A 55,297-nucleotide genomic window follows, 5' to 3' on the forward strand; every position below is an offset into this window, starting at 1 on the left:
TACTGTGGAGTCCGTCCTCAGCGAACATTCAGGGTCCTCCGAGCTAACGGTGGAGTCGGTGCTGGATGCTGAGGTGTGGGCACGCGCCCGTACCCACGATCGTTTAGCCACCAGCACCTCATAGCCATACCTACCCAGCCTTGATGGAAGCAGTCCCAGCCGCATGAGTCCCGTCCTTCTCTTCATCCTCGGAGTCGTTTTCGTCGCCATCGGCGTCGCTGTCTCCATCGCGCTTCACGAAGTGGGCCACTTGGTTCCCGCGAAGCTCTTCAAGGTGCGCGTGACCAAGTACATGATTGGCTTCGGTCCCACCCTGTGGTCCCGCAGGAAGGGTGAAACCGAGTACGGGTTCAAAGCACTTCCGCTCGGCGGATACGTGGCGATGATCGGCATGTACCCGCCCAACAAGGAAGACGGCGGTGTCCGCCCGTCCAGTACGGGCATGTTCCAGACCTTGGCTTCCGAAGCCCGCTCCGTGGCGCACGAGGAAGTTGGCCCCGGCGACGAGAACCGGGTGTTCTACAAGCTGCCGGTGTGGAAAAAGATCATCATCATGCTCGGCGGTCCCGCCATGAACATGCTCATTGGGCTGGTGCTCACGGCCGTCCTCCTCATGGGATTCGGTACCGCGCAGGCAACCACCACTATCGCCGACGTCTCCAAATGCCAGGTGGCCGCAGGGCAGACCGTGGATCCGGATTCCGCCGACTGCAAGCCCACCCCGGCCGCGGCGGCAGGCCTCCAACCCAACGACACCGTCAAGACCTTCGACGGAAAACAGGTCACCAGCTGGGATGAACTGACGGGCTGGATCAGGGCCTCCGCGGGCAAGGAAGTTCCCATCACGGTGGAACGCAATGGGTCCGTCGTCTCCACCACAGTCACTCCGGTCCTCTCGTCCCGCCCGGTCATCGGTACCGACGGCCGCCAGGAGCAGGACGCCAGCGGCGTCCTGAAATACCAAGAGGTCGGGTTCCTGGGCATAGGCGCCCAAAGCGCCTTGGTGCCCCAACCGGCGTCGAGCGTTTTGCCCATGGCCGGGGAGAACATCAAGCAGATCTCCGGTGTGATCTTCAACCTGCCCGCCAGGGTGGTGGGTGTCGCCAAGGCCGCCTTCAGCGAAGAGCCCCGGGACCCGAACGGCCCCATCAGCGTGGTGGGCGTGGGCCGCGTGGCCGGCGAGGTCGCAGCCATGGAACAGGTGCCGTTGCAGGCCCGGATCGGAACGTTGGTGGGGCTGCTTGCGGGCCTCAACTTCGCCCTGGCGATCTTCAACCTCATCCCCTTGCTTCCGCTGGATGGCGGCCATGTGGCCGGTGCGCTCTATGAAGGCGTTCGACGCCGGGTGGCCGCCTTGCGCGGCAAGCCTGACCCCGGGGCGTTCGACATCGCCAAGCTCCTCCCGGCTACCTACGTCGTGGCCGCGCTCCTGATGGCCATGGGTGCGCTGTTGATCTACGCGGACATCGTCAAGCCGGTCAACATCTTTGGCTAGGCCGATTGGCGGGGCCTTCCGATGGCGGATCATGCGGCGGACCGGGATAGGCTAACTCCATGACTGTTTTCGCTGTTGAGTATGTGTACGTCGCCGAATCCGGCGCCCTCCGCGATGAAGCCCGCCCCGCCCACCGAGCCTGGCTCGGCGACCTGGCTGAAGAGGGCAAGCTCCTCGCGAGCGGCCCGTACGGTGACGGCGCAGGCGCGCTCCTCGTCTTCAAGTCCCAGGATGAGGCCGAACTCAATGAACTCCTGAAGAAGGATCCGTTCGCGGACGCTGGTGCCATCGCCGGAATCCGCACCACTGAATGGTCCCCGATCATCGGCCTCCTCTCGGACCACGTGTCCTAGTCCGGGCATCCCACCACCAGATACACCCCAAACCCAAGGAGTCCACGTGACCTCGGTCAGCCTGGGAATGCCAGCAGCCCCACCACCCGTCCTTGCCCCACGCCGTAAGACGCGGCAAATCAAGGTTGGATCCGTTGGTGTTGGCTCCGATTACCCCATCAGCGTGCAGTCCATGACCACCACGCCCACCACGGACATCAACGCCACGCTCCAGCAGATCGCCGAGTTGACGGCCTCCGGATGCGACATTGTCCGGGTTGCGTGCCCGTCCGCGGACGACGCCGAGGCGTTGCCGATCATCGCCCGCAAGTCCCAGATCCCCGTGATCGCGGACATCCACTTCCAGCCGAAGTACGTGTTCGCCGCCATCGAGGCAGGCTGCGCAGCGGTCCGCGTCAACCCGGGAAACATCCGCAAGTTCGATGACCAGGTCAAGGAAATCGCGGCCGCTGCCAAGGACCACGGCACGTCCATCCGGATCGGGGTGAATGCCGGCTCGCTGGAGCCCGGCATCCTCAAGAAGTACGGCAAGGCCACTCCTGAAGCATTGGTTGAGTCGGCAGTCTGGGAAGCCTCGCTGTTCGAGGAACACGGCTTCCACGACTTCAAGATCTCCGTGAAGCACAACGATCCCGTGGTGATGGTCGCCGCCTACGAGATGCTCGCAGAGAAGGGTGATTGGCCCCTGCACCTCGGCGTCACTGAAGCCGGCCCGGCGTTCCAGGGAACCATCAAGTCGGCCACCGCCTTCGGAGCTTTGCTGTCCCGTGGCATCGGCGACACCATCCGCGTCTCCCTCTCCGCACCGCCGGTGGAGGAAATCAAGGTGGGCAACCAGATCCTGCAGTCCCTGAACCTGCGTCCGCGCAAGCTGGAGATTGTGTCCTGCCCCTCGTGCGGCCGCGCCCAGGTGGATGTCTACACCTTGGCCGAGCAGGTGACCGCCGGCCTGGAAGGCATGGAGATCCCGTTGCGCGTGGCCGTCATGGGCTGTGTGGTCAACGGACCGGGCGAGGCCCGCGAAGCAGACCTTGGCGTGGCCTCAGGCAACGGCAAGGGACAGATCTTCGTGAAGGGCGAAGTCATCAAGACCGTGCCCGAAAGCCAAATTGTTGAGACACTGATCGAAGAGGCGATGCGCATCGCCGAAGAGATGGGGGAGGCCGATGGCGAAGATGCTGTCAAAGGTAGCCCCGTGGTTAGCGTCTCGTAACGGGACTGGCCTGGGCGTCAGGGTGCTCGGCGGTGCCGACACCCTGGCCCTTCGCGCGCTTGCGAACCTGGATCCCGTAGCCAACGTCTTCATCCTCGCCCACCTGGACAGTGTGGGGACGGCTGCGCCCACCAGCGGTGGAGCCAGCGTCATCGGCGTTTTCGACGACGACCGGCTCCTGGGAGCTTGTTGGGCGGGGGCCAACCTGGTTCCCGTGCAACTGGACCCCGAATGGGTGGGCGACGTGGCAGCAGCAGCCCATCAATCGGGTCGTCGTTATGCATCTATTTTCGGGCCTGCGGAAACCGTGCTGGCCCTTTACTCACGGTTTGAACAACTGGGCCACTATGCCCATGAGGTTCGTTCCCGGCAACCGCTCCTGACCATTTCGGGTGCGCCGGCTATTCCAGCCAACCCGTCGCTCACATTCGGTACCATGGCGGACTTCGACGTCATCCTTCCGGCCTGCGCCGCCATGTTCGAGGAAGAAGTGGGGTACTCGCCGTATTTGGGCGGCCAGGACTTCTACAGCCGGCGTGTCGCAGGGCTCATCCGGCAAGGCCATTCCCTGGTTCACATCGATGCCCGGGGCACCGTGGTGTTCAAGGCCGAACTTGGTGCCGTCACGCAGGACGTCACGCAGGTGCAGGGCGTCTGGATGAATCCGGAACTCCGTGGCCGCGGCCAAAGCGCAGGCTACATGGCCGCCGTCGTCAATCTTTCCCGGACCTTTGCTCCGGTGACGAGCCTTTACGTGAACGACTACAACTCGAAGGCCCGGGCAAGCTACGAGCGGGTGGGCTTCAAGCAAGCAGGAACGTTCGCAACTGTGTTGTTCTAGGCCCGGTTCCTTTTCCGCGCGTTGCAACTTGTAGTCTTATCCCGCTGACGTTCGTCAGCACATCACTCGACTTTCCTTTGGGGAACAAATGAATAAGAATGCTCTGCGCGGATTCGCCGTGTCAGGACTGTTGGTCATGGGGCTCACCGCATGTGGCGGTGCAGGCACGTCCACGGATGCAGCATCCGCTCCCGCCAGCGAATCGGCGACTGCGACACCTACGCCAACACCCACCGCGGCGAAGGAGTTCACGCTTGAAGCCCTTAACGCCGTCCTCGCGAAGATGACAGATAAGCGCGGGACAAAGCTCAGCGTGACATCCACGGCCGACCTCTCAGGGTCCATGGCCCAAAGCAAGGCCTTGATGGAGCAAGTGGATGTCCAGCCGGCGGTGTGCAAGGACATGGCCATGGGATCACTCGCCCGGCCGTTGGAGGGGGTGAAGGCAGCCGTCGGCGTCAGCCAGGATGCGGCCTCTGGCAGCATCTCAACCATCTCGCTCGGCACCGGGCTGGGTGACGCCATCGCAGCCGAATTGGATGCGAGCAAGGAAAACCTCGCAAAGTGCGGCACCCTCACCATGAACGGACCCACCGGATCCAGCACCATGACGGTCACGGATCTTGGTGCCAAGAAGCCGGCCCGTGCCACAGTCGCCTACCGGATGGACACGGCAGCTGCCACCGGCGAAAAGGGCTCGATGATCCTGGCCCAAACCATTGACGAGAATGTCTTGGTCTCGGTGATCGGGATCGGCGGCACGTCTGAAGCCGACGCCATCGAAAGCGTCTCGGCACTACTCGACCAAGCGGTGGAACTCATCAAGTAGCACCTGCTTTGGGCCGCAGTGGTTGGACCCGGCCCAGGGCCAACCACTGCTGGTGCTGCTCAGTCCAGTTCGCCCGTCAGGTACCGGTGGATGGTGGGAGTCACCATACGCACCACGTCTTCTTCAGTGGCCGATGCCAAGGGCTCCAGCCGTACAACGTAGCGGGCCACCATGAGGCCGATCAGCTGCGAGGCCACCAGGTTGCCGCGGAGCTTGGCTTCCTGCTCGTCCACGGGAAGGCCTGTGGCGATCCGGGCCAAAACCGTCCTGCTCACCATTTCGCGGAGGAGTGCCGTCTTTGCCTTGGAGCCGATGGTGCCCCTGACGAAGGCCACCAAAGCGTGCTGCGCGGGCCCTTCCCACAGCCGCAGGATCGCTTTGACGATTGCCTCGGCGCGGGCGGAAGGGTCAAGGGCATCGACGCCGGCCAGGACCTCGGCGGGGTTGGCGGGCAACTCCACGCTCGCGGCAAAAAGTTCGTCCTTGCCTTTGAAGAAGTGGTGCACCATGGCCGGATCCACGGAAGCTTCGCGGGCAACCTGGCGCAGGCTGGTGCCATCGAATCCCTGCTCGGCGAACAGCTTGCGGGCAGCCGTGAGGATCGCTTCCCTGGAATGGTCGCCGGCTCCCCGTCGACCCCGGCGCAAGGGCTGCAGGCTCATGCAGTCTGCCTCCGTAGTGTCAGTGAGGCAAGGACCAGGACTCCCACCACGATTGCTCCCATCACCAGCGTGTCCTGCCAGAGTACCTGTGTTGCGGCGGTATTCCCGGCGATCTCCTGCAACGCGTCCACGGAGAAGGTCAAGGGCAGGACTCCGGAGATGGCGTCGAGGACGTCATTCATGTGGTCGCGTGCCACGAACAGGCCGCACAACAGGATCTGCGGCACCACCACAACCGGCATGAACTGCACGGCTTGGAACTCGGTCCGGGCGAAGGCTGAGCACAGCAGTCCCAAGGCAACGCCCAGCACGGCGTTGATGACGGCGATCATCACCACCAAACCGGGGCTGCCCTTGATGTCCAGGTTGAAGACCCAGTAGGCCACTGCCGTGGCCACCAACGACTGCAACGCGGCCATGATGGAGAACGCCAGGGCATAGCCGAACAGCAGGTCGGCCTTGTGGATGGGCGTGGTAAGCAGCCGTTCCAGCGTCCCCGACGTCCGCTCGCGGAGCATGGTGATCGACGTGACCAGGAACATGACCACGAACGGGAAGATTGCAAGCATCATGAGCCCAACACGGTCGAAGGTGCGCGGGACGCCCGGAGGCAGGGTCTCATTCTCGAATAGGAAGTACACCGCCGCGAGCAGCAGGGCCGGCACCACCAGGATGAGGCCAACGCTGCGGTGGTCGTGGCGCAATTGGCCCAGGACCCTGGCAGCGGTGGCCAACGTCATGCGCGGATTCATGATGCCACTGTCCTTTCGTGACGGCCCAGGGTCGGGGCCGAAGTCCCCGGCCCTTCCTTGATCAGGGTCAGGAATGCCCGTTCCAGGTCTTTGCTCCGACCACGTTCGGCGAGTTGGTCCGGAGTCAGTTGTGCCAACAGCAGTCCGTCGCGCAGCAGCAGGAGCGAGGAACAATGAGATGCCTCTTCCATGACGTGGCTGGACACCAGCAGCGTGGTGCCGGTCTCCGCCATGGCCGCGAAGCGTTCCCAAAGTTCCGCGCGCAGCACCGGGTCCAGCCCCACGGTCGGTTCGTCCAGGACCAGCAGTTGTGGGCGGGACACCAGCGCGCACGCCAGCGACACACGGCTGAACTGTCCACCGGACAGGTCGGCGGCCTTCCGACGGGCAAAGTCCTGGAGCCCGACGGCGGCAATCGCCCCGGCGGCGTCGGCCGCCGTCGCGCTGTGCATGGCTCCGAAGTACCTGACGTTGCCCTCAACACTCAAGTCCCCGTAGACGCTGGCGCCTTGGGTGACGTAACCGACGTCGTGCCTCAGTGCCGCGCTCCCGGCAGGCAGTCCCAGGACGGTCAGGGAGCCGTGGGTGAGGCGCTGGACGCCGACTATGCCGCGCATGAGCGTTGTCTTGCCGCTGCCGGATGGGCCGAGGAGCCCCGTGATCCGACCACTGCCAACGGTGAAATCGAGACCGCGGATAATCCTGGTCCGGCCACGCGAGATGTGAAGTCCTGATGCTTCGATCGCACTGGCCTGCGTCCCTCCAGCGTGCTTTGCAACCCGGGACATGGCGACCTCCGAACCGATAATTCACCATCTGATGAAATTAAAGTAGGTCTGTGTGCCTCCCCGGTCAAGGCTGGATCATGCTCCGGAATCCTTGAAAAGGTGTCGCCAATCACATACATTCGTCCCTAGCCGTGTCGTTGGGGTGCGGGTGGCTAGGGGGAAACATGACTTTGACCTTGAAGGTTGCCACGCGCAGCCGCGCCATCCGTGAGTTCGGCAATGACCAATGCTTCCCAGTCGCAGGCGATCCCATTCCGCTGGAGGGAATGGGGATCTAGTCCCAGGACAGAGTCTGCGGCCGGCCGGCCGTTGAGCCACGCCATTGCAGGATGACCAGCCGGATTCGGCCAGGGGCTTCCAGACGCGAGGGCGTGGCTCTTCTGTGTGCCCGTTCCGGAGCGGCGTCCCGCAGCCGGTAGATTAGTACACAGTTCTTTTTGCCCTGACTGCCATAGAAACGGATAAGTACCCGTGGTCCTTCGCCTTTCCCAGTTGTTCCTGCGCACCCTGCGCGAAGATCCCGTCGACGCCGAGGTCGCCAGCCACAAGCTCCTGGTCCGTGCCGGCTACATCCGCCGTGCCGCACCCGGCATCTACACGTGGCTGCCGCTGGGCCTGAGCGTGCTGCGCAAGGTGGAGGAAATCGTCCGCCAGGAGATGGCAGCCATCGGCGCGCAGGAAGTGCATTTCCCGGCACTCCTTCCCCGCGAACCCTATGAGGCCACCAACCGCTGGACCGAATACGGCGAAGGCCTGTTCCGCCTCCAGGACCGCAAAGGCGCCGACTACCTCCTGGCACCGACGCACGAGGAGATGTTCACGCTGCTGGTCAAGGACCTGTACTCGTCCTACAAAGACCTGCCTCTGAGCATCTACCAGATCCAGAACAAGTACCGCGATGAGGCACGTCCCCGGGCGGGCCTCCTCCGCGGCCGCGAGTTCATCATGAAGGACTCGTACTCCTTCGACGTCGACGACGCCGGCCTGGACGCCAGCTATGCGGCCCACCGTGCTGCCTACCTCAAGATCTTTGAACGGCTCGGCCTGGAGGTTATTCCGGTTGCGGCCACGGCCGGTGCCATGGGCGGCTCCAAGAGCGAAGAGTTCCTGTTCCCCACGGAAATCGGCGAGGACACCTTTGTGCGCTCGGCGGGCGGTTACTACGCCAACGTCGAGGCCGTCACCACGGTTGTTCCGGCCGACATCGACTTCAGCAACGCCTCCGCAGCGGAGGTGTTGGACACCCCGGATACTCCCACCATCGAAACGCTGGTGAACGCAGCCAACCAGCTCGCGCCCCGAAGCGAGGCCGACGGCGGCGCCTGGACTGCCGCTGACACGCTCAAGAACGTCGTCCTCGCCGTCACGCTCCCCACGGGTGAGCGCCAGATCGTGGTCATCGGCGTTCCGGGCGACCGTGCCGTGGACCTCAAGCGGGTTGAAGCGAACATCGGGGCCTTCCTGCCGATCGCCGGCGAGATCCAGCTCGAGGCTGCGAACGAGGAAGACCTCAAGAAGCTGCCGTGGCTGGTCAAGGGCTACATCGGCCCGGGTCTGTCCTTGGCAGAACCCGTCCTTGGCCTGGAAGGTTCCTCGAAGCTCCTGTTCCTGGTTGACCCCCGTGTGGTCTCCGGAACTGCCTGGGTCACCGGCGCCAACCAGGACGGAAAGCACGTTTTCGGGCTCGTTGCCGGCCGCGACTTCACCTGGGACGGCATCATCGAAAGCACGGAGGTCCGTGCCGGTGATGAGGCCCCCGACGGCTCGGGTCCGCTGGAAACCGCACGTGGCATCGAGATGGGGCACATCTTCCAGCTTGGCCGCAAGTACGCCGAAGCGCTGGACCTCAAGGTCCTGGACCAGAACGGCAAGCAGGTAGTGGTGACCATGGGCTCCTACGGCGTGGGTGTTACTCGCGCCGTCGCAGCCCTCGCCGAAGCCAACCATGATGACCGTGGATTGGTTTGGCCGCGAACGGTGGCCCCCGCCGACGTCCACGTGGTGGCCGTTGGCCGTGGCGACGAAATCTTCGAGGCCGCGGAGAAGCTGTCCGCCGAGTTGCAAGACGCCGGACTGGACGTCATCTACGATGACCGCCCCAAGGTTTCCCCGGGCGTGAAGTTCGGCGATGCCGAGCTCCTGGGCGTCCCCACCATCCTGGCCGTCGGCCGCGGACTGGTTGACGGCGTCGTGGAGATCAAGGACCGCCGCAGCGGCGACGCCGAGAACGTTTCGGTGGACAAGGCCGTGGACTACGTGGTCAACGCCGTCCGCGGCCGTTGATCTCCGGCTTCGAGTCGATCCAGCTCACCACGGTCATCCTGATCGTGGTGGCTGGATTCGCTGCCGGCTGGGTTGATGCGGTGGTGGGTGGCGGAGGACTGATCCAGCTTCCGGCACTGCTCCTGGTCCCGGGCATCACGCCCGTCCAGGCCCTGGCCACGAACAAGATGGGCTCCATCTTCGGCACTACTACGAGTGCCGTGACCTTCTACCGGCGTGTCGGTCCCGACCTTAAGACGGCCATCCCCATGGCCATCATCGCTTTGGCCGGAAGTTTTGGCGGAGCCATCCTGGCTGCGTCATTGCCGTCCAGCGTCTTCAAGCCCATCATCGTGGTGGCTCTCATCGCCGTCGCGGTCTTCACGGCACTGCGCCCCAATGCCGGCGAGCTGACGGCGCTCCGGCACGATGGCCACAAGCATTATGTGGTGGCATGCCTGATCGGGGCAGCCATAGGCTTCTATGACGGCCTGATTGGCCCCGGAACGGGCTCGTTCCTGGTTATCGCCCTGGTGTCGGCCATGGGGTACGCGTTCCTCGAAGCCAGCGCCAAAGCCAAGATCGTCAACATGGCCACCAACGCCGGGGCTTTGATCTTCTTCCTGCCGCATGGCTCCCTGCTGTGGGGACTCGGGCTGGTGCTGGGCGTGTCCAACATGGCCGGCGGCTACCTCGGTGCCCGGACGGCCGTGGCCAGGGGAAGCAGCTTCGTCCGCATAGTTTTCCTGATCGTGGTTGCCGCGCTCATCATCAAGCTTGGCGCGGACGTCTGGAACGACAACTTCGCGTAGGGCTCAGGTGACCGCTTCGCCCGGACCAGGGAGGTCGTGCGCGGACGGGAGGCCCGCCAGTGTTTTCCCGGCGAGCGTACTGGCCACCCAGAGGGAACGGGCAAGATCGCCGGCATGCAATGGTTTCCGGGCGTACCACAGGGCATTCCCGACCTCCCGTGCAACACCCCACTGCCGGGCAGTTTCCGGGTCCAGGCCCGCGGCGAGGCTGAAGTCGGCACACCGTTCCCGCAAAGCTGCCTCGGGAGAGCTGCGCGGGAGGTCCTTGATACGGTTCCACAGGACCGGCGCAACCGCGAACTCGGCTTCGCCGACCTGCGGTTGCGGGTCGATCGCGAGGTATTCGCCGCCGTCGTGCTCCGCCAGGACGTTCATGTAGTGCAGGTCGGTGTGTACCAGTACATCCCTGCTGGAACGGCGGCCAACCGCTCCCCGGGTCTGGCAGACCTCGAGGGCTGCCTCCAGCAGCCAGCGGGGAAACGGACGGTTGAGCTGTTCCCAGTCCTGCGGCAGTTCATCGCTCCACCGCTCCGCCGTCGCCGCCACGTGATCGAACGCCCGCCACTGCGGCCGCTCGTCGGGGATGATGGAGAGGCGCCGCACAATGCCACCCCAGGCATCGCGGGCCACGTCCAGGGGAACGTCCTGCAGCCACGCAGAAGCATCAAGGCGCTCGAGCAGCATGGAGCAACTGCCGGCATCCGACTCCAGCATCCGTACGGCCCCGTGGCCGTTCCACAGGGTCAACGCATGGCGCTCCACCAACGCCTCGTCGTGGGGGTAGGCGATCTTGAGGGCGCCCTGGACGCGGTCCCGGAGGACAGGAACAACCAAGGCACCGTGGCCGCTCCAGGGTTCGGTTCCGGGGGCCAGATCAACCGTCAGGTCCCACCGGTCCAGGGAGTCCTGGATGAGCCCAGGCAGGCTTGCCAGCCAGTCACGTCCCGCGGAGTCGCGGTTGTACCTGGCGTGCAGGTCGCCCGGGATGGGGATCATGGCGTGGATTCTCACGCGATCAGCCTAGCGCCGCGGAGCTCCCGTGCTGTCAGAAAACGCCGCTGGCGCCCAACAGGCTGCCGATGGAGAACGTGGCTGCCAGCGCCAAGGCACCGCCCAGAACCACCCGCGCAGCCGCTCGGAACCTGGATGCGCCGCCGATCCACGCGCCCACGGCACCCGTGACCGCCAGGGCGAGCAGCACTGCGGCGAACGTCAACGGCACCCGGAGGCCGGGAGGCGGAAGGAGGATGGCCAGCATCGGGAGGATGGCTCCGAGCGTGAAGGCGACCGCGGAAGCGAAGGCAGCATTCCAAGGGCTGACGATGTCGTCCTCCTGGATGTTCAGCTCGGCGGACAGGTGGGCGGCCAGGGCATCATGCTCGGTCAACTCGAGGGCCACGGTGCGGGCGGTCGCAGCGCTGAGACCCTTGGCCTGGTAGATCGCAGTGAGCTCCTCCAGCTCTTCCTCAGGCTGTTCGGCGAGCTCCCTGCGCTCCTTTTCAATGAGGGCCTTCTGGGTATCGCTTTGGCTGCTCACCGAGACGTACTCGCCCAGGGCCATGGAAATCGCACCACCTACCAGCCCTGCAGTCCCGGCGGCCAGGATGCTGCCAGTGTTGGTGGTGGCACCGGCCACGCCCACCACGATCGCTGCAACCGAAACGATTCCGTCATTGGCCCCGAGGACGCCGGCGCGCAACCAATTGAGCCGGTGGGCGAGGTCGTCGCGGTGTGGTTCGTTCTCGTGCATCGTGGCAGGTTCTGTTGAAGCCATGCTCCAAGCCAAGCACCGCCATGCCGTCTCCGCCAGCATGGCAAGGCTGGCCTACCCCGGCGTGGATGCGGGGGTAGGCAGCTGCGGCAGGTCGCCGTCGTCGAGCTTGAGCCCCGGCAGCGGGGGCTGGGCAGAGCCCCATGCTGCGCCGCGGCGGGCAGCGGCCAGGAGCGATTCCATGGCCCACTCGCGGGTGGGACCGGTGGACAGGGCCACGAGATCGCCGAACACCGGCAGGGATTCGATTTCCAAAGTGCCCAGTGCCGCGGCAGGGTCTCCGGCGAACTGCGTTGAGAGGCTATAGCCGGCCTCCCGGTTGGGGACGTCACCGCAAGTAAGCCGGGTGAGGGATTCAGCCTGCTCCAAGAGGCGCTCATGGGTGGTGAGCGCCTTGGCGGCGGTCACCGCTGCCGTTGCATCCAGGCGCTTGAGTGCTACCTGGTGGACGTAGACGGCCTGGTGCTCGGACCGCACTGCGGCGGCCAGGGCGGCGTCCGTCGTGGCTGCTGTGGGCTCCGGCGTCGGGCTCACCGAGGGGCACGGGGTCCTTGCCTGCGCGGGCGCTGTTGCTTTGGTGTCCGGACCAGCGGTGGGAAAGGGGAGCTTCAACAGGCTTGCCAGCCGTTCGGCGTCCAGGACCTGGGCGGTCCCGACGGCGGCGAGCAGCCGGGCGATTCCGGCGTCGGCCTGCTTGGCGTCCTCGAGCCGCTTCCGGCCGCTCGCGGCCAGGTCCGCGATGAAGGAAGGCGCCGTTGGTTCCGCGGCCCTGGCACTGCTGGAAACAGGGGAGGAAGGGCCGGATATTACCGGGGACAACAGGGCCCGGGCATGCGTTGTCAGCAATGTCACAGAACCCGTCCAGGTGCCCGCTCCGACACCGGAGGAGGGCGAGGCAGCGAGCGAGGAGGCCGAATCACGAAGCGCGAGGGCGTCGTTGAAAGCGCTGCTCCGTGCTGCCTCCGTGAAGGAAACGGCCGCCGGAGCCCCGGAATCCCGGGGAACAAGGACCATGCCCGTGCCGATCACGAGCAGGGCAACGATCGCAACGAGCGCAATCCGGACCCAGCGGCGGGGTGGCCGTTTTTCACTTGTTTGCTCGTTCACAACACACCATGGTGTCACGTGTGCGGCGAACTCCGTGCACCATGTTGTTCTGAAAATCGTTAGGCTAGTAGTCACAACAACATCTATCGGGAGGCGGCGGGCAGCGTGAGTGACTCGGAAGCCACGACTTCAACAGACCGTACTGACACCAACTCGACGGCCACCATCCGCAACCCGGAAGAAAGCAGGCTCAAGGCCCTGCTCGAACCGGCTGTCCTGGCCAACCGGCTCTACCTCGAGGATGTTGCCATCCACGTTGCAGGCTCGCAGCGCACCGTCCACGTCGTGGTGGACCTCCCGCAGGAAGAAACCGGGGGAGTGAGCCTGGATGCGATCGCGGACGTTTCCCGCGGCCTGTCCGACATCCTGGACAACGACCCCCAGGACGACGGGCGCCCCTACGACCTCGAGGTTTCCTCACCCGGTGTGGGCCGCCCTCTGACCGAACCCCGCCACTGGCACCGCGCCCGCGGGCGGATGGTCAAAGTCAACGTCATCCAGGGCGAGAACCTCACCGGCCGCATCGCCTCGGTGGAGGATGATGCCGTGACGCTCATTCCCGAGCATGAGGTCAAGAAGGGCATGAAGCCCAAGCAGGGTGACCCCATCACCATTCCTTTCGACAGGATCCGCCACGGAAAAGTCGAGATTGAATTCAGCCACCTCCACGAGGCCGGGCTGGCAGACGAACACAATGGACCTTCCGAGGAGGCCTAATGGATATTGATATGAGCGCACTGAGGCTCCTGGAGCGTGAGCGTGAAATCCCGCTGGACCTCCTGATTCCCACCATCGAGCAAGCCTTGCTGGTGGCCTACCACAAGACGCCCGGCGCCTTTGAGAAGGCCCGTGCCGAACTGGACCGCAAGAGTGGCCACGTCACTATTTGGGCTACCGAACTGGACGACGACGGCGAGGCCGTGGGCGAGTTCGAGGACACCCCGGCCGGCTTTGGCCGGATCGCAGCCAGCACCGCACGCCAGATCATCCTTCAGCGACTGCGCGATGTTGAGGATGACAACGTGCTGGGTGAATTCAAGGGCCGCGAGGGCGAGCTCGTCGCAGGCATGATCCAGCAGGGCAACAACCCGCACATGATCCAGGTCAACCTCGGCACCGTTGAGGCGCTGCTTCCGCCGCCGGAACAGGTCCCCGGCGAGAAGTACCTCCACGGCAGCCGTCTCCGTGCCTTCGTGGTGGACGTCCACCGCGGGGCCAAGGGGCCGTCCATCACCTTGTCCCGATCGCACCCGGGGCTTGTCCGCAAGCTCTTCGAAATGGAAGTTCCGGAGATCGCGGACCGTTCGGTGGAGATCGTGGCCCTGGCCCGCGAGGCCGGTCACCGCACCAAGATCGCGGTGAAGGCCAACGCTGCCGGCGTCAACGCCAAGGGTGCCTGCATCGGTGAAATGGGTTCACGTGTCCGCGCCGTCATGACCGAACTCAACGACGAAAAGATCGATATCGTCGATTTCAGCGACGATGCCGCCACTTTCATCGCCAACTCACTGTCGCCGTCGAGGGTGACTTCGGTCACCATTACGGACGAGGCCACCCGTTCGGCCCGCGTGGTAGTCCCGGATTACCAGCTTTCTCTGGCCATCGGCAAGGAAGGCCAGAACGCCCGGCTCGCGGCGAAACTGACGGGCTGGCGGATCGACATCGTCTCTGACGCTGCGCCGGCGAAGACCGACTAGGAGAGCCGGTGCGGCGCGTCTGCGCCGCGCTGGACCGACCCTCGGTTTCGGCTGTCAGGGGCAGGGGGCTAGAATAGATGGAACCGGGCTTACGTCCGGTATCCGTTCGTAGAGGGGCATGCGCAGCTGTGGGACACATCGTGGCTGAACTGCCTGAGCACGGCGATGGCCACGCGGCTGGGCCCGTGCGCACCTGTATCGGATGCCGGAAGCATGGCTCCCGGTCCGAGCTTGTCCGGCTGGTCGCCCAGGGCAGCGGTTCTCCCGTTGTCGTAGTGGATGAACGACGCCGGATGGCCGGCAGGGGTGCGTGGCTGCACCCCAACGAAAAGTGCTTGGCATTGGCGATCAAGCGGCGCGCTTTCGGGAGGGCCCTTGCGGGCGTAACCGAAACCACCGCCGTCGAACGCCGTTTCATGTCCGGCATGCCACTTGTGGAGGCTCCGGCCGCCACGGGAAAACCGTCCAAACCTGAAAGCGGGTCAGAAATCTGATGGAAACCCGATGAGTTCCCAGCGATGAGTGCGTAACGATGACAACTTTGTTGCGCTCTGCAAAGGGCCTTTCCGCCGTGGAAGCGGCAAGGGCCCGCAGTAAGAAGTAGACGGTTCGTGCCTGGCTCGGTGCGGACCGAGACAGGAGAAATGTGGCCAAGGTCCGCGTACATGAGCTCGCCAAAGAGCTCGGTATCACTTCCAAAGATGCAGTAACCAAACTGCAGGAATTGGGCGAATTCGTTCGCTCCGCCTCGTCAACCATTGAGGCCCCCGTCGTGAAGAAGCTTCGCGACGCCTACCCGGGTGCAGGTGCCGCAAAGTCGGCAGCACCCGCCGCCCCCGCTGCAAGCCGTCCCGCAGCGCCGGCTCCGTCCCGTCCGGCCGCTCCGGCGCCGGGTCCGGCAACCCCCAAGGCTCCGGCCGCTTCGGCTCCGGCGGCCCCGGCAGCTCCTGCTGTTCCCGCCCCGTCGGCTCCCGCAGCACCGGCAGCCCCGGCTGCTCCGGCAGCCTCCACGCCGGTGTCCGCAAAGCCCGGTGCCCGTCCTGCTCCCAAGGCAGACGCCCCGGCCCAGGGACGTTCCGGCGGCGGCCAGGCTCCACGCCCCGGTGGTCCGCGCCCCGGAAACAACCCGTTCGCCACCTCGCAGGGCATGCCCCGCGGCCGTGGTGGCGATGGCGAGCGTCCGCCGCGTCCGGGCAACAACCCGTTTGCAACGTCCCAGGGCATGCCCCGTCCGGGCGGCCGCACTGAAGGCGAACGCCCCGGTGGTCCGCGTCCCGCGGCCGGTGCAGGCGGTCCCCGTCCGGCAGCCGGTTCCGGTGGCCCGCGTCCCGGTGCTCCGCGTCCCGGCGCTCCCCGCCCGGGAGCTCCGCGTCCCGGCGGTGGCCCTGGCGGAAACCGTCCTACTCCGGGCATGATGCCCAACCGCACTGAGCGTCCGGCCCCCACAGGTGGCCGTCCCGGTGGCCCCGGCCGTCCGGGTGGTCCCGGCCGTCCGGGTGGCGCTCCTGGTGGAGGCACCGGTGGCGGAGCTCCCGCCGGCGGTGGCTTCGGCAAGGGTGGCCGCGGTCGCGGTGGCACCCAGGGTGCCTTCGGCAAGGGCGGCGCAGGCCGTGGCAAGCAGCGCAAGTCGAAGCGCGCAAAGCGCCAGGAACTGGAGCAGATGAGCGCTCCGTCGCTGGGCGGCGTAACCGTACCCCGCGGCGATGGCCAGACCATCATCCGCTTGCGTCGTGGTTCCTCCATCACCGACTTCGCCGAGAAGATCGATGCCAACCCGGCCTCGCTGGTGACCGTGCTGTTCCACCTCGGTGAAATGGCAACGGCTACCCAGTCCCTCGACGAAGACACCTTCGCCTTGCTCGGTGCCGAACTCGGCTACAAGCTGCAGGTTGTCTCGCCGGAAGACGAAGAGCGCGAGCTGCTCGACTCGTTCGACATCGACCTCCAGGGTGAACTGGATGCCGAAGGCGACGACGTCCTTGAGGCGCGTCCGCCGGTAGTGACCGTCATGGGCCACGTTGACCACGGTAAGACCCGCCTCCTTGACGCCATCCGCAACTCCAACGTTGTGGCCGGCGAGCACGGTGGAATCACACAGCACATCGGTGCTTACCAGATCAGCCACGTCCACGAGGGCACTCCGCGCGACATCACCTTCATCGATACCCCGGGTCACGAGGCGTTCACCGCCATGCGTGCCCGTGGTGCGAAGGTCACCGATATTGCCATCCTGGTGGTCGCAGCCGACGACGGCGTCATGCCGCAGACGGTTGAAGCGTTGAACCACGCCCAGGCCGCCGAGGTGCCGATCGTGGTTGCCGTGAACAAGATCGACAAGGAAGGCGCCAACCCTGACAAGGTCAAGGGCCAGCTGACCGAGTACGGCCTGGTTCCCGAGGAATACGGTGGCGACACCATGTTCGTGGAGGTCTCTGCCCGCCAGAACCTCAACATCGACGAACTGATCGAAGCCGTCCTCCTCACCGCGGACGCTGCCCTGGACCTGCGTGCCAACCCGGACAAGGACGCTCGAGGCATTGCCATCGAAGCGAACCTGGACAAGGGCCGCGGTTCCGTGGCCACCGTGCTGGTGCAGTCCGGTACCTTGGCCGTCGGCGACACGATCGTTGCCGGCACGGCCCACGGCCGTGTCCGTGCGATGTTCGACGAGAACGGCGAGGCACTCGATGTCGCCCTGCCGTCCCGCCCGGTCCAGGTCCTCGGCCTGTCCAACGTGCCGCGTGCAGGTGACACCTTCCTGGTGACGCCGGACGAGCGTACTGCCCGCCAGATCGCCGAGAAGCGTGAAGCTGCGGACCGCAACGCTGCCCTGGCCAAGCGCCGCAAGCGCATCAGCCTGGAAGACTTCGACCAGGCAGTCGCCGAAGGCAAGATCGACACCCTCAACCTCATCCTCAAGGGTGACGTTTCCGGTGCCGTGGAAGCCCTCGAAGACGCCCTGCTCAAGATCGACGTGGGAGACGACGACGTTCAGCTCCGTGTCATCCACCGCGGTGTGGGTGCCATCACGCAGAACGACGTCAACCTGGCGACGGTGGACAACGCCATCATCATCGGCTTCAACGTCAAGCCTGCCGAGCGTGTGGCCGAACTGGCCGACCGCGAAGGCGTGGACATGCGCTTCTACTCCGTCATCTACGCAGCAATCGATGACATCGAGATGGCCCTCAAGGGCATGCTCAAGCCGGAGTACGAGGAAGTCCAGCTGGGCACCGCCGAGGTCCGCGAAGTGTTCCGTTCCTCCAAGTTCGGCAACATCGCCGGCTCGATCGTCCGCACGGGCATCATCCGCCGTAACACCAAGGCACGCGTCAGCCGCGACGGCAAGGTCATCGGTGACAACCTCACCGTCGAGACCCTCAAGCGGTTCAAGGACGACGCCACCGAAGTCCGTACCGACTTCGAGTGTGGTATTGGCCTGGGCTCGTACAACGACATCGCCGAAGGTGACATCATCGAGACCTTCGAGATGCGCGAGAAGCCGCGCGTCTAGGTTCCGTTCGGAGCGGGTCCGCCAGGGTTGTCCCGGCGGGCCCGTTCCGTTCCCGTTTCTACTTTCCAGGAGGAAGTCATGGCTGATCCGGCACGCGCTGCCAAGTTGGCACAACGGATCAAGGTGGTGGTTGCCGAGGCACTCGGCCGTCGGGTCAAGGATCCGCGCGTCGAGCCCATCACAGTAACCGACGCCCGCGTCACCAACGATCTCCAGCACGCTACTGTCTACTACACGGTGTTCGGCGACGAGGTTGCCCACACGGATGCCGCAAAGGCCTTGGAGAAGGCCAAGGGTGTCCTGCGGCAGGAAGTCGGCCGCAACATCACGGTGCGGCTGACCCCCACCCTCGAGTTCGTGGCCGACCAGATTCCGGTCAACGCCTCGAACCTTGAGGAACTGTTGCGCGAGGCCAAGCGCCGCGACGCCGAAGTAGCCGCCTTGGCTGCCGGGGCAAAGCACGCGGGCGAGGCCGATCCCTACAAGGGCGACTCCGCGCAGGAGATCGACGAAGACGACTTCGACGAAGAGGACACGGACCTCTCCGACGACGGCGACCTCGACGAGGACGCCAACCGCTAGCAGGCAGCATCCAAGGGCCGGTTCCCCGTGCAGGGAGCCGGTCTTTCTGCTGCCCGGCATCGCTAAGATCAGAGCATGTCGGCTCACAGTGACCAGCAGCGGAACGAATACCTTGAACGTGCCATCGGGCTTGCCGTCCGGAACGTATCCGACGGCGGTGGTCCATTTGGCGCCGTCGTGGTGACGCCGGACGGCACAGTGCATGAGGGAGTGAACCGTGTCACGCGGGACAACGATCCCACCGCCCACGCGGAGGTCGTGGCGATCCGCCGCGCAGCAGTGGAGACCCGAACGTTCGATCTCAGTGGTTCGGTGCTCTATGCCAGTTGCGAACCGTGCCCGCTCTGCTTGTCCGCCACCCTGTGGGCCAGGATCGGGCGGGTGTACTTTGCCGCGGACCGGCACGGTGCCGCGCGTGCAGGCTTCGACGACGCCCTGTTTTATGAATACTTTGCGGGCGAACGCCCTGGGTTGCTCCCCGTGGAGCATTCGCCGCTGGCCTCAGCCGACTCGCCATTCGACGCGTGGCGGCGGAACGCCGGACGCACCGACTACTGAAGGCTCGACGGCGGTGTCCCGGTTCAGCAGCCCGGCGCCACTTCCGCCCGGGCAGGCAGGCGACGGACGCCGTCGAGCAGGTCCGCCTGGCTGCCGCACAACGCAACCCTGATCCAGCCTTCGCCAATGGACCCGAAAGCCGTCCCGGGTGCGAAGGCGACGCCGGACTCGGCCAGGAAGGTGCGCACCCAGGCCCGGACGTTGCCGCCGCTCACATGGGACACATCGGCCCACAGGTAGAAGGCGCCCTGGGCTCCCAGGAACGGAATTCCCTTGGCCGCAAGGATGGCCGAGGCCGCGTCACGGTTTCCCCGGTAGTGCCTGCGCGCTTCTTCGACATAGTCCTGGGGGCCGGTCAAAGCCGCCAAGGCCGCGTACTGGGATGGTGAAGCGACGCAGGAGACGATCGACTCCATCACGTTGTTCATGGTTTTCTCCAGCCCCGGTGGACAAATCAGCGCGCCGATGCGGAGGCCCGTGAGTCCGTAGGTCTTGGAGAGGGTCAGTGACGTAAAGACGCGGGCCTTGCCCGGAACATCGCTGTCGAAGCGGGCCGGACTCACGTGCGGTACGTCGAAGGTGAAGGCCTCGTAGCATTCGTCCGAGATGACCCACAGGTCATGCTTGGCGGCCAGTTCCACCAGCAGGCGCATCGCGTCCTCGCTGATCACCGCGCCCAAGGGGTTGGAGGGCGAATTCAGCATCAGGGCCTTGGTGCGCGGCGAAATGAGTGCCTCGATGTCCTCGATATGCGGCTGGAAGTCGTTCTCCGGATACAGCGGGTAATGCACGGGTTCCGCATGCAGGAGGTGGCTCGTCATGGCGAACGTGGGGTAGCCGGGATTGGGGATCAGGATCTCGTCGCCGGGGGAGAGCAGCATGCTCATCACGAAGTGCAGGCCCTGCTGGGCGCCATCAACCACGTAGACGCGGTCCGCCTGGACGTCCACGTGCTGCTGCGCCCGGAACCTTGCGGCGAACGCTTCGCGCAGTGCCGGGATGCCGGCGTTGGGAGTGTAGTTGGTCTCATCCCGGTCGAGGCAGGCGATTCCGGCATCCAGGACGTGCCGGGCCAGCGGAAACCCGGGTTCGCCGATGCTCAGGACGATCGCGCCGGGAGTGGACCACGCCGCCTCGGTGATTTCGCGGATCTGGTTCACGGGGACGTCTCGGACGTGCTCGGCAAGCTCAGGCATGGGAGCCATCCTAGCCACCCATATACTGGTAAGCGTGCTTTCTGGACTGGTGATCGTTGACAAACCGCAGGGATGGACCAGCCATGATGTGGTTGGACGGATGCGGCGGCTGGCCGGTACCCGGAAAGTGGGCCATGCCGGCACGCTCGACCCCATGGCTACCGGGGTCCTCGTCCTTGGCATCAATAAGGCCACGCGCCTCCTGACGTACATCGTGGGCACGTCAAAGACCTATACCGCCACCATTCGGCTCGGCGAAAGCACCATCACGGACGACGCCGAAGGCGACGTCACTGAGGCACGGAGCGCCGCGGACGTCACCGACGACGCGATCGCTGCAGGTGTTTCTGCCCTGACCGGACCCATCCAGCAGGTGCCCAGCAGTGTCAGCGCCATCAAGGTCAACGGCGAGCGTTCGTACGCCCGCGTCCGGTCCGGCGAGGAAGTAAAGCTGGCCGCCCGGCCGGTGACCATCCACCGTTTTGAGGTCCACGGCATCGAAAGGATCGACGGCGGCAGGGTAGTGGACGTCGACGTCACCGTGGAATGTTCTTCCGGAACGTACATCCGGGCGTTGGCCCGCGACCTCGGTAACGCTTTGGGCGTGGGCGGCCATTTGACGGCCCTCCGGCGCACGCAGGTTGGTCCGTACGGCATTGGGCAGGCCCACACGCTTGAGCAGCTCGCCGAAGAGTTGGATGTGCTGGAGATGTCCGTCGCGGCACGCGCCCTGATGCCTAACCGCGACCTCACCGAGGACGAAACCACTGAGATTTCGTTCGGCCGCCGCATTGCTGCCGGCCCGGGCGCCGGAACGGCTGCGGCTGCTACCTCGGAGAATCCTGCCGCAGCGTTCGCGCCGTCGGGAGAGCTTGTTGCGCTCCTGGCTGATACAGGGAGTTTCGCCAAGCCGGTGCTGGTCTTCGCGCCGGGAACGGGCCAGGGAACAAGTGCCGGCGCCGGAACGGGGTCGGACAACTAATCATGGACTGGTATTTCTACTCCATCCTGATCGTCGGGCTGGTTTCCACCATCACGTGCGTGGTGGCAGGCCTGTTGAAGAAGGCCCCCAATGACGTCACCATCTTTTCGGTGCTGGCCGTCGAAGTCGCTTTGCTGGTGTACCTCGTTGGCTCGATCGTCCGGGTGGCCTTGGGGGAGCAGATGGCGGGGGAGCCCTGGGAATTCTGGGGCTACCTCATTACCGCGCTCATGATCCCGCTGGGTGCCGTGTACTGGTCCATCCTTGAAAGAACCCGGTGGAGCAACTTTGTCCTGGCTGCCGTGGGCGTCACCGCCCTGGTCATGGCCGCGCGCATGAACCAGATCTGGTACTGACCTTGAAAGAAGAACACAACGTGACTGGAACCGAGACCGATGCCTCCGGAAAGCAGAAGAAGGACACCCGCAACACGGGTCCAGGCCGTTTGCTGATCGCGGTCTACGCCGTCTTTGCCCTCTCGGCCACGGCCCGTGCCGGGTACCAGATTGCCACCAAGTTCTCCGAGGCGCCTTTGGCGCACATCCTTTCCGCCTTTGCTGCCCTCGTGTACATCGTGGCCACCATCTCGCTGGCCAAGCCCGGACGTACCTGGTTCAAGGTGTCCTTGGCCGCCGTGCTGGTGGAACTGGTGGGCGTCCTGGTGGTGGGGGCCGTGAGCCTCTTCGATCCGGTGGCGTTCCCGCACGATACTGTGTGGTCCCTCTTCGGCCGCGGCTACGGTTTCGTCCCCTTGGTCCTTCCCGTGCTGGGCCTGCTCTGGCTGAACCGCCGCCGGCCCTCCTGATCCGCGACCGTCCCTCAGCAGTAGGGCATTGCGGGTAACCTTAGAATGTTCCGGCGCCGGATGGTTGCCGGGTGCAACGAAAATCAGCAGTAAAAGGCGAGGTTGATGGTCCACATCTGGAACGATCCCACCGAAGTCCCCGCGGACTTCGGACCGACTGTCGTTACCATCGGAAACTTTGACGGCGTCCATCGGGGCCACCAGCACGTTCTCGCCCAACTGACCCGGACAGCCAAGCGCCATGGCATTCCTGCCGTTGCCGTCACCTTCGATCCCCATCCGGCGCAGGTGCACCGGCCCGAGTCCGCGCCGGAGCTCATCATGGGCCTTCAGGACAAGCTCGACGCCCTTGGCTCCACGGGCGTGGATGCCGTCCTGGTCATGAAGTACACCCTTGACCTGGCGGCGATGACTCCCTTGGAGTTCGTCCGGGACATCCTGGTGGACGGCCTTCGCGCAGCCCACGTGGTGGTGGGGCACGATCTCCGCTTCGGTGCGGGCAACGTGGGCGACGTGGACACCATGCAGGAACTCGGCGACGAGTTGGGCTTCAGCGTGCAGGTGGTCAACGAGTTCGGCGCGGGAGGCTTCCCGGTGCATCACGACGGCGATGCCGACCGCCGTTGTTCCTCCACCTGGGTGCGTGATGCCCTGGCCGAGGGCGACGTCGTCACGGCGGCCGCAGTGCTGGGCCGGCCGCACCGCATGCGGGGTGAAGTGGTCCATGGTGCCGCACGCGGCCGTGACCTTGGCTTCCCCACGGCCAACCTGGCCCACGATTCCACCGGCTATGTACCGGCTGACGGGATTTACGCGGGGTGGCTGATCGACCAGGCGGGCACCCGGTGGCCGGCTGCGATTTCCGTTGGTTCCAACCCCACTTTCGACGGCGTGAGCCGGCAGGTGGAGGCCCACGTGATAGATCGTCCGCACGAGAAAGTGGAGGATTTCAACCTCTACGGACAGACCGTGGCAGTGGAATTCACCCAGCGACTGCGCGGCATGGTGGCCTACCGGGGGCCGGAAGCGCTGGTGGAACAGATGAACCTCGACGTTGCCCAGGCCCACGAGCTTTTGGCCCAGGGCTAGCGTTTTCGACAACACTGCTGACCTGCCGGTAAACTGATGAATGGTTCCGGCCGCAGTCCGTGGCAGCTGGACCTGTTTTTATGTGCGGTGACGCACTGGAAGCAACCCGTCAGCGAATTGCTGCATCGGGAAGCACGGCACAACTCTAGGAGTTCACGTGGCACTTGACGCCGCTGTAAAGCAGTCCATCATCAAGGAATACGCAACCTCTGAAGGCGACACCGGTTCGCCCGAGGTCCAGGTTGCAGTCCTGACCCAGCGGATCAAGGATCTGACTGAGCACATGAAGGCGCACAAGCACGACTTCCACACCCAGCGCGGCCTGCTCGCACTGGTTGGTCGCCGCAAGCGCATGCTTTCCTACCTGAAGGACACCGACATCGCCCGCTACCGTTCGCTCATCGAGCGTCTCGGCCTGCGCCGCTAGTCTGCCTTTCGGGCGGCCCGGTCCCTCGCGGAACGGGCCGCCTTCTTCAACAACTAAAAACAGGAATCAACCGCATCGCGCATTCGCGGTCCTCGGTAGTGATTCCCGGGATGGGCGCCGGAGACGGTGCAGCCCGTGGGTCTCGATCGATGACCGGGTGTAGTACAGGCCAGTAATAAAGAAGGGGCCTGGGTTGATGCGGCGGACTTCCGCTAACAGAAACGGAGGTGACTCTCATGGAGGGTCCCGAAATCCAGTTCTCCGAAGCGATCATTGACAACGGCCGTTTCGGCAAGCGCGTCATCCGCTTCGAAACCGGCCGCCTTGCCAAGCAGGCCGCCGGCGCTTCGATGGTCTACATCGACGACGACACCGCACTCCTCTCCGCCACCACTGCGGGCAAGCAGCCGCGTGAAGGCTTCGACTTCTTCCCGCTGACGGTGGACGTCGAAGAGCGCATGTACGCCGCGGGCCGCATCCCGGGCTCGTTCTTCCGCCGCGAAGGCCGTCCGTCCACCGAAGCCATCCTGGCTTGCCGCCTCATGGACCGCCCGCTGCGCCCGGCCTTCGTCAAGGGCCTCCGCAACGAAGTCCAGATCGTGGTCACCGTCCTGGCCATCAACCCGGACGAGCTCTACGACGTCGTGGCCATCAACGCGTCCTCCATGTCCACCCAGCTTTCCGGCCTGCCGTTCTCCGGCCCGATCGGTGGCGTCCGCGTTGCCCTCATCGCCGACGAGCAGGGTTCGCAGTGGGTGGCCTTCCCCAAGCACTCGCAGCTGGAGAACGCTGTCTTCAACATGGTTGTCGCCGGCCGCATCGCAGGCGACGACGTCGCGATCATGATGGTCGAAGCGGAAGCCACGGACAACTCCTGGAACCTCATCAAGGAACAGGGTGCAACCGCTCCCACCGAAGAGGTTGTTTCCGAGGGCCTTGAGGCTGCCAAGCCGTTCATCAAGGCACTGTGCGAGGCCCAGGCCGACCTGGCTGCCCGCGCCGCCAAGCCCACGGTGGAGTTCCCCGTCTTCCTCGACTACCAGGATGACGCCTACGCCGCTGTGGAAGCTGCCGCCGCCGACAAGCTGGCTGCCGTCTTCCAGATCGCCGACAAGCAGGATCGCGACAACGCTTCGGATGAGCTCAAGGATGAAGTCCTCGGCGCACTCGCCGCAGATTTCGAAGGCCGCGAGAAGGAACTTTCCGCTGCTTTCCGTTCGGTCACCAAGCACGTTGTGCGCCAGCGGATCCTCAAGGACCAGATCCGCATCGACGGCCGCGGCCTGACGGACATCCGCCAGCTCACCGCCGAGGTCGAGGTTCTTCCGCGCGTTCACGGTTCGGCCATCTTCGAACGCGGCGAGACCCAGATCATGGGTGTCACCACGCTCAACATGCTCAAGATGGAACAGCAGATCGACTCGTTGTCACCGATAACGCGCAAGCGCTACATGCACAACTACAACTTCCCGCCGTACTCCACCGGTGAGACGGGCCGCGTTGGCTCCCCGAAGCGCCGCGAAATCGGCCACGGTGCCCTCGCTGAGCGCGCCCTGGTTCCGGTCCTCCCCACCCGTGAGGAATTCCCGTACGCCATCCGCCAGGTCTCCGAGGCACTGGGCTCCAACGGCTCCACCTCCATGGGTTCGGTCTGCGCTTCCACCCTGTCCATGCTCAACGCAGGCGTGCCGCTGAAGGCCGCTGTCGCAGGCATCGCCATGGGCCTGGTTTCCGACCAGGTTGACGGCCAGACCCGCTACGCAGCGCTGACTGACATCCTCGGCGCCGAAGACGCCTTCGGCGACATGGACTTCAAGGTTGCCGGCACCTCCGAGTTCGTCACCGCCATCCAGCTGGACACGAAGCTCGACGGCATCCCGGCTTCCGTCCTGGCCGCTGCCCTGAAGCAGGCCCGCGAGGCCCGCCTCCACATCCTCGAGGTCATCAACGCAGCGATCGACACCCCGGACGAGCTCTCCGAGTTCGCACCGCGCGTCATCGCAGTGAAGATCCCCGTTGACAAGATCGGCGAGGTCATTGGCCCCAAGGGCAAGATGATCAACCAGATCCAGGAAGACACCGGCGCGGACATCTCCATCGAGGACGACGGCACGGTCTACATCGGCGCAACCGACGGCCCGTCCGCCGACGCCGCACGTTCGGCCATCAACGCGATCGCCAACCCGCAGGTTCCGGAAGTCGGTGAGCGCTACCTGGGCACCGTGGTCAAGACCACCACGTTCGGTGCGTTCGTTTCCCTGACCCCGGGCAAGGACGGCCTCCTGCACATCTCCGAACTGCGCAAGCTGGCCAACGGCAAGCGCGTGGACAACGTGGAGGATGTCGTCTCGGTGGGCCAAAAGGTCCAGGTCGAGATCACCAAGATCGACGACCGCGGCAAGCTGTCCCTCTCCCCGGTGGTTGCCGAAGAAGAAGGCGCTTCCGAGGACGCTCCGGCCGAGGCCGCTGAGGCGTCCGCAGAGTAGTCTGCAAAGCAGTACCCTGAAGGGGCCGGTGGGCTTAAAGGTCCACCGGCCCTTCCGGCTTATCTGAAAGGTTTGAATGACTGTCGTACCCCTGCCCTTGCAGCAGACGCTTCCGGGCGGAGAATTGATCCATGGCGCCGAAGGCGGTTCGGTCGTGCGGCGCTCGGTCCTCCCCGGCGGCGTGCGTGTCCTCACGGAAGCGATGCCGGGACAGCGTTCGGCCACGATCGGTTTCTGGGTGGCAGTAGGTTCGCGCGATGAGGCCGAGGGCCAGCACGGCTCTACCCACTTCCTGGAGCACCTCCTGTTCAAGGGGACCAAGCGCCGCACCGCCCTGGAAATAGCCTCGGCCTTCGACGAAGTCGGAGGCGAATCCAACGCAGCGACGGCCAAGGAAAGCACGTGCTACTTCGCGCGGGTCCTGGACACCGACCTGCCCATGGCCATTGACGTGATCGCGGACATGATCACCGGTGCCGTCCTGGATCCCGCCGAACTGGAGCAGGAACGGGACGTCATCCTCGAAGAAATCGCCATGGACAGTGACGACCCCACGGATGTGGCCCACGAGAAATTCGTGGCTGCCGTCCTGGGCAGCCACCCGCTGGCCCGTCCCATCGGTGGAACTCCGGACGCCATCAAAGCCGTGGCCAGGGACTCGGTGTGGGCGCACTACCAGCGGTACTACCGCCCCGAGGAACTTGTGATTACGGCAGCCGGCGGTTTGGACCACGACGTCGTCTGCGAGTTGGTGCAGCAAGCGCTCGAATCGGCGGGCTGGCAACTGGACACCGAAGCCGCCCCCGTTGACCGCCGTGCCACGGACCGCGCCGTCATTACCGGCACGGCCGGCCTCCACGTCGTCAAGCGTCCCGTGGAGCAGGCGAACATCATCATGGGGTGCCCCACGATCGTGGCGACCGATGACCGGCGGTTCGTGATGAGCGTTCTCAATGCCGTCCTGGGCGGTGGAATGTCCTCGCGCCTGTTCCAGGAAATCCGGGAGAAGCGCGGACTCGTCTACTCCACGTATTCCTTCACGGCCGCGTATGCCGATGCCGGCTACTTCGGTATGTACGCCGGCTGCACCCCGTCCAAGGTCACCCAGGTCCTGGAACTCCTGGGCGTGGAGCTGGAGAAATTGGCCGCCGACGGAATCACGGAAGAAGAATTGCGCAAGGCCGTGGGCCAGCTCAGCGGCGGAATTGTCCTGGCACTGGAAGACACCGGCTCGCGCATGTCCCGCCTGGGCAGGGCCGAACTGGTGTCCGGAGAATTCCAGGACATTGACGAGACCCTGGACCGGATCAAGGCCGTCACGGTGGATGAAGTCCAGGAACTCGCCCGAGAGCTCGCCGCAGCCCCCCGGACCATTACCGTCGTCGGGCCTTTCGAAGAGAACGAGACATTCGGCCTTTAGGCCGTGGACCCTCTGGACTCAGGACTTCCGGCAAGGCAGCATGATCACACGATCATGCTGCCTTGTCCTTTAAGGCCGAACGTTGGAGTCGCCATGGGCCAGCCACCCCGGGACCATCCGGACGCCGGACGCGCTGCTGAGCTGCTGCGCCCGTTCATCGGGCATTGGCGTGGACTGACCGAGATTGCGTCTTCTCCGTGGGGTCCGGCACGCACTGCGGAAGCCGAAGTCGTTTTCACCGTGGCGGCCGGTGGGCATGCAGTGGTGCAGAGCTACCGCCATCGTGAACCCGATGGCGGCCACCTGGAGGGGCACGGCATGTTTACCGTGGACCCTGGGCACGGCGGCACGCTGTGGTATTACGTGGACAGTATGGGACGTCCGCCTGCCGCTCCCGTTCGGGGACTGTGGTCGGCGGGCGTGTTGACCCTGGAACGCAGGACGGACGACGGCGTCGCGCGCCACACGTTCCGCATCGAAGACGATGTCCTGGTACACACCGCGGAGCTCCGGCTGGAAGCGAAGCGAGGGGAGGGCAGGCCGGCATTCAGGCCGTTGTTGAAAAGCGTCTTCCGGAGGGACTGATCCTTAGCCGCCTGCAAAGGGAGGCAGGACATCGATGACGTCATCGGCGCCCAGTGGCGCCGAATGGTCACGGACAGCCACTTCGTTGCGCAGGAAGCTGCTGCGCGCAACCACCCGGGACAATGACGGAGTGCCTTCCGGCGGCTGCGGACGTTCGACGGCGAGTGCCGCTTCCAGCAATGCCTCCAGGCTGCTGCCTTCCGGCAGTTGGTGTACTTCTTCTTCGAGTCCCGCTGCCGCGCGTGCGGCTGCGAAGTAACGGACGAGCAAGGGTTCAGCCTCCGATTGCACTCATGCTGCGGTCCGGCTGCACGAAGTCGGCTGCACCCAGGCCGGTGTGGTCCATGCCGTGGGCCTTGGGCTTGATCCACATGGCATCCTGCCAACGTTCGGCGAGCTGTTGGTCCGTGGCGCCCTGGCGAAGAAGGCCCAGCAGGTCGAATTCTTCGTGGGAGAAGAGGCAGCTCATGATCTTGCCTTCGGCGGTGATGCGGGTGCGCCGGCAGTCGGCGCAGAAGGGTTCCGTGACAGAGGCGATGATACCTACGGTGCCCAATACCGGTCCGGTGGCTTCACCGGAAGCCGCCTCACGGCGTCGTACTTCAAAACGTTCGGCAGGCGCGCCGTCGCGATCGCGGGGATCGGCACTGAGCACGAAGCGCTCGGACATCAACCCGCGGATCTCGGCCGCGGTAATCATGTTGCGCCGGGTCCAGCCGTGGTCGGCGTCCAACGGCATTTGCTCGATGAAGCGCAGTTCGTAGCCGCGGTCCAACGCCCAGGCGAGCAGGTCAGGGGATTCGGCGTCGTTGATTCCCCGCATCAGCACGGCGTTCAGCTTCACCGGTCCGAGGCCCGCTGCCCAGGCGGCATCCACGCCGGCCAGGACACGGTCCAGGAAAGGCCTGCGCGTCAGTTTGGTGAAGGTTTCCTCGTGCAGGGAATCGAGGGAGACATTGATGCGGGTCAGGCCCGCGGATTTCAGGGCCTTGGCCTTCTTGTCCAGCCCAACACCGTTGGTGGTCATCGAGATGGGCAGGTCCGGATGCTCGCTGCGCAAGGCCGTGATGATCTCTGCAAGGTCCGCCCGGACCAGCGGTTCGCCGCCCGTGAGCCGCAGTTCCCGCACGCCCAAGGCACTCACGCCCACGCGGACAATGCGGACGATCTCATCCTTGGTCATGACGGCCTGCTTGGAAAGCCACTCCAGGCCCTCGGCGGGCATGCAGTAGGTGCACCTCAGGTTGCATTTGTCGGTCAGGGACAGCCGCATGTCCGTGGCACGGCGGCCGTAGCGGTCCCAGAGCCCTGCAGGCGTGCCGGCCGGACGCGGCGGCGGTACCGGACCCGCGCCGTTCCCTCCGGGAAGCGGCGGCATCCCCAGCTGAACACTCATATATCAAGGCTACGTCAAGCGGACGTGATCCGTGACACCGGCCACTTCGCAGTCCACGCATTGGACCTGCGCAGGCAGTCATATCCGGCTGGAACTGCTAGTTCTTACGGAATCCGTACGCTTGCTGTCGCCGGCCCGGATTCGGGTGCCGCGCCCCGGCAGCGAACCTATGCTGAAAGTGTGAGCACGCAATCGGCAGCACCAGCGACGGAAACCGGAAACCGCCGCATCCTCCTGGTGGAGGACGAAGAGACCATCGCCGGAGTGGTCCGTGACTATCTCCTGAAAGCGGGCTTCCAGGTGGATATCGCCGGGGACGGCTTCACTGCCCTCAAACTTGCAGCGGGCCGGCAGCCGGACCTGGTCATCCTCGACCGGATGCTGCCCGGACTTGACGGCGTGGAAGTTTGCCGCCGGCTGCGCTTGAGCATGAGCGTGCCTGTCATCATGGTGACGGCGCTCGGCACTGAAGACGACCGGATCCTGGGCCTGGAAATGGGGGCGGACGACTACGTGACCAAGCCGTTTTCGCCGCGGGAGCTCGTGCTCCGCGTGAAATCAGTGCTTCGCCGAAGCGTCAAGGAGTACGCGCCCGAACCTACCGTGGAGTTGGCCGGGTTCGTCCTGGACCCGGCATCCCGAACGGTCACCCACCACGGAACAGCCTTGACGTTGACAGTGCGGGAATTCGACCTGCTGGCGTTCCTGCTCCGGAGGCCCAACCAGGTCTTCAGCCGCGAGGAGCTCATCAAAGCCGTGTGGGGCTGGGACTTCGGGGACCTCTCCACAGTGACGGTCCATGTGCGCCGGCTCCGGGAAAAGATCGAGGACAATCCCACCAAACCCGAACTGCTCAAGACGGTGTGGGGCGTCGGCTACCGGTTCGATTCAGGAGACGGCCTTGCAGGGCAATGACCTGGCCACCATCCTCGCATGGGTGCTTCTCTGGGCGGTGGTGATCGGGACGGCCACCCTGTTCCTGCTCCGCGCCCTGCGGCGGGCCTCGGTCCTGGTTCAGATTTGCCTGGTGGTGGTGGCTACCGTCGCCGTGCTCGTGGCGGGGATGGTCAGCGCCTTCAATGCCATGTTCATCTCCGCCAGGGACCTCGAAGTCATGTGGTACATCCTTGCCATGGCCTCGGTGGTCGCGGTGTCGTTGTCCCTCATGCTGGGTGCCGGAGTTTCGCGGAACGCGGCCCGGTTGGTGGACGCCGCCCGCAGGCTGGGCCGCGGGGAAACCCTGGAGACCGCGGACAACCAGCAGAAGGCCGCCCCGGCCATGACGTCCGAGCTGGCCGGGCTCGCGCAGGAATTGGAGGCCAGCAGCAGGCGCCTGGCGGAGTCCCGGGAACGCGAAGCAGCGATCGAGACCGCCCGCCGGGAGCTGGTCTCCTGGATTTCCCACGACCTGCGGACCCCGCTCGCCAGCATGCGCGCCATGACCGAAGCCCTGGAGGACGGCATGGCCTCGGACGTTTCGGCCTACTACCGGAAGATCATTGGCCAAACCGAGCAGATGACTGCCATGGTCAACGACCTCCTCGAGTTGTCGAAAATCCAGGCCGGCTCGCTCCAGTTGCGTGCCGAACCCCTGGACCTCTACGACCTCGTGAGCGATGCCTTGTCCGATGTGGCTCCTTTGGCGGCGAAACGCGGCATAACGCTGGACGGCGGTGGCGACCGGGAATGCATGGCAGTCGCTGACGGTCCGAGCGTGGCAAGGGCGCTCCGGAACGTCCTGCTGAACGCCATCATCTACAGCAAGCCTCATACGGACGTGCATGTGACCGTGGGTCGGGACGACGGCCACGCGGTGGTCGCCGTGCAGGACCGTTGTGGGGGAATCCCGGCCGAAGACCTGCCACATCTGTTCGAGACCGGTTGGCAGAAGGACCCCGCCCGGGGGAGCGCAGCCGGACTGCAGGGGAGTTACAGCGGGGCCGGGATCGGTTTGAGCATGGTGGCAGGGATCGTGAAAGCCCACGGTGGAAGGGTCAGCGTGGAAAACGTCGACGGCGGTTGCCGCTTCGCACTCTCACTGCCGGCAGGCGGAGGTACTGCGGCGAACAACGTCCAGGGAGGGACTTCATGAGAAGAGTCCAGGGAGGGACATCATGAGAAGAAGGGCCGGAAGGTGGGCCGCCGGGGCAGGAGTTGTTGCCGGTGCCGCCGGGATTGCCGCAGGGGAGCTCACTGCAGGCTTGCTGAGTCCGTTGGTCTCGCCGGTCACTGCCCTGGGCGGCGCGGTGATCGACGCCGTTCCCCCGGGAGTGAAGGACCTGGTGATCCAGCTCTTCGGAACGGCGGACAAGATCGTGCTGGTCGCCTCGATTGTGCTCGTGGCTGCGGTCCTTGCCGCGGTGGCAGGCGTGCTGGAACGCCGTCGGAAGGGCCTGGGACTGGCCTTGGCGGGCCTGGCGGGCATCGCCGGGCTCACGGCCGTCCTGACGCGGGCCCAATCCACTCCGCAAGCCGGGTTTGCCCCGATCGTTGCCGCCGTGGTGACCATGGTGTTGCTCCGGACGCTCGTGCGGCGGCTGCTGGAATGGGCGCCGCCGGAGGACCGGAAGGAGCCTGCCGGAGAGCCTGGACCGCTGGCGCGCCGCAGCTTCCTCAATGCCATGGCCGTGACCTCCATAGCCGCTGCCGTGGCGGGCGTCGTCACAGTGGTCCTCACCCGGGCCACCGCGGTCGCTTCGGGCTTCCGTGGCTCGCTGACGCTGCCGTCCGCCGTGACCGCACCGCAGCCGGTCCCCGCTGGAGCCTCCTTGGCCGTTGACGGCATCAGCCCCTTGGTTACGTCCAACGAGGATTTCTACCGGATCGACACTGCCTTGACCGTCCCGGCCATTGATCCACCGTCCTGGAAGCTGAAAGTGACGGGAATGGTGGAGCGGGAAGTCGACATCGACTTCGCCACGCTGCTCACCAAACCCATGACGGCCCGGCACATCACCATCGTGTGCGTCTCCAACGAGGTGGGGGGAGAGTTGATCGGCAACGCACTGTGGCTCGGCTGGCCGGTCCGTGAACTCCTGGCCATGGCAGGCCCCCAACCCGGAGCGGACATGGTGCTCTCCACGAGCAATGATGGATGGACCGCGAGCACGCCGCTCGAGGTCCTCACCGATGACCGGGACGCCTTGTTGGCCGTCGGCATGAACGGCGAGCCGCTGCCCTTGGAGCACGGCTTCCCCGTCCGCATGATCGTGCCGGGACTCTACGGATTCGTCTCGGCGACCAAGTGGCTCACGGAACTCAAAGTGACCCGCTTCGCCGACGACACCGCATACTGGTCCACGCGGGGGTGGAGCGACCACGGACCCATCAAGACGCAATCACGGATCGACGTACCCCGCAGCGGCCGGACGGCCAAGGCCGGAACAGTCCGGTTTGGCGGCGTAGCGTGGGCACAACATCGCGGGATCAGCCGTGTGGAACTGCGCGTCAACAGGGGAGCCTGGCAACAGGCAACGCTCGCAGCGGGCATCTCCAACGACACGTGGTACCAGTGGCAACTGGGAATCGACCTGGCTCCCGGAGACTACGAGGTCCAGGTCCGGGCCGCCGACCTGACCGGGCAGCCCCAAAGCGAAAACCGGGCCCCCGTGGCCCCCGACGGAGCCACCGGCTACCACACGATCAACCTGAAGGTGGCTTGAGGCCCTACTCTGGGTAGGGCCGGACAACTCCGGATCCCAAGCTTGAAGACTGCGCAACCACAGGAGGACCTCCGTGCCCAGATCTGTTGCATACCACCGTGCCGCCGTGGTGGAGCTGCTCACTGCCCGCTTGGTGGGCAGGACGCAGCCCTCGGACAGCGCTGCTGTACAGAACCAGGGCAGCGATCACGTGCCGTTGCTGGAGGCACTGGGCCGGGCGCTCGCCGTCGACCTCCACGCCCCGCGCTCCCTGCCGCCCTTCGACAACTCCCAGATGGATGGTTTTGCCGTCCGGACCTCTGATCTTGCCGATGGTGGTGCGGTGCTGAAAGTGGCAGCTCCGATCCCGGCAGGCGCGGCCCCCGAAGCGCTGCGGCCAGGCTTTGCCGTGCCCATCATGACCGGCGCCATGATCCCGGAGGGTGCCGATGCGGTCGTGCCCATCGAGAAGGCCGTCCCGGACACCTTCCCTGCGCCGGGTGCCGACGCCGAGGTCCGGCTTCCGGCCACCGCCCCCGGCACGTTCGTCAGGAACGTGGGCAGCGACATAGCCGAGGGCCAACTCGCCCTGGCAGCCGGTACCCAGCTGGGCCCTGCCCAACTGGGATTGCTCGCGGCGTTCGGACTGACCACGGTGGAAGTGCGCCGGCCCGTCCGCGTCCTCCTGGTGACTACGGGCGACGAAGTGGTTGAACCTGGACAGTCCCTCACTGCGGGAAAGATCTTCGATTCCAACGGCACGTTGCTGGAAGCCTCCATGCGGCAGGCCGGCCTCGAGGTGGTTCGGACGGGAATCTCGGACGACCATCCGGAATCGCTCCTTGCGGTCCTTCGCGGGCATGCCGCCCAGGTAGACCTGATGGTCACCACTGGTGGCGTCAGCAAGGGGGCCTACGAGGTGGTCCGCCAAGCACTGGCTGCTGAAGACGTCGACTTCGTGCCGGTTGCCATGCAACCCGGCGGCCCACAAGGCATTGGCCGCTTCCAGGGCGTTCCGTTCCTGGGCTTCCCGGGCAATCCGGTCAGTTGCCTCGTCTCGTTTGAAATGTTCCTGCGCCCGGCACTGTCCCAGGTGCTGGGAACCCCGGCGCCCCGACCGGTCCAACAGGCCCGCCTCGCGGCGGGCCTGACGTCGCCGGACGGCAAGCACCAGGTGCGGCGCGGCAGGCTCTCCAACGGTGTATTCCGCATGGAGGGCGGGGCGGGCTCGCACTTGGTCCATGCGTTGGCCCGCTCCAACGCCCTGGTGCAGATCCCGGCGAACGTCACGGAACTGCCCGAAGGGGCCGAAGTGGAAGTATGGGTACTGTGAACCACCTTTCCAATGAGCCGGGCGAGCTGACGCATCTCCGGCAGGACGGGACGGCCCAGATGGTGGACGTCTCCCACAAAGCAGTAACCACCCGCGAAGCCACAGCCACGGCGACCGTCCGGAGCACCCCGGAGGTGCTTGCCTTGCTGGGCTCCGGCGGCCTTCCCAAGGGTGATGCGCTGGCCGTAGCCCGCGTGGCCGGAATCATGGCGGCGAAAAAGACTCCGGAACTGATCCCGCTTTGCCATCCCCTGCCGATTTCCAAGGTCACCATCGACTTTGAGCTGGACCGCGCATCGGTAACCGTCGTGGCGACGGTCAAGACGCGTGGGGTGACCGGCGTGGAAATGGAAGCGCTGACCGCCGCGTCCGTGGCGGCCCTGAGCGTTTACGACATGATCAAGGCCGTGGACAAGCACGCCGTCCTGACGGACATCCACGTCCTGGCCAAGAGCGGCGGCAAGAGCGGCGACTGGACCATCACCGGACAGGGCGTCCCGGCCGAGCCGGGAGGTGCCGCTGAATGAGTGCGTGCGAGCCGAACACCCACGGTCCGCGGAAGGCCGGCGTCGTCATAGCCTCCACGCGGGCGGCGGCAGGAATCTACCGCGACGAGACCGGGCCCGTCATCCTGGACTGGTTGGCGGAACACGGTTTCGAGACGTTCCCCGCCATGGTGGTCCCTGATGGGGAGCCGGTTGGCGCGGCCCTGCGGGCCCTGCTGACCCAGCAACCCGCCGTCGTGATCACCAGCGGCGGTACGGGCCTCAGCCCGGATGACCGGACGCCGGAAATGACCTTGCCGCTCCTTGACCGGGAGATTCCGGGAATCATGGAGGGCATCCGCAGGGCGGGTGCTGCCAAGACGCCCATGGCGATGCTCAGCCGCGGCCACGCCGGGACCGCCGGACAGACGTTCATCATCAACCTGCCGGGCTCCCCGAAGGGTGTCATGGACGGCCTGGCCGTGCTCGATCCGCTGATCGGACATCTTTGCGAACAATTGGAAGGAAGCCATGCCCACTGAAACAGACTTCGAAGTCGTCAACGCCGTGCTCAGTGCCGAGCCGATCTCCGTTGACCAGGCGATCGCCGCCGTCGAATCGGAGACCTCCGGTGCGGTGGTGAGCTTCAGCGGCGTGGTGCGCAACCACGACGCCGGGAAGGCCGTGGACCGGTTGAGTTACAGCGCCCACCCCACTGCGCACCGCACCATGACCGAGGTGGTGGCACAACTGGTGGCCGAACATGCCGGGGAAGCCTCGCAGCCGGTGCGCATCTGGGCAGCCCACCGGATCGGCACGTTGGAAGTGGGGGATCCCGCACTGGTGTGCGCCGTGGCCGCCGCCCACCGTGGACAGGCCTTCGCGGTCTGCTCCGAACTCGTGGACCGGATCAAAGCGCAGGTTCCCATCTGGAAGGAACAATTTTTCACCGACGGCACCGTCGAATGGGTGGGCGCCGGGGAGTAACGGTTCCGGGGCCTGCCCGACCCGACGGTAGGCTTAAGGGCATGACCGAACAACTTGCCGTAGCAGTGCTGGGCGCCCACGGGCGCATGGGAATCGAGGCCGTGAAGGCAGTCGAGGCCGCCGAGGATATGACGTTGGTGGCTGCCCTCGGCCGCGGTGATTCCCTGGAGACGCTGCTCGAGGCAGGTGCGCAGTACGTGGTTGACCTGACGGTTCCTGATACCACCGAGGCCAACGTCCGCTTCGCCGTTGAGCACGGCATCCACGCCGTTGTGGGTACCACCGGCTGGGATGCCCAGCGGCTGGCATCGCTGGGTGAACTGCTGGAACAGAAGCCCGGTACGGGTGTCCTGATCGCTCCCAACTTTGCCTTGGGGTCCGTCTTGGCGTCGGCCTTTGCCGCCAAGGCGTCGCAATACTTCGAATCCGTCGAAATCATTGAACTGCACCACCCGAACAAGGTGGATGCACCTTCCGGTACTGCCGTGCGCACCGCCCAGCTGATTGCCGAAGCCCGCCAGGAGGCAGGCGTCCCGGCCAGCCCGGACGCCACGGAATCCGAGCTGGATGGTGCGCGGGGCTGCGACGTGGAAGGAGTGCGCGTGCACAGCGTCCGCCTTCGCGGCCTGGTGGCGCACCAGGAGGTGCTTTTCGGCGGTCCGGGTGAACAGCTGACGCTTCGCCACGACTCCTTCGACCGGGCGTCGTTCATGCCCGGCGTGCTGCTGGGGCTGCGGAAAGTTGCCGCGCACCCCGGCCTCACCGTGGGGCTGGACGGCTACCTTGACCTGGGGCTTTAGCACCATGGGCAGTTTGTGGCAGGCATTGAAGAAGAACCGCACCAAGATCTGGGTCGGGGCGATCACGTTGCTCCTGGTGCTGTACCTGGTGGTTTCCCTGCAGCGGTCTCTGCTGTTACTGGGCGATCCCAGCCTCGTTGCGAAGGGAATCGGCGCCGCGTACCTGGTGTTGCCCGTTATCGGTGCGTGGGCGCTGATCCGGGAACTGCTGTTTGGTGCCCGCACTGAGCAAATGGCCAAAGTCCTTGAATCCGAAGGCGGCCTTCCGGTCGACAACCTGCCGCGGACTCCCGGCGGACGGATCGTCCGCGCCGCAGCCGACGCCGAATTCGAAAAGTACAAGGCCGAAGCCGAGGCGGCTCCCGAGGACTGGCGCTCCTGGTTCCGGCTTAGCTGCGCGTACGACGCCTCGGGAGACCGGAAACGCGCCCGTGCCTCCATGCGCGACGCCGTTAAGCTGTTCCGCTCTCAGCCCACCGCTGCGGGGCGGTAACTGCCCAGCCGGGACGCCTGGTGGGCGAGCCATTCAAGGGGCCCGCGACGCCGCAGCAAGGCAAAACAAGCGCCAATGGATACTGCGGCCAAGGCTTGTGCCCAGTACATGCCTTCGTCCGTCCAGCCTGCCGGCAGCGGGTTGCCGGCAAAACCCGAAACAACCCACACATGGGCTGTGTACAGGGTCAGGGTCATGGCTCCAGGGCCGCTGAGGACCACAAGGAAGTTGACCTTGAGACGCTCGGCCACCCTGCCGAGGAGAAGGAACACTCCGGTGACGGCTGCGGCAACGCCGCTGGTGTGCAGCAGGTCCAACGTGGTTCCCGCATGCGGCGACGCTGTGGCAAGCCACCACCAGGAACCGGTTTGCTGGAGCCCGGTGAGGTTGACCTGGAGCATGCTCTCCAAGGGATAGCCGCGGGTTTGCGGGAGCGCTTCCAACGCAGCGCGGCCGCCAAACGATTCCATGGCTGCTGTTCCCGCGAGTTTTGCTCCCACTGCCGCTGCAGTGCCCGCCCCCACCAGCAGCCACTGGACGCGAACGGTTGTGAGGGCGAGGCGGCCGATGACCAGCCCGATCAGCAGGTACGCCATCCACTGGAACACCGGGTAATAGCCGGTGAAGAAGAGATCCGCGAGGAGCTTGCCAGGCGTTTCGAGGTCATCGGTGCCAGGGTTATGGCCCAACTGCAGGGGTGGGTTGGCCTCCAGGAGCAGCGGGCGGACCAGATAGGCCAGGACCGGCGCGGCCAGTACCCAGCCGGCAGCCCAGGCACACAGGGCCTTGAGCCGAAGGCCCAGGAACGGCAGGACGCAGAGGAACAACACGGCGTAGTGGACCAGGATGATGGCGATGTTGACGTCGAGGCCACCGAGCATCAGCCCGACGACGGCAATCACCAAGGCCCGCAAGGCGACGCCGCGCCGCGCAGCCCACAGTCCGGAACCCTGCCGGGGCTCCTGTTTGCCGGTTGAGAGCGCCAGGCCAATGCCCGCGAGGACGGCGAACAAGGCCGAAGAGCGCCCGGAAAACGTCAGGCCAACCCAAGTGGGTGCCCACTCCGGTGCCGGCCCAAAGGTTGGTACCAGATGGGTTGCCATCATGCCCAGGAGTGCCGCGCCCCGTGCGGCGTCGATCCCGGTGAGGCGTGTGGCGAGCGTGCTGCCGCCGGGAGATTCCCGGGATGGAGCCGTCTCTCGCCACGTCATGAAGTGATCGTCTCATGGGCTGCTGTGAAGGCGCTGTGCCGGCAGTGGGATGGTCTTTGGCGGATACCTGCCCTTGTTTTTCGAAGATATGTTCGAATAACATGGCCTCATGAACAATGCTTCCGAACCCGCGGATGGCCTGGCTGGTCCCATGAAGGCGATGAGCCCCGGTGTGGTGGACTTCCTGTTCAGGCAACTCGTTGCGGGGGAGGCGCCCGAGGATGTCCAGTGGCGTCGCGAGGGTGTGGTGCTGGGGGAGCAGGCTCCCGGGGCGGAATAGGCCCGGCGCCTTGCTGAAACAGACCTTGAAGCCCTCACCCCGCTCGAACTCTTTGAGTATGTGCGGGCATCGCAGCGGCTCGTGACGTGGGCCGAACAGCTTAAGGAGCGGGCTGTCGCGCACTATTGTGCCGAGGAGCCGAGGTGTCGGACCGTCCGCCCGGCCTCCACCCCATGACGACCATCACGCGGACCGTATTCCCATAACCCGCGCGGGACAGGGTAACGTTTTTCCTATGTCTGACTCCCGCGCCCACATTCCCGCTCTTGGTACCCTGCTGACCGCCATGGTCACCCCGTTCACCGAGGACGGCAAGGTCGACTACGACCAAGCCGCGGCGCTGGCAGAAAAGCTCGTGGCAGATGGCTGCGATGGCCTTGTAGTTACCGGTACCACCGGTGAGACGTCCACCCTCACTGACGATGAAAACATCGGCATGTTCCGCGCCGTCAAGGACGCAGTCGGCGGCAAGGCAGCGATCATTGCCGGCACCGGCACCAACGACACCGCACACTCCGTCCACCTCTCCCGGCGTGCCGCTGAGGTAGGCGTCGACGGCCTCCTGATCGTCACCCCCTACTACAACAAGCCAAGCCAGTCCGGTGTGCGCGCGCACTTCGAGACCATTGCGTCCGCCACCGACCTCCCGGTGATGCTCTACGACATCCCCGGCCGCTCCTCCATCCAGATTGCTCCCGAGACCATGATTGCCCTGGCCAAGCACCAGAACATCGTGGCCGTCAAGGACGCCAAGGCCGACTTCGCCGCCGCCACCCGCGTGATGGCCGAGACCGACCTCGTCTTCTACTCCGGGGACGACGGGCTGACGCTGCAGTGGATGGCGCTCGGTGCCGCAGGCCTGGTGGGGGTCACCACGCACGTGGCGACGCGCCGCTTCCGCGAGCTGATCGACGCGGTCAACGCGAACGACCTCGCCACGGCAAGGGCCATCAACTTTGAATTGGAGCCCGTGGTTCGCGCAACCATGACCCGGGTCCAGGGCGCAGTAGCCGCCAAGCAGATTCTCAAGTGGCAGGGAGTCCTGCCCAACTCGGTTGTCCGTTTGCCTCTCGTGGAGCCGGACCAGGCCGAGATCGACACCATCCGCGGGGACTTGGCGGAAGCTGGAATGGACTTCAACGTCTAGGACGGTTCCGCCGGAAAGTAGCTGAATATGACCCAAACCGCCCTTCCTGGACTGGTTACTCCGCCGAAGCTGCCGCAAGGCACGTTGCGGATTGTTCCGCTCGGTGGGCTGGGGGAGATCGGCCGCAACATGGCGGTCTTCGAGATCAACGGCAAATTGCTGGTTGTGGACTGCGGCGTGCTCTTCCCGGAAGAGACGCAGCCCGGAGTGGACCTGATCCTGCCTGACTTCTCGTACATCGAGGACAGATTGGACGACGTCGTGGGCGTGGTGCTGACGCACGGCCATGAGGACCACATCGGTGCTGTACCGTACCTGCTGCGCCTCAAGGCAGACATCCCGCTGATCGGTTCCCAACTCACCCTTGCCCTGGTGGAAGCCAAGCTGCAGGAACATCGGATCAAGCCGTACACGCTGACCGTGACCGAAGGGCAGGTTGAGCAGTTCGGCCCCTTCGAGTGCGAGTTCGTTGCCGTCAACCACTCCATCCCCGATGCCCTGGCCGTGTTCCTCCGTACTGAGGGCGGAACGGTCCTCCACACCGGCGACTTCAAGATGGACCAGTTGCCGCTCGATGGCCGGATCACCGACCTTCGGCACTTTGCCCGCTTGGGCGAAGAAGGCGTGGATCTTTTCATGGCCGACTCCACCAACGCCGATGTTCCCGGCTTCACCACGGCGGAGAAGGAGATCGGTCCCACGCTGGACAACCTCTTTGCCCAGGCGAAGAAGCGCATCATTGTGGCGTCCTTCTCTTCGCATGTGCACCGTGTCCAGCAAGTCCTGGATGCCGCGGCCAAGCATGGCCGCAACGTCGCCTTCGTGGGCCGCTCCATGGTCCGGAACATGGCGATTGCCGCCAAGCTCGGATACCTGGACGTACCGCCGGGCATCCTGGTGGACATCAAGAACATTGACGACCTCCCGGACAACCGGGTGGTCCTGATGTCCACCGGTTCCCAGGGCGAGCCGATGGCCGCGTTGTCCCGCATGGCCAACGGAGACCACCGCGTGGTGGTGGGGCAGGGCGATACTGTCATCCTTGCTTCCAGCTTGATTCCGGGCAACGAGAATGCCGTGTTCCGCATCATCAACGGACTCTTGAAGCTCGGCGCAGCGGTGATCCATAAGGGAACAGCGAAGGTCCACGTGTCCGGCCACGCTGCTGCCGGAGAATTGCTCTACTGCTACAACATCCTGGAACCGCTTAACGCGATGCCCGTGCACGGCGAAACCAGGCACCTGATCGCCAACGGCAGGATCGCCGAGGAATCCGGCGTTCCCACCGAGGGCATCATCCTCAGTGACAACGGCACGGTCATTGACCTCAAGGACCACAAAGCAGACATCGTGGGCCAGGTGGAGGTGGGCTTCGTCTACGTGGACGGCTCCAGCGTCGGGGAGATCACGGACGCGGACCTCAAGGACCGCCGCATCCTGGGTGATGAGGGCTTCATTTCCGTCATCACGGTCATCAACCGCACCACGGGCAAGATCGTCTCCGGCCCGGAGATCCACGCCCGCGGCGTGGCGGAGGACGATTCCGTGTTCGACGAGATCATTCCCAAGATCAATGCCGCCCTCGAGGAAGCCGTGCTGAGCCACGCCGACCACACCAACCACCAGTTGCAGCAAGTGGTGCGCAGGGTCATTGGCACCTGGGTCAACCGCAAGCTGCGTCGCCGCCCCATGATCATCCCGGTGGTCCTGGAGGCCTGACGTGCCGGCAACATGCACCCCGAAGAGGGCCTGAAATCCGCGGATTTCGGGCCCTCTTCGGGTAGCGTTGCGACTATGGCGACCCGTACTTCCTCCACGCCACGAGGCAGCTCCAGCAATAAATCCGGCACCGGCCGAGGCGGAGCTGCAAGCAAAAGCACCGCAGCCCGGAACGGCCGCGGCGGTTCCGCGCGGGGAAAGCAGGCCGCCGTCGAGCCCCATGCGCCGCTGCCGGTCCGGATGCTTTCCGGTGCCTGGCAGGGCATTGGCCACGTGGTGGGCGCCGGCGTGCGCCGCATCGGTTCGGACGTCAGCGATCTCGATCCCGAGGACCGCCGTGATGGCGCCGCTCTCTTCAACCTTGTCCTTGGCATAGCAATCGCCACCTTCGCGTGGTGGGGCTGGACAGGTTGGCTTCCGGACGTCGTTTACAGCGTGGTCAACGGCACCTTTGGCTGGATGTCATTGCTGCTTCCCTTCATGCTTTTTGTCTGCGCCTTCCGGCTGTTCCGCAAGCCGCAGGACGGCCGGGGCAACAACCGTGTAGGCATCGGCTTCATGGTCATGACATTGGCCGGTTCGGCCCTGGCCCACGTCATCGGCGGCCAGCCCACGGTGGCGGACGGCTTTGACGGCCTGCGACGGGCAGGCGGAATGCTTGGTTTCCTCGCCGCGGCTCCGCTGGCGGCGATCCATGTGGCTGTTCCGGTCCTCATTTACAGCCTGCTGGCCTTCATTTCCCTGCTGATCGTCACGGCAACGCCGTTCGGTGCAATCCCTTCGCGGATCCGTACCGGGTACGAGCACCTCATGGGCGTGGACCTGGAAGAGGCCCGTGCCGGCCAGGACGCGCACGACCGCAGCTATCTCTATGGCGAGGGGCCGGCGGCGAAGCCCAAGAAGAAGCGCACCCGGCTCTTTGGCAAGGATGACGAGTCCGAGGCCAAGCTTGAAGGCTACGTCGGGGACGAGGCCTTCGAACACGCAATAGTGGACGACGACGAGAATCCAGCGCCGTCCGCACCGCGCGTACCGCCGGGGGTGCGCCGCCCGACGCAGGCGGAGATCGCCGTCGGGAAGATCAAGGCAGCCCAGGGACTCGGCGCGGCACCTGGCCTGGAAAATCCCACCGAAGCCATCCCGGTCCTGACACCGGAAATGACCACCCCCGTGGCCCAGGTGCCGGCCAAGCCCGCCGGCGCGCCTTTGCCGCAGGCGCCCATCCCGCAGCGCACGGAACAGCTGTCACTGGCAGGGGATGTGACGTACACCTTGCCTGCCTCGGATTTCCTGACGCCGGGGTCCATTCCGAAGGAGCGCACGGAGGCGAACGACGCCGTCGTGGCAGCCCTGACCGACACCCTGACGCAGTTCAATGTGGACGCCTCGGTGACCGGCTTCAGCCGCGGACCCACCGTCACCCGGTACGAGATCGAACTGTCTCCGGGAACCAAGGTGGAACGCGTCACGGCGCTGTCCAAGAACATCTCCTACGCCGTGGCGTCCAGCGATGTGCGCATCCTAAGCCCCATCCCGGGGAAGTCGGCCATCGGCATCGAGATTCCCAACTCGGACCGTGAGACCGTTTCCTTGGGCGACGTCCTGCGGAGCCAGAACGCCCGCCGAACGGACCACCCTATGGTCATGGGTGTCGGCAAGGACGTGGAGGGTGGCTACGTAGTGGCCAACCTCGCCAAGATGCCCCACCTTCTGGTGGCCGGCGCCACCGGTGCCGGTAAGTCGAGCTTCGTGAACTCCATGATCACCTCGCTCCTGATGCGCGCTACGCCGGACGAGGTCCGCATGGTCATGGTGGACCCCAAGCGCGTGGAGTTGACCGCATATGAGGGCGTCCCGCACCTTATTACGCCCATCATTACCAATCCCAAGAAGGCGGCCGAGGCCTTGCAGTGGGTAGTCCGGGAAATGGACGCCCGCTACGACGACCTCGCCAATTACGGCTACAAGCACATTGACGACTTCAACAAGGCCGTCCGTGCCGGCAAGGTCACGCCGCCGGTGGATTCCAAGCGGGTCATCAAACCCTACCCGTACCTCCTGGTGATCGTGGACGAACTCGCGGACCTCATGATGGTTGCTCCGCGCGACGTCGAAGATTCGATTGTCCGCATCACGCAGCTGGCCCGTGCCGCCGGTATCCACTTGGTCCTGGCCACCCAGCGTCCGTCCGTGGACGTGGTCACGGGCCTCATCAAAGCCAACGTGCCCTCCCGCATGGCCTTTGCCACTTCCTCCGTCACGGACTCCCGCGTTGTGCTGGACCAGCCGGGTGCCGAAAAGCTCATCGGCCAAGGTGATGCCCTCTTCCTGCCGATGGGTGCTTCCAAGGCCATGCGCGTGCAGGGTGCCTGGGTATCCGAGTCGGAAATCCATAAAGTGGTGGAGCACGTCAAGGGGCAACTCCAGGCGGTCTACCGGGACGACGTCGCGGCCGACGCGCCCAAGAAACAGATCGACGACGACATCGGAGACGATCTCGAGGTCCTGCTCCAGGCCACCGAACTGGTGGTCACCACGCAATTCGGTTCCACCTCGATGCTCCAGCGCAAGCTCCGTGTTGGCTTCGCCAAGGCGGGCCGGCTGATGGACCTGCTGGAATCGCGGGGCGTCGTGGGCCCGTCCGAAGGATCCAAAGCCCGCGATGTCCTGGTCAAGCCGGACGATCTCGCTGCCGTCCTTGCGGCGATGAAGGGCCAGGAAGCACCTGCCGCGCCGGACGCGCAGACGGCGGCACTGAGCGATAACGCGAACGCGAACATCGCCGCGGGCGGGTACGCAGAGGATCTGGTAGCGGCGGACCTCGACAACCGGACGCAGGCGATCGACTATTACGACGGCGCCGATGGTTCCGATGACGATGAAGGCGGCGAAGACGCCTGGTCGCTCACTGGCCGCTGATCTCCAGACGGTAGCCTAGAGGGGTGACTACAGCCGAGGGCGACAACGCCACGTCGAGCAGTTCCGATGTTTGGAACCTGCCTAACATCCTGACGATGCTCCGCATTGTCCTGGTTCCTTTCTTTGTCTGGTTCCTGCTTGCCGACGACGGTCAGCACGGATGGTGGCGCTGGGCGGCGGTGGCCGCGTTCGCCGTCGCGATCTACACGGACAAGCTCGACGGCGACATCGCCCGGGCGCGCGGCCTCATCACCAACTTCGGCAAGATCGCCGATCCCATCGCGGACAAGCTGCTCATTGGCTCCGCCCTGGTTCTGCTCTCCGTGCTGGGCGAGTTGCCCTGGTGGGTGACCATCCTGATCCTGGTGCGTGAGTGGGGGATTACCGCGCTGCGTTTCGTCGTGATCCGCTACGGCGTGATGCCTGCCTCCCGCGGCGGAAAGTTGAAGACGGTGGTCCAGACAGTGGCGATCTTCCTCTACACCCTTCCACTCAAGGCCATCGCGCCGTGGCTCGTCGATGTTGCCTTCTGGGTGATGATGGTCGCCTTGGCCATCACGTTGTGGACCGGCGTCGAGTACGTGGTCCAGGCACTGAAGCTCCGCGCCGCCGGACGCCGCGCATGAGTTCGGTCCCCACCGCGGCTGAAACCGCGACGGCGGCAGTTGCCGAAGCGATCGAACGGCACCTGACGGTGGCCACGGCCGAGTCCTTGACGGCAGGAATGGTGGCGGCCACGCTGGCAAACACACCCGGTGCTTCCGGGATGCTCCAGGGCGGTGTGGTGGCTTACCAGAACACCGTCAAGGCGGGCGTGCTCGGTGTGTCCCGGGAGTTGCTGGACGCAGCAGGTTCGGTGGACGGCGATGTTGCCGCGGCCATGGCCGAAGGAGCCCGCCGGGCTTGTGGCGCCGATGTGGGAATTTCCACCACGGGGGTGGCCGGGCCGGATCCGCACGACGGCAAGGCCGTCGGCACCGTCTTCATCGGTGTTGCCACGGAGACTGGCAGCCGATGGTTTGAATACTCCTTTTCGGGGGACAGGCAAGATATCAGGGAACAAGCGTGCACGGGTGCCCTGGAGCGGCTGCTTGCGGCCGTACGTGGGCTTGGTTACCGTTCGTAAAGTAGCCGGGAACAAAAACTGATTGCCAATAGTTGTGTCATTGTGTCGCTTCGGAATGGCCGGGGCGCCTAGGATGTAGAAACCAACCCGGTCCGCCAGCCAGCGGACCGGAAGAACGAGGGAGCAAGGCGATACAGATGGTAAAGCAGCCCGTATCCGTGAACGGCGTTGTCCGCTGGAAGGATGTGGGCTTGGCTGATCAGGCACAGAGCGAACAGAAGGAGCGCAAAATGGTTGTACTACGCCACGAGATCGGTGATGTACTGCGCGATGTCCGCCAGCGTCAAGGCCGTACCCTTCGTGAGGTCTCACACAGCGCCCGCGTTTCGCTGGGCTACCTGAGCGAGGTTGAACGTGGCCAGAAGGAGGCTTCTTCCGAGCTCCTGTCCTCGATCTGCACCGCATTGGACGTTCCGTTGTCCAGCATGCTCCGCGAAGTCAGCGACCGCGTTGCAGTTGCAGAGGGCGTCGCTGTTCCGGACACCGTTCCACAGGAGTTCTCCCAGCGCTACGGCCGCGATCTCGATCTCACCGACGATTTCGGCCAGGGCATGCTCTCCGGAGCCCGGTAACCAAGCACCAAGATCATTGGAAAGGTCCCCAGCCGTTTGGCCGGGGACCTTTTTCTTCGTCCTAGTCCGTGGCTTCGCCCGGCTCGTTGTCCTTGAGGGGAACCTCCCTGAGGAGGGGATCGCTGTAGACGGCGTTGAGGCGGCCCATGTAATCGGCCAAGGTCTTGACGTCTTCCAGCGGCCATTCGCCAAGCCTTTCGCGGAAGACCTGCCGGCGCGCGTCCTGCACCTGGTGCATTTTCTCTTCGCCCTTGTCCGTCAAACGGATGGACTGTGCCCTGCCGTCCTGCGGGTCAGCTTCCTTATAGACCAGGCCGATGCCTTCCAGGAAGGCGATTTGCCGGCTCACTGAGGGCTTTCCCACGCCAATGCAGGTTGCCAGGTCCGTCAGCCGGATGGGACCCTCGCGGCGGATGATGGTCAGCAGGCCGTAGGCAGCCGGCTCCATGTCCGGGTGGACCTGGCGGGACAATTGATGCGAAATCGAGCGGGCGCGGCGCCAGAGCAGGCTCAGCTGGTGTTCCACCTGCTGAAGGGCGTCGTCCACGTCGTCACTGGCAACGGCCGGTGCGGGCGCGCTGGGAAGAGGATTGCTCATGGCAACCATTCTAAGGTCCGGCAAGCATGAGAGACTCTATCCGTGAGGGCGAGTGACTTCTGGCGGTTGATGGACGATGAATTCGGCACGGGCTATTCCCGGGTCCTTGCAGGCTCCCTTGTCCTGGCCGGCGTCGGGGGACGGACTGCGGTGGATGCCCTTGCCGCGGGTTTCCCTCCCCGGGAGGTCTGGATCGCGGTCTGCGATGTCCAGGACGTTCCACTTGAGCGGCGCCTGGGCCGGGACATCAAACCCCTCAGCTAGCCGCACTTGACGGGTCCGGCCGGTGACACGCCGCCGCATTGTTCGAATATCTGTTCGGATGGGGATATGCTCCTGTGAGAGGAAAATTGATCCTGAGCGGCGATTTCCCAGGCGGTCCGCAGCTGTTTTCCACATAGGCAAAGCGGGCTGAGCAAAAATGTCAGGGCCCCGTAATAGCGTCAGACATGACAAGGAAAGCGGCCGTTCAGGCCACTCCACAGCGAGAAAGCATCAGAGGTGTGAACCATGGCGGCAACCCCGGATCGTGAGAAGGCGCTCGAAGCAGCGCTTGCCCAGATCGACAAGCAATTCGGCAAAGGCTCCATCATGCGCTTGGGTGACGATACCCGGGCTCCCATTGAGGTCATTCCCACCGGCTCCATCGCCCTGGACGTGGCGCTCGGCATTGGCGGGCTGCCCCGTGGCCGTGTCGTAGAGATCTATGGTCCGGAATCCTCGGGTAAGACCACCGTTGCCCTCCATGCCGTAGCCAACGCCCAGCGCAACGGCGGCATTGCAGCCTTCATTGACGCCGAACACGCCCTGGACCCTGATTACGCCGCAAAGCTTGGCGTGGACACGGACGCCCTGCTCGTTTCGCAGCCGGATACCGGTGAACAGGCGCTGGAAATCATGGACATGCTGGTGGGCTCCGGCTCGCTGGACATCATCGTCATCGACTCCGTGGCCGCTCTTGTTCCGCGCGCGGAAATCGAAGGCGAGATGGGTGACTCGCACGTGGGCCTCCAGGCCCGCCTCATGAGCCAGGCCCTGCGAAAGATCACCGGTCGCCTGAGCCAGACGAAGACCACCGCCATCTTCATCAACCAGTTGCGTGAAAAGATCGGTGTGTTCTTCGGGTCGCCGGAAACCACCACCGGTGGTAAGGCCCTGAAGTTCTACGCGTCCGTCCGCATTGATGTCCGCCGTATCCAGACGCTCAAGGAAGGCGCGGACTCGGTGGGTAACCGCACCAAGGCCAAGATCGTCAAGAACAAGATGGCCCCGCCCTTCAAAGTCGCTGAGTTCGACATCATCTACGGCCAGGGCATTTCCCGCGAGGGTGGCATCATCGACATGGGCGTTGAGCACGGCATCATCAAGAAGTCCGGCTCGTGGTTTACCTACGATGGCGACCAGTTGGGCCAAGGCATGGAGAACTCGCGCCGGTTCCTGCGCGACAACCCCGAGCTTGCCCAGGAACTGGAGCGCCTCATCAAGGAGAAGCTGGGCGTTGGCGTCAAGCCCGAAGAGGACACCCCGAAGCTGAAGGCCGTTGACGGATAGGTTCGGGCCGGACCCGGATTCCCCCGTCGCGGACGACCCCGAGCCTGACCCCGAATCCGTGGCGCGTGCCATCGTCCTGCGTCAATTGACCATGGCGCCGCGGAGCCGGCTTCAGCTTGCGCGCAAGCTGGCCGAGCGTAAGGTTCCCGAGGACGTCGCGGAAGCAGTCCTGGACCGCTTCGAAGAAGTGCAACTCATTGATGACGCGGAGTTCGCTCGCATGTGGGTCCGCAGCCGTTCGCAAAGCAAGAAGCTTGCCAAGGGGGCGTTGCGCCGGGAGCTTTCAGACAAAGGCATCGATCTGGACGATGCCGAAGAGGCCCTGTCCCAGCTCAGTGACCAGGATGAAGAGCGTGCTGCGCGGGAGCTCGTTCAGCGCAAGCTCAGGCCCGGACTTGACCTTGCGGACCGTGCCGAGCGCGACAAGTACACCCGGAGGCTTGCCTCCATGCTGGCCAGGAAGGGCTACGCGCCCTCCCTGGCCTTCAGGATCGTCGGTGAGGTACTGGACGAAGCCGGTACCCTTGAGTAGTGAGTTTGACCATTCCTTCCCCTTCAGCAGATTCAACGCAGCCCTCCCTTGATCCACGGACCTATCAAGTCCGGACTTTTGGTTGCCAGATGAACGTCCACGATTCCGAGCGCATGGCCGGACTCCTGGAGGACGCCGGCTACGTGCCGGCTGAGGGTGAGCTTGCCGACGTCGTGGTGTTCAACACCTGCGCGGTGCGCGAGAATGCGGACAACAAGCTCTACGGGAACCTCGGACAGTTGCGCCAGGTCAAAGCCGCGAACCCCGGAATGCAGATCGCGGTCGGCGGGTGCCTGGCCCAGAAGGACCGCGAAACCATTGTCCGGAAGGCGCCATGGGTGGACGCCGTGTTCGGAACCCACAACGTTGGGGCACTCCCGGCTTTGCTGAACAGGGCACGCCACAACAATGAGGCCCAGCTGGAGATCCTCGAGTCACTCGATGTCTTCCCTTCCACGTTGCCCACCAAGCGTGATTCCGTGTATTCGGGGTGGGTTTCCATCTCCGTTGGCTGCAACAACACCTGCACCTTCTGCATCGTGCCGTCGCTGCGTGGCAAGGAGAAGGACCGCCGCCCCGGTGAAATCCTCGCGGAAATCCAGGCTCTGGTGGACGACGGCGCTGTTGAAGTGACGCTGTTGGGCCAGAACGTGAATTCCTACGGCGTGGAGTTCGGCGACCGCCTGGCCTTCTCCAAATTGCTCAGGGCATGTGGTGGCATCGAAGGCCTGGAGCGTGTCCGCTTCACCAGCCCGCATCCCGCCGCGTTTACCGATGACGTTATCGACGCCATGGCAGAGACAGCCAACGTCATGCCCCAGCTGCACATGCCGCTGCAGTCCGGCTCGGACAAGGTCCTCAAGGACATGCGCCGCTCCTACCGGTCCAGCAAATTCCTCGGCATCCTGGACAAGGTCCGTGAACGGATCCCCAACGCGGCGATCACGACGGACATCATTGTGGGATTCCCCGGCGAGACCGAGGAAGACTTCCAGGCCACCCTGGACGTCGTGGAACAGTCCCGGTTCGCCTCGGCCTTCACCTTCCAGTACTCCAAGCGGCCAGGCACCCCCGCTGCCGATCTTCCGGAACAGTTGCCCAAGGCCGTTGTCCAGGAACGCTACGAGCGGCTTACGGCCCTCCAGGACCGGATCGCTGCGGAGGAGAATGCCAACCAGCTTGGCCGCAGCGTTGAAATCCTCGTGACAGCGCAGTCGGGTCGCAAGGCGGAGGAGACGCATCGGCTGTCCGGGCGTTCCAAGGACCAGCGGCTGGTGCACTTCTCGGTGCCCGAAGGCTCCGAGACACCCCGGCCCGGCGATTTCGTCACCGTAACCATCACCGAGGCCGCTGCCTTCCACCTTGTGGCCGATCCTGCTGGACCCACGGACTACGTCCTTCGCCGTTCCAGGGCCGGCGACGCTTGGGACCGTGCGCAGGCTGACAGCTGCGGGGTTCCTGCCCCTGGCGCCGGCAGCGCGAAGACCGGCGTATCGCTGGGCATGCCGGCCATTCCCGGCCGCCGCTGAACCGGGTTCGGCGCATCATGCACCCTGAAGGACCGGATACGTCCGCGCTGCCCGTGATTGCGGTTGTTGGTCCCACCGGTTCGGGAAAGTCGGACCTTGGCGTTGAGCTTGCCCTCGCGTTGGACGGCGAAGTCATCAACGCCGATGCCTTGCAGTTCTACCGTGGCATGGACATCGGTACGGCCAAGATCACCATGGATGAACGCAAGGGCGTGCGGCATCATCTGCTGGACACCTTGGACGTCACCGGGGAAGCCAGCGTGGCCGGGTTCCAGGTTGAATGCCGGAGGACCATCCAGGACATCCATGCGCGCGGCAAGCGTGCCATCATGGTGGGCGGCTCAGGCCTGTATGTTCGGGCGGCACTGGACGTCCTTGAATTTCCGGGTACGGACCCCGTAATCCGCCAGCGGCTGGAAGCCGAGTGTGCGGCCACCGGCCTGTCCCCGCTCCGCGCACGCCTGGAAGTCGTCGATCCGGTCTCGGCGGCCAGGCTGGGTGACGCCCGGCGGGTGATCCGGGCCTTGGAAGTCCACGAACTCACCGGACGGCCCTTCAGTTCCTTCATGCCCCAACGCGAGTATTTCCAACCGGCGATCCAAGTGGGACTCTCGGTGGACCGGGACGTTCTTCGGGACCGGCTGGCGGACCGTGTCCACCGGATGGTGGAGGCGGGGCTCCTCGACGAGGTGGGACGGTTGGACGCGGCAGGCCTGCGGCAAGGCAAGACAGCATCGCGGGCGTTGGGCTACGCACAGTTCCTGAAAGTCCTGGATGGCCAGGCGGCCATTCCAGAGGCGGCTGAGGAGACAATCGTCGCAACGAGGCAGTTCGCCCGGCGGCAATTGACCTGGTTCCGGGCGGACCCACGGATCCACTGGTTGGACTGGCAGGACCCGGCCCTTGTTGCCAAAGCCGCGGCACTCACTAAGGCCGCCTGATTTCTGGCCGAAGACCAGCGGCAGGTAGCCTAGATTCATGGATCAGACCACCGCAGTTTCCGCCCCGCAGCCCGGTGCGGCCGGGGCCACCTTGCCCGAAGCCGAGCTGTCAGGCCTGGCCTTCTCAAAGGGCCACGGAACCGGAAATGACTTTGTGCTGATCGCTGACCCCGGGGCCATTCACGAGATCACCCCGGACCAGGTGGCACAGTTGTGCGACAGGCACCGCGGCATTGGAGGAGACGGACTGATCCGGGCCGTGCCGTCCCGCGATTTGCCCGAAGGCCGCGCCCTGCTGGAACAGGATTCCTCGGCCGAATGGTTCATGGACTACCGCAACGGCGACGGTTCATTGTCCGAGATGTGCGGCAACGGCGTTCGGGTCTTCGTCCACTTCCTTATCGACCAGGGCCTGGTTGAGCTTGGTCCCGGACAAGCCCTGACCATCGGAACCCGTGGCGGGATCAAGAAGATCGTCCGCTCGGACAACGGTTACGCCGTGGATATGGGCCCGTGGGAGTTCATCTTCCCGGCCGAAGCCACCTCCAAGGCCATGGACGCCCTGGTGAGCGCGGACGGACTTGAGGTGGCCCGCCCTGGCCTTTCGGTCAGCATGGGAAACCCCCATACCGTGGTGGCGCTGGCGGAGCTGTCTGAATTGTCAGCCACGCAGCTTTTCAAGGCTCCTGTGGTGGACCCGAAGCCCGCCAACGGCACCAACGTGGAGTTCGTCGTCCCTGCGGAGCCACTGGTCCACGACGGCTTTGGATCCATCACCATGCGCGTTCACGAGCGTGGTGTAGGTGAAACCCAGTCCTGTGGCACCGGGGCGTGTGCAGCCGCCGTCGCCATTCGCCACTGGGCAGGGAGCACTGCGCCGAACGCGTGGCACGTCAACGTTCCCGGCGGCGTGGTGGACGTCAAGTTCTTCCCGGGGCCGGATGGCCGCGAGCATGTTGAACTCAGCGGGCCAGCCGTCATTGTGGCTAAAGGGACGCTTTCCTGACCCGAAGGATCCTGAAGGACTTGGAGGTGCTTTCACGGGACACCGTGAAGGACGTGTCCAATTCGGCAGCCAGCCATCGCTGCAGGGAGTCCGAGCCCAGGTTCTTCTGGACCACCAACCAGGCGTTGCCACCCGGCGCCAGCCTGGGCAGCCAGGTCAGCAGGAGTGAGTGAAGTTCGTCCTTGCCGATCCGGATGGGCGGGTTGGACCAGATGGTGGAAAACTCGACGTCGGCAGCTACCTCGTCGGGAAGGCTCGCCTTCACATTGCCGAGCCCGAGCGATGCTGCGTTCTCGTTGGTCAGCGCGATGCAGCGTTCGTTGACGTCCACGGCGTAGACCTGCGCCGACGGGGCCATCAGACCCATCGTCAACGCAATCGGACCCCAACCGCAGCCGATATCCAGCAGGTTCCCGCGGGGCGAAGGCGGCGGCACGTCCGAGAGCAGGATCGCTGTTCCCTTGTCTATGCCGTCCGGACTGAAAATCCCGGAGGAGGTCTGCAGATGCCGGGTAGCTCCGGCCAGTTCCACCGTCAAAGCCTTACGAGTGAAGGGACCGGCGGGTTGGGCGCTGAAATAGTGTGCAGACTCCATAATTTGCCAGATTAGTTGGCGATCGGCGCCTTGGGAAACTGCAGCCCGGAAGGGTCGGTTTGACACGGGATGCTACCGTGGAAGGCATGTTCTTGATCTTTGAGTAATCAGCCCATGGCTCTGCCCGCGATGCAGGACCGCGCTGCCGAATCACTTTCCGTGACCAGCGCCGCCCATTCCGCCCGGCAGGTTCCCCGGCTCGGTCCGCGTCCCTTTCCGGGGTTCGGGCGCTCAGAAGATCACGTCACCATCCGACCCCATGCTCCGTCGACCCGGCCTGGCTGCTTGCAGGCTTGACCGGCCTTGTGTGGGTGCGACCGGACAGCACGGGCAGTCTTCAGCCGGACTGGACCTCTGCGCGGATCCGACCGCCACCACCCACCAGCCAGGCCAGCCGGACGCCATCCGGCTGCCGGCCACGCTCCAGGAGGCCCTTTTGGCCCAAGCACGTCAGCCCAGCGCGAATACCGACGCGCCGCACAGCAAACAGCATTATTCTGGAATTGCCGAACACTCTAAGGAGACCATGACCACCCAGAAGCACTCCGGATCCGATTCCGACGCCCAGGACATGAGTCCTGAAGAGATCCAGGCCGTCATCGACCGGATTTTGTCCAAGGATGTCCCAGCGCAGGCATCCGGGGATCCTGACGCCAAGGGCGTTCTTGGCAAGGCCCAAGCGATCTCCACGCTTGACCAGGAGCACAGCATTTTCGACGGCGAGCAGGAAGACCTTGCTGAACGCCGCGCGCTCCGCCGGACGGCAGGCCTTTCCACGGAACTCGAGGATGTCACCGAGGTTGAGTACCGGCAGCTGCGCCTTGAGCGCGTAGTCCTCGCAGGCCTCTGGACCGAGGGCACCTTGGCCGATGCCGAGAATTCCCTGCGGGAGCTCGCGGCGCTTGCTGAAACCGCCGGGTCGGAAGTCCTGGATGGGCTGGTCCAGCGCCGGAGCAAGCCTGACCCTGGAACCTTCCTGGGGTCTGGCAAGGCCCAGGAGCTCAAGGCAATCGTCGCCTCCACCGGAGCCGACACGGTGGTTGTGGACACCGAGCTTTCGCCGTCCCAGCGGCGTGGCCTGGAGGACATCGTGAAGGTTAAGGTTGTTGACCGCACCACGTTGATCCTGGATATCTTCGCCCAGCATGCAAAGAGCCGTGAGGGCAAGGCCCAAGTGGAACTGGCCCAGCTGGAATACCTGCTCCCCAGGCTCCGCGGCTGGGGTGACTCCATGTCCCGCCAGGCCGGTGGGCAGGTGGGTGGCGCAGGCGCCGGCATGGGTTCCCGTGGTCCCGGTGAAACCAAGATCGAACTCGACCGCCGCCGCATCCGTACCCGGATGGCCAAGCTGCGTCGGGAGATCGCCGCGATGAAGCCGGCGCGCGAGACCAAGCGGGCCAACCGCCGTCGTCATGCCGTTCCTTCCGTCGCGATCGCCGGCTACACCAACGCCGGCAAGTCCTCACTGCTCAACCGCCTGACGGATGCCGGTGTCCTGGTGGAGAACGCGCTGTTCGCCACGTTGGATCCCACGGTCCGCAAGGCCCAAACGCCTGACGGTATCGGTTACACCTTGGCCGACACCGTGGGGTTCGTCCGCTCACTGCCCACACAGTTGGTTGAGGCATTCCGTTCAACGCTCGAGGAAGTGGCGGATTCGGACCTGATCCTGCACGTCGTCGATGCCTCGCACCCTGATCCCGAAGGTCAGATTGCGGCTGTGCGGACAGTCTTCAGCGAAGTCGATGCCCGGAAGGTTCCGGAAATCATCGTCTTGAACAAGGTGGACGTGGCGGATCCGTTCGTCGTTGAGCGCCTCAGGCAGAAGGAACCGCGCCACGCCGTCGTTTCGACCCGCACGGGGGAGGGAATTGCCGAACTCCTGGAGACCATCAGCCAGTCGATCCCGCGGCCGGGCGTCCGGCTGGAGGTGCTCATTCCCTACAACCGCGGCGAGCTGATCAACAAGCTGCATAACTCCGACGCCGAAATCCTTAGCCTTGAGCACGAGGAAGACGGCACGCGCGTGGTGGCGATGGTCCGCGAGGGCCTGGCCGCCGAGCTGGAGTCGTTCGTCAGCAATGGTTGAGAAGGTGGCGGCGGAACCCGCTGCGTCGGTGGGGGAGAAGTTCACCCTCGAGCTGTTGGACAAGGCTGTTGCAGGCATGGGCGGCCAAAGCCGCACTGGCCAGCATGAAATGGCCAAGCAC

59 protein-coding genes (2 of these 59 cut by a window edge) are annotated in these 55,297 nt (G+C 64.9%); 46 read left to right on the top strand and 13 right to left on the bottom strand.

The window, feature by feature from the left end; genetic code table 11:
• The 6 genes from dxr to ACIPY3_RS06140 all read left to right on the top strand — a co-directional run.
• Positions 1–124, top strand: the 3' portion of a protein-coding gene (gene dxr, locus ACIPY3_RS06115) for a 1-deoxy-D-xylulose-5-phosphate reductoisomerase (RefSeq protein WP_400331402.1). It extends 1,061 nt beyond the left edge of the window; the window shows 124 of its 1,185 coding nt (coding positions 1,062–1,185); the start codon falls outside the window, past its left edge; the stop codon is at positions 122–124.
• Positions 125–163: 39 nt separating this feature from the next.
• Positions 164–1,495, top strand: a complete 1,332-nt coding sequence (locus tag ACIPY3_RS06120) for a M50 family metallopeptidase (protein WP_400331405.1) — start codon at positions 164–166, stop codon at positions 1,493–1,495.
• A 59-nt stretch (positions 1,496–1,554) separates the two neighbouring features.
• Positions 1,555–1,848 (top strand): YciI family protein, encoded by a 294-nt coding sequence (locus tag ACIPY3_RS06125; protein WP_397323971.1) that lies wholly within the window; start codon positions 1,555–1,557, stop codon positions 1,846–1,848.
• Between the two features lie 46 nt (positions 1,849–1,894).
• Positions 1,895–3,061, top strand: coding sequence for a flavodoxin-dependent (E)-4-hydroxy-3-methylbut-2-enyl-diphosphate synthase (gene ispG, locus ACIPY3_RS06130; RefSeq protein ID WP_387433889.1), 1,167 nt, complete (start codon positions 1,895–1,897; stop codon positions 3,059–3,061).
• Complete coding sequence (locus ACIPY3_RS06135) at positions 3,024–3,902, top strand: DUF4081 domain-containing protein (RefSeq protein WP_400331656.1); 879 nt, start codon at positions 3,024–3,026, stop codon at positions 3,900–3,902. Before ispG ends, ACIPY3_RS06135 begins: the two co-directional genes overlap by 38 nt.
• An 88-nt stretch (positions 3,903–3,990) precedes the next feature.
• Positions 3,991–4,731, top strand: coding sequence for a hypothetical protein (locus ACIPY3_RS06140; RefSeq protein WP_400331407.1), 741 nt, complete (start codon positions 3,991–3,993; stop codon positions 4,729–4,731).
• A gap of 59 nt (positions 4,732–4,790) precedes the next feature.
• Here the strand turns inward: ACIPY3_RS06140 and ACIPY3_RS06145 are convergent, their stop codons facing one another.
• Genes ACIPY3_RS06145 through ACIPY3_RS06155 form a run of 3 tightly spaced genes read right to left on the bottom strand, consistent with a single transcriptional unit; the run spans position 4,791 to position 6,933 of the window.
• On the bottom strand, positions 4,791–5,393 hold the full coding sequence (locus tag ACIPY3_RS06145) for a TetR family transcriptional regulator (protein WP_400331410.1): 603 nt from the start codon (positions 5,391–5,393) through the stop codon (positions 4,791–4,793).
• Positions 5,390–6,133 carry an ABC transporter permease gene (locus ACIPY3_RS06150; protein ID WP_400331659.1) on the bottom strand — a complete coding sequence of 248 codons (744 nt, stop codon included), beginning with the start codon at positions 6,131–6,133 and terminating at the stop codon, positions 5,390–5,392. Before ACIPY3_RS06150 ends, ACIPY3_RS06145 begins: the two co-directional genes overlap by 4 nt.
• 8 nt (positions 6,134–6,141) lie before the next feature.
• A complete protein-coding gene (locus ACIPY3_RS06155; protein WP_400331413.1) occupies positions 6,142–6,933 on the bottom strand; it encodes an ABC transporter ATP-binding protein in 792 nt (263 codons plus the stop codon).
• A 471-nt stretch (positions 6,934–7,404) separates the two neighbouring features.
• On the opposite strand from ACIPY3_RS06155, the gene ACIPY3_RS06160 reads away from it, so the two are divergent.
• The gene (locus ACIPY3_RS06160) at positions 7,405–9,216 is read left to right on the top strand and encodes a proline--tRNA ligase (protein ID WP_400331414.1); all 1,812 of its coding nucleotides are present in this window, start codon (positions 7,405–7,407) and stop codon (positions 9,214–9,216) included.
• Positions 9,213–10,007 carry a sulfite exporter TauE/SafE family protein gene (locus ACIPY3_RS06165; protein ID WP_400331417.1) on the top strand — a complete coding sequence of 265 codons (795 nt, stop codon included), beginning with the start codon at positions 9,213–9,215 and terminating at the stop codon, positions 10,005–10,007. The genes ACIPY3_RS06160 and ACIPY3_RS06165 overlap by 4 nt, the downstream gene beginning before the upstream one ends.
• A gap of 3 nt (positions 10,008–10,010) precedes the next feature.
• Here the strand turns inward: ACIPY3_RS06165 and ACIPY3_RS06170 are convergent, their stop codons facing one another.
• From ACIPY3_RS06170 to ACIPY3_RS06180, 3 genes are read right to left on the bottom strand one after another with little or no spacing between them, the layout of a single operon-like run.
• Positions 10,011–11,003 carry an aminoglycoside phosphotransferase family protein gene (locus tag ACIPY3_RS06170; RefSeq protein WP_400331662.1) on the bottom strand — a complete coding sequence of 331 codons (993 nt, stop codon included), beginning with the start codon at positions 11,001–11,003 and terminating at the stop codon, positions 10,011–10,013.
• 49 nt (positions 11,004–11,052) lie between these two features.
• A complete protein-coding gene (locus tag ACIPY3_RS06175) occupies positions 11,053–11,781 on the bottom strand; it encodes a VIT family protein (RefSeq protein WP_400331420.1) in 729 nt (242 codons plus the stop codon).
• 51 nt (positions 11,782–11,832) lie between these two features.
• Entirely contained in the window at positions 11,833–12,885 is a 1,053-nt protein-coding gene (locus ACIPY3_RS06180) for a DUF4439 domain-containing protein (RefSeq protein WP_400331423.1), read from the bottom strand.
• 105 nt (positions 12,886–12,990) lie between these two features.
• Between ACIPY3_RS06180 and rimP the strand changes: the two genes are divergently transcribed.
• The 6 genes from rimP (at position 12,991) to ACIPY3_RS06210 (ending at position 19,236) form a co-directional block, all read left to right on the top strand.
• Positions 12,991–13,602, top strand: coding sequence for a ribosome maturation factor RimP (gene rimP / locus ACIPY3_RS06185; protein ID WP_400331426.1), 612 nt, complete (start codon positions 12,991–12,993; stop codon positions 13,600–13,602).
• On the top strand, positions 13,602–14,582 hold the full coding sequence (gene nusA / locus ACIPY3_RS06190) for a transcription termination factor NusA (RefSeq protein WP_397323982.1): 981 nt from the start codon (positions 13,602–13,604) through the stop codon (positions 14,580–14,582). Before rimP ends, nusA begins: the two co-directional genes overlap by 1 nt.
• Before the next feature lie 77 nt (positions 14,583–14,659).
• A complete protein-coding gene (locus ACIPY3_RS06195) occupies positions 14,660–15,076 on the top strand; it encodes a YlxR family protein (RefSeq protein WP_400331428.1) in 417 nt (138 codons plus the stop codon).
• Positions 15,077–15,228: 152 nt separating this feature from the next.
• Complete coding sequence (gene infB / locus ACIPY3_RS06200) at positions 15,229–18,096, top strand: translation initiation factor IF-2 (protein ID WP_400331431.1); 2,868 nt, start codon at positions 15,229–15,231, stop codon at positions 18,094–18,096.
• A 78-nt stretch (positions 18,097–18,174) separates the two neighbouring features.
• The gene (rbfA, locus tag ACIPY3_RS06205; RefSeq protein WP_400331434.1) at positions 18,175–18,678 is read left to right on the top strand and encodes a 30S ribosome-binding factor RbfA; all 504 of its coding nucleotides are present in this window, start codon (positions 18,175–18,177) and stop codon (positions 18,676–18,678) included.
• Between the two features lie 75 nt (positions 18,679–18,753).
• Entirely contained in the window at positions 18,754–19,236 is a 483-nt protein-coding gene (locus ACIPY3_RS06210; RefSeq protein ID WP_400331437.1) for a nucleoside deaminase, read from the top strand.
• 23 nt (positions 19,237–19,259) lie between these two features.
• On the opposite strand, the gene ACIPY3_RS06215 is transcribed toward ACIPY3_RS06210, so the two are convergent.
• The gene (locus tag ACIPY3_RS06215) at positions 19,260–20,432 is read right to left on the bottom strand and encodes a pyridoxal phosphate-dependent aminotransferase (RefSeq protein ID WP_400331440.1); all 1,173 of its coding nucleotides are present in this window, start codon (positions 20,430–20,432) and stop codon (positions 19,260–19,262) included.
• 34 nt (positions 20,433–20,466) lie between these two features.
• On the opposite strand from ACIPY3_RS06215, the gene truB reads away from it, so the two are divergent.
• From truB to ACIPY3_RS06255, 8 genes are all read left to right on the top strand, one after another.
• Positions 20,467–21,414 carry a tRNA pseudouridine(55) synthase TruB gene (truB, locus tag ACIPY3_RS06220; RefSeq protein ID WP_400331442.1) on the top strand — a complete coding sequence of 316 codons (948 nt, stop codon included), beginning with the start codon at positions 20,467–20,469 and terminating at the stop codon, positions 21,412–21,414.
• A 2-nt stretch (positions 21,415–21,416) separates the two neighbouring features.
• The gene (locus ACIPY3_RS06225; protein ID WP_400331445.1) at positions 21,417–21,770 is read left to right on the top strand and encodes a hypothetical protein; all 354 of its coding nucleotides are present in this window, start codon (positions 21,417–21,419) and stop codon (positions 21,768–21,770) included.
• A gap of 2 nt (positions 21,771–21,772) precedes the next feature.
• A complete protein-coding gene (locus tag ACIPY3_RS06230; RefSeq protein ID WP_400331447.1) occupies positions 21,773–22,219 on the top strand; it encodes a hypothetical protein in 447 nt (148 codons plus the stop codon).
• Between the two features lie 105 nt (positions 22,220–22,324).
• Complete coding sequence (locus ACIPY3_RS06235; protein ID WP_400331449.1) at positions 22,325–23,308, top strand: bifunctional riboflavin kinase/FAD synthetase; 984 nt, start codon at positions 22,325–22,327, stop codon at positions 23,306–23,308.
• A 157-nt stretch (positions 23,309–23,465) separates the two neighbouring features.
• A complete protein-coding gene (rpsO, locus tag ACIPY3_RS06240; RefSeq protein ID WP_387433932.1) occupies positions 23,466–23,735 on the top strand; it encodes a 30S ribosomal protein S15 in 270 nt (89 codons plus the stop codon).
• A gap of 236 nt (positions 23,736–23,971) precedes the next feature.
• Entirely contained in the window at positions 23,972–26,221 is a 2,250-nt protein-coding gene (locus ACIPY3_RS06245; RefSeq protein ID WP_400331452.1) for a polyribonucleotide nucleotidyltransferase, read from the top strand.
• Between the two features lie 76 nt (positions 26,222–26,297).
• A complete protein-coding gene (locus ACIPY3_RS06250; protein WP_400331455.1) occupies positions 26,298–27,641 on the top strand; it encodes a M16 family metallopeptidase in 1,344 nt (447 codons plus the stop codon).
• Positions 27,642–27,734: 93 nt separating this feature from the next.
• A complete protein-coding gene (locus tag ACIPY3_RS06255; protein WP_400331458.1) occupies positions 27,735–28,226 on the top strand; it encodes a DUF1579 domain-containing protein in 492 nt (163 codons plus the stop codon).
• 3 nt (positions 28,227–28,229) lie between these two features.
• On the opposite strand, the gene ACIPY3_RS06260 is transcribed toward ACIPY3_RS06255, so the two are convergent.
• Positions 28,230–28,496, bottom strand: coding sequence for a MoaD/ThiS family protein (locus tag ACIPY3_RS06260; protein WP_400331460.1), 267 nt, complete (start codon positions 28,494–28,496; stop codon positions 28,230–28,232).
• Between the two features lie 4 nt (positions 28,497–28,500).
• On the bottom strand, positions 28,501–29,622 hold the full coding sequence (gene moaA / locus ACIPY3_RS06265; protein WP_400331463.1) for a GTP 3',8-cyclase MoaA: 1,122 nt from the start codon (positions 29,620–29,622) through the stop codon (positions 28,501–28,503).
• Between the two features lie 180 nt (positions 29,623–29,802).
• Between moaA and ACIPY3_RS06270 the strand changes: the two genes are divergently transcribed.
• The 9 genes from ACIPY3_RS06270 to ACIPY3_RS06310 all read left to right on the top strand — a co-directional run bounded on the left by ACIPY3_RS06270 (position 29,803) and on the right by ACIPY3_RS06310 (position 37,361).
• On the top strand, positions 29,803–30,537 hold the full coding sequence (locus ACIPY3_RS06270; RefSeq protein ID WP_400331466.1) for a response regulator transcription factor: 735 nt from the start codon (positions 29,803–29,805) through the stop codon (positions 30,535–30,537).
• Complete coding sequence (locus ACIPY3_RS06275; RefSeq protein ID WP_400331469.1) at positions 30,524–31,714, top strand: sensor histidine kinase; 1,191 nt, start codon at positions 30,524–30,526, stop codon at positions 31,712–31,714. Before ACIPY3_RS06270 ends, ACIPY3_RS06275 begins: the two co-directional genes overlap by 14 nt.
• Before the next feature lie 22 nt (positions 31,715–31,736).
• Entirely contained in the window at positions 31,737–33,284 is a 1,548-nt protein-coding gene (locus ACIPY3_RS06280) for a molybdopterin-dependent oxidoreductase (protein WP_400331471.1), read from the top strand.
• 73 nt (positions 33,285–33,357) lie between these two features.
• Positions 33,358–34,596: a gephyrin-like molybdotransferase Glp gene (gene glp, locus ACIPY3_RS06285; protein WP_400331473.1), complete on the top strand. Its 1,239-nt coding sequence runs from the start codon at positions 33,358–33,360 to the stop codon at positions 34,594–34,596.
• On the top strand, positions 34,584–35,123 hold the full coding sequence (gene moaC, locus ACIPY3_RS06290) for a cyclic pyranopterin monophosphate synthase MoaC (protein WP_400331476.1): 540 nt from the start codon (positions 34,584–34,586) through the stop codon (positions 35,121–35,123). Before glp ends, moaC begins: the two co-directional genes overlap by 13 nt.
• The gene (locus ACIPY3_RS06295) at positions 35,120–35,623 is read left to right on the top strand and encodes a MogA/MoaB family molybdenum cofactor biosynthesis protein (RefSeq protein WP_400331479.1); all 504 of its coding nucleotides are present in this window, start codon (positions 35,120–35,122) and stop codon (positions 35,621–35,623) included. The genes moaC and ACIPY3_RS06295 overlap by 4 nt, the downstream gene beginning before the upstream one ends.
• The gene (locus ACIPY3_RS06300; protein WP_400331481.1) at positions 35,613–36,068 is read left to right on the top strand and encodes a molybdenum cofactor biosynthesis protein MoaE; all 456 of its coding nucleotides are present in this window, start codon (positions 35,613–35,615) and stop codon (positions 36,066–36,068) included. The genes ACIPY3_RS06295 and ACIPY3_RS06300 overlap by 11 nt, the downstream gene beginning before the upstream one ends.
• Positions 36,069–36,109: 41 nt before the next feature.
• Positions 36,110–36,868, top strand: a complete 759-nt coding sequence (dapB, locus tag ACIPY3_RS06305) for a 4-hydroxy-tetrahydrodipicolinate reductase (protein WP_400331484.1) — start codon at positions 36,110–36,112, stop codon at positions 36,866–36,868.
• A gap of 4 nt (positions 36,869–36,872) precedes the next feature.
• Positions 36,873–37,361 carry a hypothetical protein gene (locus tag ACIPY3_RS06310; protein ID WP_400331487.1) on the top strand — a complete coding sequence of 163 codons (489 nt, stop codon included), beginning with the start codon at positions 36,873–36,875 and terminating at the stop codon, positions 37,359–37,361.
• Here the strand turns inward: ACIPY3_RS06310 and ACIPY3_RS06315 are convergent.
• Positions 37,337–38,572, bottom strand: coding sequence for a heparan-alpha-glucosaminide N-acetyltransferase domain-containing protein (locus tag ACIPY3_RS06315; protein ID WP_400331490.1), 1,236 nt, complete (start codon positions 38,570–38,572; stop codon positions 37,337–37,339). The two genes, ACIPY3_RS06310 and ACIPY3_RS06315, sit on opposite strands and share 25 nt — an antisense overlap.
• Before the next feature lie 109 nt (positions 38,573–38,681).
• Here ACIPY3_RS06315 and ACIPY3_RS06320 point away from each other — a divergent pair, with 109 nt between their 5' ends.
• The 7 genes from ACIPY3_RS06320 to ACIPY3_RS06350 all read left to right on the top strand — a co-directional run bounded on the left by ACIPY3_RS06320 (position 38,682) and on the right by ACIPY3_RS06350 (position 46,335).
• Positions 38,682–38,852: a hypothetical protein gene (locus ACIPY3_RS06320; RefSeq protein WP_400331493.1), complete on the top strand. Its 171-nt coding sequence runs from the start codon at positions 38,682–38,684 to the stop codon at positions 38,850–38,852.
• Between the two features lie 235 nt (positions 38,853–39,087).
• Positions 39,088–39,999: a 4-hydroxy-tetrahydrodipicolinate synthase gene (gene dapA / locus ACIPY3_RS06325; protein ID WP_400331496.1), complete on the top strand. Its 912-nt coding sequence runs from the start codon at positions 39,088–39,090 to the stop codon at positions 39,997–39,999.
• Between the two features lie 27 nt (positions 40,000–40,026).
• Positions 40,027–41,718: a ribonuclease J gene (locus tag ACIPY3_RS06330; RefSeq protein WP_397324015.1), complete on the top strand. Its 1,692-nt coding sequence runs from the start codon at positions 40,027–40,029 to the stop codon at positions 41,716–41,718.
• Between the two features lie 75 nt (positions 41,719–41,793).
• Complete coding sequence (locus ACIPY3_RS06335) at positions 41,794–44,637, top strand: DNA translocase FtsK (protein ID WP_400331500.1); 2,844 nt, start codon at positions 41,794–41,796, stop codon at positions 44,635–44,637.
• A 23-nt stretch (positions 44,638–44,660) separates the two neighbouring features.
• Entirely contained in the window at positions 44,661–45,263 is a 603-nt protein-coding gene (pgsA, locus tag ACIPY3_RS06340; protein WP_400331502.1) for a CDP-diacylglycerol--glycerol-3-phosphate 3-phosphatidyltransferase, read from the top strand.
• Complete coding sequence (locus ACIPY3_RS06345) at positions 45,260–45,763, top strand: CinA family protein (protein WP_400331505.1); 504 nt, start codon at positions 45,260–45,262, stop codon at positions 45,761–45,763. Before pgsA ends, ACIPY3_RS06345 begins: the two co-directional genes overlap by 4 nt.
• Before the next feature lie 137 nt (positions 45,764–45,900).
• Complete coding sequence (locus ACIPY3_RS06350; protein WP_021472656.1) at positions 45,901–46,335, top strand: helix-turn-helix domain-containing protein; 435 nt, start codon at positions 45,901–45,903, stop codon at positions 46,333–46,335.
• Between the two features lie 61 nt (positions 46,336–46,396).
• Here the strand turns inward: ACIPY3_RS06350 and ACIPY3_RS06355 are convergent, their stop codons facing one another.
• Positions 46,397–46,933, bottom strand: a complete 537-nt coding sequence (locus ACIPY3_RS06355; protein ID WP_400271310.1) for a MarR family winged helix-turn-helix transcriptional regulator — start codon at positions 46,931–46,933, stop codon at positions 46,397–46,399.
• 69 nt (positions 46,934–47,002) lie between these two features.
• Between ACIPY3_RS06355 and ACIPY3_RS06360 the strand changes: the two genes are divergently transcribed.
• The 6 genes from ACIPY3_RS06360 (at position 47,003) to dapF (ending at position 52,492) form a co-directional block, all read left to right on the top strand.
• The gene (locus ACIPY3_RS06360) at positions 47,003–47,197 is read left to right on the top strand and encodes a DUF3046 domain-containing protein (protein WP_400331664.1); all 195 of its coding nucleotides are present in this window, start codon (positions 47,003–47,005) and stop codon (positions 47,195–47,197) included.
• 246 nt (positions 47,198–47,443) lie between these two features.
• Complete coding sequence (gene recA, locus ACIPY3_RS06365) at positions 47,444–48,484, top strand: recombinase RecA (RefSeq protein WP_364160281.1); 1,041 nt, start codon at positions 47,444–47,446, stop codon at positions 48,482–48,484.
• Complete coding sequence (locus ACIPY3_RS06370; RefSeq protein WP_400331507.1) at positions 48,474–49,016, top strand: regulatory protein RecX; 543 nt, start codon at positions 48,474–48,476, stop codon at positions 49,014–49,016. Before recA ends, ACIPY3_RS06370 begins: the two co-directional genes overlap by 11 nt.
• Positions 49,016–50,545 carry a tRNA (N6-isopentenyl adenosine(37)-C2)-methylthiotransferase MiaB gene (gene miaB, locus ACIPY3_RS06375; RefSeq protein ID WP_400331509.1) on the top strand — a complete coding sequence of 510 codons (1,530 nt, stop codon included), beginning with the start codon at positions 49,016–49,018 and terminating at the stop codon, positions 50,543–50,545. The genes ACIPY3_RS06370 and miaB overlap by 1 nt, the downstream gene beginning before the upstream one ends.
• Before the next feature lie 17 nt (positions 50,546–50,562).
• On the top strand, positions 50,563–51,486 hold the full coding sequence (miaA, locus tag ACIPY3_RS06380; RefSeq protein WP_400331511.1) for a tRNA (adenosine(37)-N6)-dimethylallyltransferase MiaA: 924 nt from the start codon (positions 50,563–50,565) through the stop codon (positions 51,484–51,486).
• A gap of 37 nt (positions 51,487–51,523) precedes the next feature.
• On the top strand, positions 51,524–52,492 hold the full coding sequence (gene dapF / locus ACIPY3_RS06385) for a diaminopimelate epimerase (protein WP_400331513.1): 969 nt from the start codon (positions 51,524–51,526) through the stop codon (positions 52,490–52,492).
• Here dapF and ACIPY3_RS06390 read toward each other — a convergent pair.
• Entirely contained in the window at positions 52,473–53,087 is a 615-nt protein-coding gene (locus tag ACIPY3_RS06390; protein WP_400331514.1) for a class I SAM-dependent methyltransferase, read from the bottom strand. The two genes, dapF and ACIPY3_RS06390, sit on opposite strands and share 20 nt — an antisense overlap.
• A gap of 337 nt (positions 53,088–53,424) precedes the next feature.
• The gene (locus tag ACIPY3_RS06395; RefSeq protein WP_400331516.1) at positions 53,425–53,580 is read right to left on the bottom strand and encodes a hypothetical protein; all 156 of its coding nucleotides are present in this window, start codon (positions 53,578–53,580) and stop codon (positions 53,425–53,427) included.
• A gap of 33 nt (positions 53,581–53,613) precedes the next feature.
• On the opposite strand from ACIPY3_RS06395, the gene hflX reads away from it, so the two are divergent.
• Together hflX and ACIPY3_RS06405 are read left to right on the top strand one after the other, a co-directional pair.
• Positions 53,614–55,176 carry a GTPase HflX gene (gene hflX, locus ACIPY3_RS06400; RefSeq protein WP_400331517.1) on the top strand — a complete coding sequence of 521 codons (1,563 nt, stop codon included), beginning with the start codon at positions 53,614–53,616 and terminating at the stop codon, positions 55,174–55,176.
• A protein-coding gene (locus ACIPY3_RS06405; RefSeq protein ID WP_400331520.1) for an ATP-dependent DNA helicase crosses the window boundary here: on the top strand, positions 55,169–55,297 show its 5' portion. It continues 1,929 nt past the right edge of the window; only the first 129 of its 2,058 coding nucleotides appear in the window; it begins with the start codon at positions 55,169–55,171; its stop codon lies beyond the right edge, outside the window. Before hflX ends, ACIPY3_RS06405 begins: the two co-directional genes overlap by 8 nt.

The organism is Paenarthrobacter sp. NPDC089714 (assembly GCF_044748905.1).
Classification (GTDB): domain Bacteria; phylum Actinomycetota; class Actinomycetes; order Actinomycetales; family Micrococcaceae; genus Arthrobacter.

Bases quoted from the DNA above. Each gene is read 5' to 3' on its own strand.
- ACIPY3_RS06120 (WP_400331405.1), top strand. From the start codon at position 164: ATGAGTCCCGTCCTTCTCTTCATCCTCGGAGTCGTTTTCGTCGCCATC.
- ACIPY3_RS06125 (WP_397323971.1), top strand. From the start codon at position 1,555: ATGACTGTTTTCGCTGTTGAGTATGTGTACGTCGCCGAATCCGGCGCC.
- ACIPY3_RS06135 (WP_400331656.1), top strand. From the start codon at position 3,024: ATGCTGTCAAAGGTAGCCCCGTGGTTAGCGTCTCGTAACGGGACTGGC.
- ACIPY3_RS06140 (WP_400331407.1), top strand. From the start codon at position 3,991: ATGAATAAGAATGCTCTGCGCGGATTCGCCGTGTCAGGACTGTTGGTC.
- ACIPY3_RS06145 (WP_400331410.1), bottom strand. From the start codon at position 5,393: ATGAGCCTGCAGCCCTTGCGCCGGGGTCGACGGGGAGCCGGCGACCAT.
- ACIPY3_RS06150 (WP_400331659.1), bottom strand. From the start codon at position 6,133: ATGACGTTGGCCACCGCTGCCAGGGTCCTGGGCCAATTGCGCCACGAC.
- ACIPY3_RS06155 (WP_400331413.1), bottom strand. From the start codon at position 6,933: ATGTCCCGGGTTGCAAAGCACGCTGGAGGGACGCAGGCCAGTGCGATC.
- ACIPY3_RS06170 (WP_400331662.1), bottom strand. From the start codon at position 11,003: ATGATCCCCATCCCGGGCGACCTGCACGCCAGGTACAACCGCGACTCC.
- ACIPY3_RS06175 (WP_400331420.1), bottom strand. From the start codon at position 11,781: ATGGCTTCAACAGAACCTGCCACGATGCACGAGAACGAACCACACCGC.
- nusA (WP_397323982.1), top strand. From the start codon at position 13,602: ATGGATATTGATATGAGCGCACTGAGGCTCCTGGAGCGTGAGCGTGAA.
- ACIPY3_RS06195 (WP_400331428.1), top strand. From the start codon at position 14,660: ATGGAACCGGGCTTACGTCCGGTATCCGTTCGTAGAGGGGCATGCGCA.
- rbfA (WP_400331434.1), top strand. From the start codon at position 18,175: ATGGCTGATCCGGCACGCGCTGCCAAGTTGGCACAACGGATCAAGGTG.
- ACIPY3_RS06210 (WP_400331437.1), top strand. From the start codon at position 18,754: ATGTCGGCTCACAGTGACCAGCAGCGGAACGAATACCTTGAACGTGCC.
- ACIPY3_RS06215 (WP_400331440.1), bottom strand. From the start codon at position 20,432: ATGCCTGAGCTTGCCGAGCACGTCCGAGACGTCCCCGTGAACCAGATC.
- ACIPY3_RS06225 (WP_400331445.1), top strand. From the start codon at position 21,417: ATGGACTGGTATTTCTACTCCATCCTGATCGTCGGGCTGGTTTCCACC.
- ACIPY3_RS06235 (WP_400331449.1), top strand. From the start codon at position 22,325: ATGGTCCACATCTGGAACGATCCCACCGAAGTCCCCGCGGACTTCGGA.
- ACIPY3_RS06245 (WP_400331452.1), top strand. From the start codon at position 23,972: ATGGAGGGTCCCGAAATCCAGTTCTCCGAAGCGATCATTGACAACGGC.
- ACIPY3_RS06250 (WP_400331455.1), top strand. From the start codon at position 26,298: ATGACTGTCGTACCCCTGCCCTTGCAGCAGACGCTTCCGGGCGGAGAA.
- ACIPY3_RS06255 (WP_400331458.1), top strand. From the start codon at position 27,735: ATGGGCCAGCCACCCCGGGACCATCCGGACGCCGGACGCGCTGCTGAG.
- moaA (WP_400331463.1), bottom strand. From the start codon at position 29,622: ATGAGTGTTCAGCTGGGGATGCCGCCGCTTCCCGGAGGGAACGGCGCG.
- ACIPY3_RS06280 (WP_400331471.1), top strand. From the start codon at position 31,737: ATGAGAAGAAGGGCCGGAAGGTGGGCCGCCGGGGCAGGAGTTGTTGCC.
- moaC (WP_400331476.1), top strand. From the start codon at position 34,584: ATGGGTACTGTGAACCACCTTTCCAATGAGCCGGGCGAGCTGACGCAT.
- ACIPY3_RS06295 (WP_400331479.1), top strand. From the start codon at position 35,120: ATGAGTGCGTGCGAGCCGAACACCCACGGTCCGCGGAAGGCCGGCGTC.
- ACIPY3_RS06300 (WP_400331481.1), top strand. From the start codon at position 35,613: ATGCCCACTGAAACAGACTTCGAAGTCGTCAACGCCGTGCTCAGTGCC.
- dapB (WP_400331484.1), top strand. From the start codon at position 36,110: ATGACCGAACAACTTGCCGTAGCAGTGCTGGGCGCCCACGGGCGCATG.
- ACIPY3_RS06310 (WP_400331487.1), top strand. From the start codon at position 36,873: ATGGGCAGTTTGTGGCAGGCATTGAAGAAGAACCGCACCAAGATCTGG.
- ACIPY3_RS06315 (WP_400331490.1), bottom strand. From the start codon at position 38,572: ATGACGTGGCGAGAGACGGCTCCATCCCGGGAATCTCCCGGCGGCAGC.
- ACIPY3_RS06320 (WP_400331493.1), top strand. From the start codon at position 38,682: ATGAACAATGCTTCCGAACCCGCGGATGGCCTGGCTGGTCCCATGAAG.
- dapA (WP_400331496.1), top strand. From the start codon at position 39,088: ATGTCTGACTCCCGCGCCCACATTCCCGCTCTTGGTACCCTGCTGACC.
- ACIPY3_RS06330 (WP_397324015.1), top strand. From the start codon at position 40,027: ATGACCCAAACCGCCCTTCCTGGACTGGTTACTCCGCCGAAGCTGCCG.
- ACIPY3_RS06335 (WP_400331500.1), top strand. From the start codon at position 41,794: ATGGCGACCCGTACTTCCTCCACGCCACGAGGCAGCTCCAGCAATAAA.
- ACIPY3_RS06345 (WP_400331505.1), top strand. From the start codon at position 45,260: ATGAGTTCGGTCCCCACCGCGGCTGAAACCGCGACGGCGGCAGTTGCC.
- ACIPY3_RS06350 (WP_021472656.1), top strand. From the start codon at position 45,901: ATGGTAAAGCAGCCCGTATCCGTGAACGGCGTTGTCCGCTGGAAGGAT.
- ACIPY3_RS06355 (WP_400271310.1), bottom strand. From the start codon at position 46,933: ATGAGCAATCCTCTTCCCAGCGCGCCCGCACCGGCCGTTGCCAGTGAC.
- ACIPY3_RS06360 (WP_400331664.1), top strand. From the start codon at position 47,003: ATGGACGATGAATTCGGCACGGGCTATTCCCGGGTCCTTGCAGGCTCC.
- recA (WP_364160281.1), top strand. From the start codon at position 47,444: ATGGCGGCAACCCCGGATCGTGAGAAGGCGCTCGAAGCAGCGCTTGCC.
- miaA (WP_400331511.1), top strand. From the start codon at position 50,563: ATGCACCCTGAAGGACCGGATACGTCCGCGCTGCCCGTGATTGCGGTT.
- dapF (WP_400331513.1), top strand. From the start codon at position 51,524: ATGGATCAGACCACCGCAGTTTCCGCCCCGCAGCCCGGTGCGGCCGGG.
- ACIPY3_RS06390 (WP_400331514.1), bottom strand. From the start codon at position 53,087: ATGGAGTCTGCACACTATTTCAGCGCCCAACCCGCCGGTCCCTTCACT.
- ACIPY3_RS06395 (WP_400331516.1), bottom strand. From the start codon at position 53,580: ATGCTGTTTGCTGTGCGGCGCGTCGGTATTCGCGCTGGGCTGACGTGC.
- hflX (WP_400331517.1), top strand. From the start codon at position 53,614: ATGACCACCCAGAAGCACTCCGGATCCGATTCCGACGCCCAGGACATG.